Consider the following 55,978-nt stretch of genomic DNA (forward strand, 5'->3'; position numbering starts at 1 on the left):
CGTGGTCGCCTCCGAGGTCAAGGCGCTGGCCAACCAGACTGCCAAGGCCACTGAGGAAATCTCCGCGCAGGTCGCGGCGATGCAGACCTCGACCAGCGACGCGGTCACCGCCATCTCCGGCATCACCCAGACGATCGCCGAGATGAGCGAGATCACCGCGGGCATTTCCGCATCGATCGAGCAGCAGGGTGAGGCGACCCGCGAGATCGCCCGCAACATTCAGTCGGTCGCGGCAGGCTCGAACGAGATCAACGCCAATATCGGCAGCGTCACCTCCGCCGCGGAAGCGACCGGCAGCGCCGCCACCGACGTGCTCACCAATGCCCGCGAGCTGGACAGCCAGTCCGGCGCGCTGCGCAGCGCCGTCGATGGCTTCCTCGCCAAGGTGCGTGCGGCGTAATTTCTTGCGCTGAATTTGGGCGCTGAATTCCTGGCTCCGAACTCGTAGGGTGGGCAAAGGCGCGAAGCGTCGTGCCCACCTTTTCTTTTGTATTCGCGATGACCGATGGTGGGCACGCATCGCTTTGCCCACCCTACGAGACCTGTGCCCCGGACGCAGGCTTCACTGCTTCTCGATCTTCGCGTTGGTGATCAGCTTCTCCCACAGCACCAACTGTTCGTTGACGAACGTGCCGAGCTGCTCCGGCGTGCCGGAAAACGCGTCCATGCCGAGGGTGGCGAGCTTGGCCTTGATCTCGGGCTTCTCGACGATCTTTCGGATCTCGGCGTTGAGCCGCGTCACGATCTCCCTGGGCAGGCCAGCCGGGCCGAAATAGCCCTGCCACGACGAGATGTCGAAATCAGGCACGCCGGCCTCCTGCATCGAGGGCAGATGCGGCACCAGCGGCGAGCGCTCCTTGGTGGTGACGGCGAGCGCGCGCAGCGCGTTGCCGTTGACGTGCGGAAGCCCGGTAAGGATGTCGACGAACATCATCGAGACGCGGCCGCCCATGACGTCGTTGAGCGCCGGAGGCGAGCTCTTGTAGGGCACGTGCAGCAGGTCGAGCCCGGCATTGTGCGCAAAGGTCGCACCCGACACGATCGCGGAGGACGATCCCGAGGCGTAGCTCAGCTTGCCGGGATTGGCCTTGCCATAGGCGACCAGCTCTCCGACGGTCTTGGCCGGCACTTCCGGATTGACCACCAGCATGAAGGGCAAATCGCCCGTGCGCGCGATCGGGGTGAAGTCCTTGACCGGATCGTAAGTGAGGCTCTTGAGCAGATAGGGATTGGCCGAATGCGTGGTGTTGGTGGTCACCAGCAGCGTGTAGCCGTCGGGCGCGGCCTTCGCGACATAGGTTGCGGCCAGCATGCCGTTGGCACCCGCCTTGTTCTCGATCACGATGCCGACGCCGAGCGCCTGCGACAAATGCTGCGAGATCAGCCGTGTCGTGGTGTCGGTGCCGCTGCCGGCTGCGAACGGCAGGACCAGCGTGATGTTGCGGCTCGGATAATTGTCGGCCTGGGCAGTGGATACGGTGGCAAGACACAGTGTGGCCGTGCCGATGGCACGGAGGTTTCGAATCAGCCCTGAAATCATTTTTGGACGTTCCCTCTTTTTGGTTGGCGGGGAACCTAGCGCCTCTGCCTTGAAATCGGAAGATGGGAGTTTGTCTCGTGCCCCGGGCGCAGTACAGCGCGCCGCCCTTCGCGGCGTGATGCGCTGCTGAATCGGGGCGCATGCTGCGGCGGTCTGGGTCCCGGGTCTGCGCTTCGCTTGCTCGGGACACGAGAGGGCACGTCCGCCCCGCGGAATTACTTCACGCCGAACCCTGGCGCGAGGCGATCACGACGCCGGCGAGCACCAGCGCGTAGCCGATCAGGTGGAATGGCTGCAGCATTTCGCCGAGCAGCAGGATCGCCATCGCCGAGCCGAACACCGGCACCAGATGAAAGAACGGCGCGGCCCGGTTCGGCCCGATCAGCGCCACGCCGCGGTTGAAGAACAAATAGGCCAGCGTCGAGGGGAAGATCAGGATATAGCCCATCGTCGTCAGCGTGATCCCGTCGAAATGCAGCACGCGGCCGCTTGCCATCTCCCAGACCGCGGTCGGCAGCAGCATCGTTGCCCCGCAGCAAGTGGTGAAGGACAGGAAGGAGAGCTGGTGGATCTTCGGCCGGCGCGGGATGAACGCCGAGTAGAGCCCGAACGCCACCAGCGAGGAGGCGAACATGAGGTCGCCCCTGTTGAAGCTGATGCTCGCAAGCGCGGCGAGATCGCCGCGCAGGATGATGATCAGCACGCCGAGCAGCGAGATCGCGATACCGGCGAATTGCGCACCGGTCAGCCGCACGCCGAACAGCACCAGCGACCACAGCGCCACGAACAGGGGGCCTGCCGACTGGATCAGAAGCGCGTTCAGCGCTTCCGTATACTGCATCGCCCAGTACGAGATCGCGTTGTTGAAGGCAAAACCCACCAGCGACAGGAACAGCATCAAGGGCAGGCTCTCGCGCAAGGCCGGCCAGTCGCGCTTCAGATGCGGCCAAGCGAACGGCAACAGGATCAGGAACACGCCGAACCAGCGGATCGTGGTCACCGTCAGCGGCGGCACATGCGCACCGACATGGCGCGCGAGCACGATGTTGCCGGCCCAGAACAGCGAGCTCAGGCTGAGCAGCAGATAAGGCTGGTTGTTGAGCCAACTGGCCGGATTGGAGGCCTTTGGCGCGGGCGAAGCGATCGTCATTGGTGTTATGGGAGCTTGCGCCGGGTCGGCGTCGTGGCACAAGTCACAGCGCCGCAATGCTACAATGCAGGCAAGCCCCGAGGAGGTGCCTTTGGCGGTTAATATGTTGAACATCGAGGGGCTGGAGCAGCTCGATCCACAGGCGCCTGTGGTGATGCTGAACCTGATGCGTTTCCACGTGCGCTCGCGTGACGGCGACGGATCCGGCTGGGACGCATATTTGCGCTACAGCGCCATCACGGTGCCGATGATCAAGGCGCGCGGCGGCACCTTGCTCTGGACCGGCGAGGCCAAGGCCATCGCGCTCGGTCCCCACGCAGGCAACGAATGGGATTTCGTCGCACTGGTCTCTTATCCGACTGTCGCCGCCTTCCTCGACATGATGACGTCGGAAGCCTACGAGACAGAGGCCGACCCGCAACGCCTCAACGCCTGCGCCGAGCACGTCATCATCGCAACGAGCGAAGCGTACAGCAAATTCAAGACGAAGTAGCCCCCATACGCCGCCGACCTACTTCAACCCGTCCACGACGGCGTGACACGCCGTCTGCAACAGCCAGCAGACCTCCTCGGTCGACCGCCGCGGGCTCAACGCTGCAAAGGTCGGATAGCTCGTCAGCACGAAGATCAGGTCGACCGCATCCTGCATGGCGCGCTTGCCTGCGTGCTTGCTAACGATACGCGACAGCAGCGCGGTCAGCAGTTCCCGCCGGCGTTCGTTGCGTTCAAACAGCGAGTCGCCGAATTCAGGATCAGTCGCGATCGCCTGGTTGAGGCCGCCGATGGCGGGATCGTGCGACCAGAAAGTACAGAAGATCGCGACGACGCGGTCGAGCGCGGCGCGCGGGTCGGGCATGGCCAGCGCTTCGGCCAGGTCGAACAATCCGCCTTCGCGAGCGATTTCGTCGAACACAGCCTCCAGCAATCCGCGCCGGGATCCGAACTGGTTGTAGACGGTGAGCCGGGTGACGCCTGCTGCCTTCGCGACAACGTCGAGTGAGAAGTTAACGATGCTGGCGTCCTTGCGCAGCAATCTGGCCCCGGCTGCAATGATGCGTTCGCGCGTCTCTGCTGCCGCGAGGGCTCGCACCGGGCTGTTGTAGTTGCGCTTCGTCATGGCCTTGCCATTCCGTCATTTTGACTATACAGTATGTATATCAAATTTGGAAAGTCGGAGCTTGCCATGCAGACCGCCCTTGTGATCGCTCTGTCGCTTCATGTGTTGTCGTCCGTGTTCTGGGCCGGATCAAGCTTTACGCTGGCGCGCACCGGCGGCGCGGGTGGAGAGCACCTCGTATTTCCACAACTCGGTGCGGCGACGATCGCCATCCTGACGGGCGGCTATCTCGGGCATCTCGTTCATTCCGGCAGTTTCGGCATCACCGAACAGGTGCTTGCGGCGGGCGCCGTCTGCGCACTGATCGCGGCCGGAGTTCAGGCGGCAATCGGTCCCCGTGCGCTCGCTGCCTTGCGTCGCGGCGCCGGCAACGCGGCGGATCTACATTCGCGGATCGCCGCCGGTCAACGCACGGCGGCCGGTCTGCTAGCCATCGCAGCGCTCTGCATGGGCGCTGCGCGCTACATTTAAACGCGGTTCAGGATCGTCACAAAGGCCCGATGAGTGGCGTCTTATGAAGGTTGAGAGTTGTCAAACGACAGCGCGGCTTAGAGCCGTCATGAAAGGAAAGCGATGCCCAAGATGATTCTGGTGAACCTGCCCGTGCGTGACCTCGCTGTATCGACGGCGTTCTACGTGGCGCTGGGTGGCGCGGTGAATCCCCAATTCTCCGGCGCAAATTCCACCTCGCTCATGTTCACGGAGGCGATTGGCGTGATGCTGTTGACCCACGACCACTATCGCGAATTCACCCAACGCGAGATCGGCGACGCGCGGCGCGACAGCCAGGCCATGTTCGCTCTTACGGTCGAGGACCGCGATGCCGTCGATGCAACGCTGGTTCGCGCGGTGGCTGCGGGCGGTCGGGCCGATCCCAACCCGGCACAGGATCTCGGCTTCATGTATAACAGACACGTTGAAGATCCCGATGGCTATGTTTGGGAGATGGTATGGATGAACCCATCGGCGAGCGCCTGATCGCAGATGATTGAACAATGGGCCAAAGCTAGGGCCCATCCCGACACGGGCAACTTGATGGGCCTGAGCTTAACTCGCCTGCTTCCTCGACGCCACGAACACGCCCGACAGCACCAACGCAAAACCGATGAAGTGGAACGCCTGCGGGTGCTCGCCCAGGAAGACCATCGCCATGATTGAGCCGAACACCGGCACGACGTGGAAAAACGGCGCGGCGCGGTTGGCGCCGATCAGGCGGACGCCGCGATTGAAGCAGAGATAGGCGAGCGTCGAGGGAAACACCGCGACGTAGAACAGCGTCAAGAGGTTCGGCCCGTCGAGCTTCATGACCGGGCGGGCGGACAATTCCCAGATTTCCAGCGGAATGAGGCAGGCGGCACCGGCCCCGAAAGTGAAGGCGAGGAACGACAGGCCGTGCATCGGCGGACGCTTCAAGGTCAGCACCGAATACAGCCCGAAGATCACGAGCGCGACGATGAAGATGAGATCGCCCTTGTTGAACTCGATGTTCGACAGCGTGGTGAAGTCGCCGTGCAGCAGGATGGTCAGCACGCCGCACATCGACAGCAGCACGCCGAACGCCTGCGCCGCGGTGAGCCTGACGCCGAGAATGGCCAGCGACCACAGCGCCACGATCAGCGGCGCGGATGACTGCAGCAGCAGCGTGTTGAGTGCCTGGGTATGTTCCAGCGCCCAATATTGCAGGGTGTTGAAGGCGCCGATGCCGGTGACCGAGAGTGTGACCATCAGGCCGAGCTTGGCGCGGATCGCGGGCCAGTCCTGGGCAAGATGCTTCCAGGCGAACGGCAGCACCAGCAGGAAGGCGAAGAACCAGCGCAGGAAGGAGAGGGTGACCGGCGGGATGTGGCCGGCGGCGAGCCGTCCGACGATGGCGTTGCCGGCCCAGCACAGCGCGGTGATGCTGAGCAGCAGATAAGGCTGGTTGGCGATCCAGCTGTGACCGGACGTTTCCGCGCTCGTGGTCTGACCGGTGGCGGACATTGTGATTGGCGTGGCCCCGCATACGCCGAGGCTTCCGGCCCGGCGGCATCCGGGCCGGCTGATCGCCCGGCACTGTCCAAAGACACGGAAATCGAGGTTGCATCAACGGGGGGCGGACGCATCGCGACCATGCAGCGGCGGACAGGGCCTCTCACGCTTTGGTCGAAGTGAGCGCGCCGGCCGCGAAGGTTTCTGGATTTTCCGGGGATATCAAAGGCTTGGAGCGGCCTCGATGCCCTGAAAAAGTCCCGTTCTTGCTTGCCTAGAGAGGCTGCTTCCTTTATCCGGTTGGGCTGCCTCGCGTGCGAACGGCCTTGGGCCGGGAATTGGGCTGGGCGCAGGCATGATCCCGGAAAAGTGGGTCCCGGTTTTCTGTTCGGATCATGCCCTTACAGAGAAATCTTCGAAGGATTACCCGCGAATGGCCAATGTTGTCGTCGTCGGCGCCCAGTGGGGCGACGAAGGGAAGGGCAAGATCGTCGACTGGTTGTCGGAGCAGGCGGACATCGTCGTCCGCTTCCAGGGCGGCCATAACGCCGGCCACACGCTGGTGATCAACGGCAAGACCTACAAGCTGGCGCTCTTGCCCTCCGGCGTGCTGCGCGAGGGCAAGCTGTCGGTGATCGGCAATGGCGTGGTGTTCGACCCCGCCGCCTTCCTCGACGAGGTCAGCAAGCTCAGGGCCCTGGGCGTCGCAATCTCTCCGGAGAACCTGCGGATCGCCGAGAACGTCACGCTGATCCTGCCGCTGCACCGCGAGCTCGATGCGCACCGCGAATCCGCCAGCGCGGCGACCGCGATCGGCACCACCCGCCGCGGCATCGGCCCGGCCTATGAGGACAAGGTCGGCCGCCGCGCCATCCGCCTGATGGACCTCGCCGACCTCGACACGCTGCCGCACAAGATCGACCGGCTGTTGGCGCACCACAATGCGCTGCGCCGTGGCCTCAATCTGCCGGAGTTCGACGGCAAGGTGATCGTGAAGGAATTGAGCGCGCTGGCACCTGAGCTTTTGCCCTACGCCGAGACGGTGTGGCGACTGCTCGACATCAAGCGGCGCGAAGGCAAGCGCATGCTGTTCGAGGGCGCGCAAGGCGCGCTGCTCGACGTCGACCACGGCACCTATCCTTACGTCACCTCGTCCAATACGGTGGCGGCGCAGGCCGCGACCGGGGCCGGCCTCGGGCCGGCTGCGGTCGGCTACGTGCTCGGCCTGTGCAAGGCCTATACGACCCGCGTCGGCCAGGGCCCGTTCCCGACCGAGCAGGACAACGAGACCGGGCGCAGGATCGGCGAGCGTGGCCGCGAGTTCGGCACCAATACCGGCCGTCCGCGCCGCTGCGGCTGGTTCGACGCCGTGCTGGTCCGCCAGGCGGTCCGGACCTGCGGCATCAACGGTCTGGCGCTGACCAAGCTCGACATCCTCGACGGCTTCGACACGATCGAGGTCTGCACCGGCTACATGCTCGACGGCAAGGAGATCGACCATTTCCCGGCCGGCGAGGGCGCGCAGGCCCGGGTCGAGCCGATCTACGAGACCATCGAGGGCTGGAAGGAGCCGACCGCGAGTGCGCGGTCCTGGGCCGACCTGCCGGCCCAGGCCATCAAATATGTCCGGCGGATCGAGGAATTGGTGGGGTGCCCGGTCGCACTGCTTTCCACCAGCCCCGAACGCGAGGATACTATCCTGGTGCAAAACCCGTTTGAGGCTTAACGATATCTTACCGGGACGCGCGTATAGTTGAGTTGAAATGGCTGATTACTATCCGCTGATCGCCCGCGCTATTGCCGCCCTGGATCCCAACGCTCCCGGCGAAAGCCGTCGCGCGCTCTATGAGCGGGCGCGCACGGCCCTGATCGCGCAGCTGCGCAGCGTGCAGCCACCGCTCTCCGAATCCGAGATCACCCGCGAAAGGTTGTCGCTGGAGGAGGCCGTCCGCAAGGTCGAATCGGAGGCCGCCCAGCGTGCCCGTGAGGCCTCGCGCCCCGGTGGCGGCGGGCGCAGCGGCGGCAGCGGCGATGCCTTTCGCCGCGCCAGCACAAGAGCCACCGAAGGCAACGCGGCTGCGGCCCCGCCGCGGACGCGTCCGGCTCCGCCCCCGCCGCGGGCCGACCGTCCGTCCTTCAACGTCGATGACCCCGGCGATGCGCCGCGTCCGCCGCGCGCGCCCCGTTTCGACGCCCCCCGCCAACCGGGGCCGTCTGCCCCGCCACCGATGCCGGAGCCGCCGCCGGCCGGACGCGATCGCGCCGGTGCACGCCGTCCGCCTGATGTCGGACCGCCGCCGCCATTGCCGCCGGCACCGGGCGTGCGCGGCTTCCGCGACATCACGGCCGATGCCAATGATCTCGGCGGCGCGGCCGCGCAGGCCAGCCGCGCCGCGCGCCGCACCTATGCCAACGTGCCGTCGCCCACGCCGGAATTCGACCGGCTCGAGCCGAGCCTGGAAAACCGCGCCGGCGAGTCCGAGGCGCCCTATTCCTACGACGAGTCGATCGAGGAGGCGGAGCGCTACGCGCCGCAGCCGCCTTCGCAGCGTCCGCGCATCGCGGCCGAGCGCGGGGCCAAGAAGCGCGTCCGCACCGGCTCCGCCTTTCCGTTCAAGAGCGCGATCGCCGTCGGCATCGTGCTCATCCTGGTCGGCGCCGGCATCCTCTGGGGCAAGCCCCTGGTTCAGATCGTCAACGGCTTTCTCAAGCCGTCCGCGACGCAAGTGGCGGACACGCCGACCCCGGCGCAGCCGCAGAGCAAGCCGAAGATCCCCGATCGCGTCGGGCAGCCTTCGGCCAGCGACCAGCCGGTCGCGCCGGTGGCGCAGAAGGTCGTGCTCTATGACGAGGATCCGTCCGATCCGAAGGGCAAGCAATTTGTCGGCTCGGTGGTATGGCGGTTGGAGCCGATCAAGGCGTCGGGCAACCAGAAGGCCGACGTCGCCGTGCGCGCCGACATCGAGATCCCTGACCGCAAGTTCAAGATGACGATGTCGTTCCGCCGCAACACCGATTCCTCGCTGCCGGCGAGCCACACGGCGGAGCTGACCTTCATCCTGCCGCCGGATTTCCCGGGCGGCAGCGTCTCCAACGTCCCGGGCATCCTGATGAAGTCGAACGAGCAGGCGCGCGGCACGCCGCTCGCGGGCCTCGCGGTCAAGGTCACCGACGGCTTCTTCCTGGTCGGCCTGTCCAATGTCGACGCCGACCGCTCGCGCAACGTCCAGCTCTTGAAGGAGCGCTCGTGGTTCGACGTGCCGCTGGTCTATGCCAACCAGCGCCGCGCCATCATCGCCATCGAGAAGGGCGCCCCCGGCGAGCGCGCCTTCAACGACGCCTTCGCGCAGTGGGGCGATTGAATTCACTTCTGTCATTCCGGTTCGACGCTACGCGTCGCCCCGGAATGACAATTGGATGGCGACTTTACTGCGCCGCCGCTTCCCGCTTGCGCGATGCAGTTGCGGCACCGGCCTCGCGGTCCATCACGGCGCGGCAGCCGGGGCTGACTTGTGCCTTGTTCCGCACCATGCAGGCCCTGACCCGCGGGATGTCGGGAATCTCACTTGAGCACAGTCGCATCGCATCGCCCGTGCACATCTGCTGCGCTTCGGACGAGAAGGCGAGGCCGGGTGAGGTCTGGAGTGCGATGGCGGTGGTTGCGATGGCCAACAGCGAAGCGATTGTCTGAATGCGTATCATGCAGATGGGTCCCCGATTTCCCTGGGCTTGAGCCACTTGGTTTCTTGGGGCGCCGCACGCGACTTGATCTGCCGCATGTCACAGCCTTCACGTCGGGAACCTTGTCCCGCATGTGGTCGCTCGATTTCTTGATGTTCGAATCGAAAAGTGCTGCGCCGCCCACGCGAAGTATGCGCCATTGACGAGCGGCTGCAATGGTCAGCGCAAATGAATTCGCAATTGTTGCACGCGAGTCACGTCGCGTGGCTCACATCAGCCGATCCGAGGATGCGCTCGCTTGTTCCGCATCGCTCGTGCCGAGCGCGGCGGCGTGTTCCTCGACGGCGGTGACACCCTTGGCGGTGAGCTCGAACAGGTCGCCGTCCTTCATCACGTAACCGTCCGCGATCAGTTGCCCCATCTGGCCTTGCCGGTCGTCGGCGAAGGCAACGGATTGACTGATGTCCCGCAGGATCGAGAGCTGTTCGTCGCGCAACATGGCTTCACTCTCCGTTCGCTGGGGATGGTCGTGGCCCTCACATGCCGTGGCTCTGAAAGACCTTGCTGCACGACTTCGACAGCTTGGACCGGTTGGCTTGCAGGCAGCTCTGCACTGCGCCGTCATTGCCGAGATCCTTGCGACAGAGGCGCGATGCGTCCCGCGAGCAGGCCTGCTGTTCCTGCGGCGTGCCCATATGGCCCTGCGCCAGAGCGGGCGCGTTCGACAGGCCGGTCAGGGCCGCCAGTGTGATTGTCGCCAGAAGAAATTTGCGGGCCATCGGCGGCTCCAATGTGCAGGGACCATTTCAGGTCCTGTCTGAACTCGTCGCCCTGTCACTTGTTCCCCCAAAGGCAGCGCCGCCCCGCTATTCAAGGTTCCCGCGGCGCTGCTATAACACTGGAGAAGAGTGAGGGTGTTTGATGAAACGCTATCTGGTGTTTGCGCTGATTGGCCCGTTCCTCGGCGGGTTCCTGCTGCTGCTGACGACGACCTATCAGTCCGGCTATTGGGCCCAGACCAGTCTCGGCGAGGTCGGCAAGCTGTTCGCCGTGTTCTTCAAGACCCTGCAATACAGCTACCTGTTCGGATTCCTGCCCGCGCTGATGATCGGCGCGGTCGACGACATCCTGGTCCATATCAAGCGGGTCGGCCCGGGCTTGCGGATGCTGTTGGTCGGCCTGTTCGCCTTCGTGCTGGCCTCATTCACCTACAGCTCGCGCGGGCCGGATTCGGGCGCGGTGCAGTTCATCCTGTACGGCCTCGTCGGGTTCGTGCCGGCGGTGATTTCGTCCTGGCTCGTGCAGAGATATGTCAAGGAGCCGCAGGCGGCGACGGCACCGACCTGAGCGCGCGACTTTAGAGCGCGGCGCAGCAACCTTTCGCCGCGGCGGCGCGTTCTTGAAGGCCATGTCCATGTCCGACGATGATATCGTTGCTCCGCGCCGATCCCGTTCGGGCAGCGGCTCGCATGCGACCTCAGGCAAGGCGGCGCGCGGGCCGATCATCGACCAGGAGGGCCATGAGATCCGTCCCGAAACGCTGGAGCAGGGATTTCGCGAGTTTCGCTTCGATTTCGGGCAAGGCAATCCGTTCGGCAATCTGACGCGCGAGCAGCGGATCGCGCGGCTCGGGGCGATCGCAAAGCTGCTCGACGTCGCCTTCGTCCTGCCCGGCACCAACATCCGCTACGGCATCGACGGGCTGATCGGCCTGATCCCCGTCGTCGGCGACATCATCACGACGGCGATCTCGCTGTGGCTGGTGCGCGAGGCCCGCGCCCTGGGTGCGCCCTGGTACATTACCGCGCGCATGCTGGGCAATGTCGCGCTCGACGGCGTGGTCGGCATCGTCCCCTTCGCGGGCGACGCTTTCGACGTCATGTTCCGCGCCAACATGCGCAACGTGCGGCTACTGCAGCGCTGGCTGGAGAAGCAGCCGCGGATGTAAGGCGAGCTTTTCCTTCGCGTCTCCCTGCAAGCGGGGCGAGGGAGAAGGCAGAGCCCCCAAACGCAAAAAGCGCGCCGACCTTTCGGCCGTCGCGCTCTCTGCGCACATCGTAAGGCTCAGCGAAAACTTACGCCGCGTCGGCGTCGGTCTCGGCCGTCTGCGCCGGCTTCGGGCGACGGGGCAGCGGGAAGGCTTCGCTCTCATAGAGCGAGCGGATGCCGTTCTGATCGAAGCGCGCTTCCTCGACCTGGAGATAGGCGCCGTTCAGCGAATCCGTCGGCAACTGCTCCATCGCGAACTGCACGGCCTCGGCCGCAGTCCCGAACCGGCGATAGGTGAAGCCCGCACGCTTCTTCTTGCGGATCGCGGCGGGGAAGAGTTCGGCGGAGGTGTTGAAGTTGAACGGACGCAGTGGACGCATGGTCAAAGACCTCGTGATCTTCTCTGGGGCTTTAAGCGCGTGGGGTTTGGGAGGGCAGGGGCCGCAATCGAGCGGGCCCGCCGCACATGTCATTTTCGTCCACTAATATAGGCCGTTTTGACAAAAATGCGACCCCTGCGATGGGAGATGATGAATCCGTGCATGGCAGCCCCGCAGCGGCGATAAACCTAGCAATTTCAATTAATTAGCTGGTTTGCAGTTTGCCAAGGAGCAGCAGGACGACCAGCACCACGAGCACGACGCCGCCGATCCCAATGCCGGAATGGCCGAGACCATAGCCATAACCGCCCAAGCGGCCGGACAGGCCGCCGAGCAGGTAAACGATCACCAGGATGATCAGGATGGTCCCGAGTGACATGGCTTCCTCCCTGGCGGCAGCCCAAATGCGATGATCGGCCGCACCGCCAGGGAAGAAAAGCACATCCCGCGCCCGGGTTCCATGAGGGAACCCGAGCGCGGGCGGCGATTATTTCGGCTCGAGCTTCAGCGCCGCCGAGTTGATGCAGTAGCGCAGGCCGGTCGGCCCGGGGCCGTCGGGGAAGACGTGGCCGAGATGACCACTGCATTTGGAGCAGAGCACCTCGGTGCGGATCATGCCGTGGCTGACGTCCCGCTCCTCGTCGATATGGCTCTCGACGGCGGGCGCGGTGAAGCTTGGCCAGCCGCAGCCGGAATCGAACTTGGCATCAGACTCAAACAGCACGTTGCCGCAGCCGGCGCAGACATAGGTGCCGGCGCGCTCGTCGTGCTCATATTCGCCCGAGAAGGGACGCTCGGTCGCCTTCTCGCGCAGCACCGCGTACTGCATCGGCGACAATTCGCGCCGCCACTGCTCTTCGCTCTTGATGACCTTGTCGTCCGTGGTTTTCGTTTTGGTGTCGGGCATGGGTCTCCCGTTCTGAAGATGATCTCGCGATCAGTTGGTGGCCTTGCTGGCACTGACCAGCGTCGGCTTTTCAATGTAGTTATCCGCGAACAGCTTTTTCAGGTTCTCGACCTTCGGCAGGTCGTTATAGGCGATGTAAGGCTGGTTCGGGTGCAGCGTCAGATAGTCCTGGTGGTAGGCCTCCGCCGGGTAGAACGCCTCCAGCGCGCCGACCTTGGTCACGATCGGCTTGTTGAAGACTTTCGCGCCGTTGAGCTGGGCGATGTAGGCCTCCGCCACCTTCTTCTGCTCGTCGGAGCTGGTGAAGATCGCGGAGCGGTATTGCGGGCCGACGTCAGGGCCCTGGCGGTTGAGCTGGGTCGGGTCGTGCACCACCGAGAAGTAGATCTGGAGGATCTTGCCGTAGGAGATCTTCTTCGGGTCGTACTTGATCTCGACGACCTCGGCGTGGCCGGTCCGGCCGCTCGAGACCGTCTGGTAGTCGGCGGTCGCCTTGGTGCCGCCGGCATAGCCGGAGACCGCGTTGACGACGCCTGCGGTGTGCTGGAAGACGCCTTGCACGCCCCAGAAGCAGCCGCCGGCGACCACGGCGGTCTGGATCCCGCTCGCCGGTGCCGCATCCATGGCGGGGGCGGGGATCACGACCGCATCCTCCGCAGCGCGGGACGGCGCGGCAAAGGCCAGTGCAAAGGTGAGCGAGAGGGCGGTGGTTGCGGCCAGCAGGGAGGCGAGGGCAGGTCGGCGCATGGCGGATCCTCTTTCGGAAGGTCTGACAGTCTAGGGCGATCGCGGCCGGACGAACAGTTATCCGGCCGCCTTTTCGCATCAACCGAGGTACGGGCGCGGCCGCCGATTGTTACGGCGGGATGGACACGAGTCTGTGAAATGAGCCGCGCGTGAGAGTCCGGCGGCAGCCGCTTGGCGAGACCGGGAACTACGCGCTAGATGAACCGGTGCGATCGATGATCGACTCAAGAAGAATTTGGTGGCTCGAGCAGGCCTGACAACATGCTGCGCGCGGTTTCACTGATCCTCATCCTCCTGGCCGCCGGCGTGTCGAGCGCCGCGGCCGACCCGCAGGCCGACGACCTCACCATCTGCCGCGACCGCCAGGGGGAGATCCAGGCCCGCGCGAGCGCCTGTGAAAATCTGCTGAAGGCCGACAAGGTCAGTGGCAAGGACAAGGCGATCGCGCTCTCCGTGCGCGGCACGACGCTGCTCAACAAGCGCGACTACGACCATGCGATCGAAACCCTGTCCATCGCGCTCGACCTCGATCCGGACTACGTCATCGCCCTCAACCTGCGCGGTCTCGCCTATGAGCGCAAGGGCCAGGACGACCTCGCCATGGCGGACTACAATCTCGCCCTGCAGAAGCGCCCCGCCTATGGTGTCCCCTACAACAACCGGGGTGTCATTCACGCGCGCCGCGGCGCGCTGCAAAGCGCCATCGGCGATTTCAGCCTGTCGATCAAATTCACGCCGAAATTCCTGCTCGCCTGGACCAATCGTGCCCGCGCGCGCACGCTGATGAAGGATTTCGACGGTGCGATCGCCGATTTCGCGGAGGCTGAGAAGATCGACCCGGCCGCGCCGCAGATCGCCGGCAACCGCTGTGTCACTTACGGCATGATGGGTAGGTTCGATCTGGCCTTTGCCGACTGCAACCGCCTGATCGAGAAACAGCCGAAGAACGTGTTCGCGATCAACAATCGCGCAGATGTCAGCATGATGAAGGGCGACCTCGACGCTGCCCTGAAGGACTACAACACGGCCATCCAGATCAATCCGAACAATGTTCGCGCCCATTCCGGCCGCGGCCAGATCTATGAGATGAGACGCGATCTCGCCCAGGCGCGCGCCGACTATCGTGCGGCGGCCTATTCGCTGACGAAGTTCGACGAGCCTGACGTCGCGCGCGCCCGTGCCACGGCACAGCAGCGGCTCGCCGCGCTGATGCCGCAGACGCCGGGGAGCGCCGGCCGCCGCGTCGCGCTGGTGATTGGCAACGGCGCCTACAAGAACGCCCATGCGCTGCCGAATCCGCCGCGCGATTCGAAGCTGATCGCAGGCGTGCTGCGCGATCTCGGCTTCCAGAGCGTGATGGAGACGAAAGACCTCACCCGCGACACGTTCTTCCAGACGCTGAAAGCCTTCGCCGAGGAAGCGGAAAAGGCCGATTGGGCGGTGGTCTATTATGCCGGCCACGGGTTCGAGATCGGCGGGGTGAACTATCTCGTTCCTGTCGACGCCAGGCTCACCGCCGACAAGGACGCCGAGACCGAGGCCGTCGCGCTGGAGCAGGTGATCGCCGCCGTCGGGGCTGCGCGAAAGGTGCGTCTCGTGGTGCTGGATGCCTGCCGCGACAATCCGTTCGCGCCGGCGATGCAACGCACGCTGTCGCTGAAGCTGGTCGACAAGGGCTTTTCCAACATCGAGCCGGGCGCCGGCTTCATGGTGGTCTACGCCGCCAAGCATGGCGAGACCGCGATGGACGGCGACGGCAGCGCCAACAGCCCGTTCGCCACCGCGCTCGCCCGCGAGATCAAGCAGCCGCGCATCGAGATCAGGAAACTGTTCGACATCATCCGCGACGACGTCTGGGCCGCGACCAGGCACGGGCAGCAGCCGTTCACCTACGGCTCGCCGCCAGGACGTGAGGATTTTTACTTTGTCGCGGGCAAGTAACTGGACGCGAACACCGCGCCTCAATCGCGGTGCCGTAGGGTGGGCAAAGCGAAGCGTGCCCACGATCTTTTGCTTGTGGAGAGTGCCGTAGGGTGGGCAAAGGCGCAACGCGCCGTGCCCACGATCTCTCTCTATAAGCATAGAGCGCGTGGGCACGCTTCGCTTTGCCCACCCTACGGCAGCGTAGCTCTAAACGACGATGCTCAACCTTTTCGCCGCCCGCGTAATCCCCGTGTACAGCCACCGTGCCCGGCTGTCCTGAAACGCAAAGCTCTCGTCGAACAGCACGACGTCGTCCCATTGCGAGCCCTGCGACTTGTGCACGGTGAGCACGTAGCCGTAGTCGAACTCGTCATAGGGCTTGCGCTGCTCCCAGGCGATCTGCTCGACGCCGCCTTCGAAGCAATCGGCGCGCACCGAGACCTTGGTCACCTTGTGGCCAAAATCCTCGTCCGGCGACAGCCGCATGCTGAGAATGCGTGACTTCGAGCGCGACGTGTTGCGCGACTTCACCCGCCACAGGCCGCCGTTGAACAAGCCTTTCTTGCGGTTGTTGCGCAGGCAGACCAGCTTGTCGCCGGCGACCGGAAAGACGTCCTCGATATTCTGGCGCTGGCGCACGCGCATGTTGTAGGCGCGCCTTGTGTTGTTGCGGCCGACCAGCACCTGGTCGGCGCCCATGACACGGTCAGGGTCGAGCTCCTTGCGCGAGACCACCTCGCTCTCGCCATAGCGGCCGATGTCGAGCTCGCGTCCCTCGCGGACGTCCATCGACATCCGCACGATCGGATCGTCCTGGGCCTGGCGATGCACCTCGGTCAGCATGGCGTCGGGCTCGACGTTGGTGAAGAAGCCGCCACCCTGGATCGGCGGCAGCTGCGCGGGATCGCCCAGCACCAGCAGCGGGCAGTTGAACGACATCAGGTCGCGCCCCAGTTCGGCGTCGACCATCGAGCATTCGTCGATCACGATCAGCTTTGCCTTCGAGGCCGGCGCGTCGTCCCACAATTCGAAGCTCGGCTGCTCCTCGCCGGATTCGCGGGCGCGGTAGATCAGCGAGTGGATGGTGGAGGCCTCGTCGCAACCCTTGTTGCGCATGACCAGGGCCGCCTTGCCGGTGAAGGCGGCGAACTTCACCTCGCCGTCGACGCCCTCGGCGATGTGCCGCGCCAGCGTCGTCTTGCCGGTGCCGGCAAAGCCGAACAGGCGGAACACCGGCGGCGTGCCGTTGCGGCCGGGTTTTGCTTTCAGCCAGTCGCCGACGGCCTTGAGGGCGGCATCCTGATGCGGGGTGAAGGTGGCCATGTCTGTCTTGAGAGGTGCGAAACGAGGCGATTCGCTACCTGCCAAAACTAACCATTCGCCCCGCCGGTTCAAGCGGGGTGAATTCCATTGCTTCCGGTCCTACTGCCAGCCCGGAACGCCGCGCATGTCGGGCAGCTGGTGGGCGATGCCCTTGTGGCAGTCGATACAGGTCTTTTCCTTGGTGAACAGGAAGCGCTGATGCGCGACCGAGGCCCGCGGCGACTGCTTGGTGATGTCCATGGAATCGGCGCTGTGGCAGTTGCGGCATTCCAGGGAATCGTTGGACTTGAAGCGCGCCCATTCGTGGACGGCGAGCTCGAGCCGGTGGTCCCTAAATTTCTCGCGCGTGTCGATCGTGCCGAAGATCTTGCCCCAGACTTCCTTGGAGGCCTGCATCTTGCGCGCGATCTTGTCGGTCCAGTTGTGCGGTACGTGGCAGTCGGGGCAGGTCGCTCGCACGCCGGAGCGGTTGCTGAAGTGGATGGTCGACTTCAGCTCGGCGTAGACGTTGTCCTTCATCTCGTGGCAGCCGGTGCAGAACTTCTCGGTGTTGGTGATTTCCAGCGCCGTGTTGAAGCCGCCCCAGAAGATCACGCCGGCAACGAATCCGGCCAGCACCAATGTGCCGAGGGCGAACACCGAACTCGGCCGGGTCAGCACCCGCCAGAGCTCCAGCACAAAATCCCAGCTTCGCGCGATGACGCCGCGCCTGGTCTTCAGCTCGGCATTGGGCTCCTCAGCGGTCGTCGTCATCGGCGGCCACCGGGGCTTGAGCGTGACAGCAGTGTGTCGATGTCGGTGAAATCGTTGCTGACGGGCGGATTGGCGGTGTTCTGCGGCACGTGGCATTCCGTGCAGAAGAAGCGCCGCGGTGAGACCGAGCCCAGAAACTGACCGTCACGGTCCATGAAATGCGTAACTGAAACCATCGGCGCCTGCGATTCCGCGGTGCGCGCCCGCGCATGGCAGGACAGGCACTTGTTGCCGTTGAGATCGATCTGATAGCCGTCGATCGTGTGCGGGATCACCGGCGGCTGCTCCGGATAGTTGCGCACCTCCTTTTCGGAAGTGTTGCGGTTCGGCAGCATCGGCGGCGCCGGGCCCTCATCGTCGAGCGGGGCAGGGCCGCGCAGGCCCGACGTCACCGTCTGCGCAGTCAGTGAACTCGCGCCCGCTGCGATCGCGAAGGCGAGCAGAATGGTTGCGGATCGTATCATCATGACAGGTTCACCCGCTCGATGCGCACGGCGCATTTCTTGAAGTCGGTCTGCAGCGAGATCGGATCGGTGGCGTCCAGCGTCACCTTGTTGATCAGCTTGGATTCGTCGAACCACGGCACGAAGACGAGGCCACGCAGCGGCCGGTCGCGGCCGCGCGTCTCGACGCGCGCACGGACGAAGCCGCGGCGGGAGACCACCTTCACCTCGTCGCCCCGGCGGAGGTTGGCCTCCTGCGCATCGTCCGGATGCATGAAGCAGACGGCTTCGGGGAAGGCCTTGTAGAGCTCGGGCACGCGGCGCGTCATGGTGCCGGAGTGCCAGTGCTCCAGCACGCGGCCGGTCGAGAGCCAGAACGGATAATCCTTGTCGGGTGATTCCGCCGGCGGCTCATAGGGCAGCGCGAAGATGCGGGCCTTGCCGTCCGGATGGCCGTAGAACTGCACGTCGGTGCCCTGCTTGACGTAGGGGTCGCTGCCTTCGCGAAAACGCCACTTCGTCTCCCGGCCGTTGACCACCGGCCAGCGCAGGCCGCGCTCGCGGGGATAAGTGTCGAACGGTGCGAGGTCGTGGCCATGGCCGCGCCCGAACTGGGCATATTCCTCGAACAGGCCCTTGTGGACGTAGAAGCCGAACGCCTTGGACTCGTCGTTGGCATAGCCCGGCTCGATATCGGAGACCGGAAACTTGTCGACCTGGCCGTTCCTGTAGAGCACGTCGAACAGCGTCTTGCCGCGAACGTCCGGCTTCTTGGCGATCAGCTCCTCGGGCCAGACCTCCTCGATCTTGAAGCGTTTGGAGAACTCCATGAGTTGCCAGAGATCGGATTTCGATTCGCCGGGCGCAGAGACGAGCTGGTGCCAGAACTGGGTGCGGCGCTCGGCGTTGCCGTAGGCGCCTTCCTTTTCCACCCACATCGCGGTCGGCAGGATCAGGTCGGAGGCAAGCGCGGTGACCGACGGATAGGCATCGGAGACCACGATGAAATTGTCGTGGTTGCGGAAGCCGGGATAGGTCTCTTCGTTGATGTTGGGACCGGCCTGGAGGTTGTTGTTGACCTGCACCCAGTAGGCGTTGATCAGGCCGTCCTTCAGCATCCGGCTTTGCAGCACGGCGTGTGCGCCGTTCTTATCGGGAATGGTGCCTTCGGGAAGCTGCCAGATGTGCTCGGCATGGTCGCGATGCGCCTTGTTGGTCACGACCATGTCTGCGGGCAGGCGGTGCGAGAAAGTGCCGACCTCGCGCGCGGTGCCGCAGGCCGAGGGCTGGCCGGTCAGCGAGAACGGGCTGTTGCCGGGCGAGGAGATCTTCCCGGTCAGAAGATGGATGTTGTAGACGAGGTTGTTGCACCAGACGCCGCGGGTGTGCTGGTTGAAACCCATGGTCCAGAACGAAACCACCTTGGTTTTTGGATCGGCATAGAGCTCGGCCAGCGCCTCCAGCCGGTTGAGCGGCACGCCCGACATTTCGGCGGCCTTCTCCAGCGTGTATTCCGAGACGAACTTGGCGAACTCGTCATAGCTCATGTCCGTGGCGTCGTTGGGCTTCGCCGCGCCCGTCGCCTTCTTCTGCAGCGGATGCTCGGGCCGCAGGCCATAACCGATGTCGGTCTGGCCGCGTTTGAACACGGTATGCTTGGCGACGAAGTCCTTGTTGACCCGGCCGGTCCTGATGATGTGGTTGGCGATGGCGTTGAGGATGTAGAGGTCGGTCTGCGGCTTGAACACCATGCCGATGTCGGCGAGGTCGAACGAGCGGTGCTCGAAGGTCGAGAGCACGGCGACCCGGACATGCGGCGCAGACAGACGGCGGTCGGCCAGGCGCGTCCATAGGATCGGATGCATCTCAGCCATGTTGGAGCCCCACAGCACGAACGCGTCGGTGGCCTCGATGTCGTCATAGCAGCCGGGCGGCTCGTCGATCCCGAAGGTCCGCATCATGCCGGCCACGGCCGAGGCCATGCAGTGCCGTGCATTGGGGTCGATGTTGTTGGTGCGGAAGCCGGCCTTGAACAGCTTCGAGGCGGCATAGCCTTCCCAGATCGTCCACTGGCCGGAGCCGAACATGGCGACGCCGTTGGGCCCACGCTTCTTGATCGCCTCCTTCCACTTCAGCTCCATGATGTCGAAGGCTTCGGTCCAGGATACAGGCGTGAACTCGCCGTTCTTGTCGTATTTGCCGTTCGCCTTGCGTAGCATCGGCTGGGTCAGGCGGGCGTGGCCGTACATGATCTTCGAGAGGAAGTAGCCCTTGACGCAGTTGAGGCCGCGATTGACCTCGGCCTTGATGTCGCCGTGGGTGGCGACGACGCGATTGTCCTTGGTCGCGACCATCACCGAGCAGCCGGTGCCGCAGAAGCGGCAGGCGGCCTTGGCCCACTTCATTTCGCTGTTGTTGCGCTCGGTGACGAGATTGGCGGCGAGCGCCGGAGCCGGCATGCCAGCGGCGGCGGCCGCGATTGCGGCGGCCTCGAGCTTGAGCATCTGGCGGCGGTCGAGCTTGGGCGATGTCATGATGGCTCTTCCTGACTCAGGCGGTTTCGATGGCGTGGAAGACCAGTGCTGCGGAATAGACGTGTTGCAGCGACTGGATGGTGTTGAGCAGGGTGCCGAGGCTGCCGGCATCGGGCGCTTCGGTCACCACGACGAGCTTGCCGCGCGGATCGCAGCCGTGAATCTCGCAGCCGGGCAGCGCGGTGATCTCGGCTTCGAGCTCGGCGAGACGCTCGGGACGCGCCTGCACGATGATGCTGGCGATCTCGGCGCCGGGCGGCGCGATGATGCGATCGGCGCTGAGCACCCGGCCGGTAATCAAGGCGCGGCGATTGAGTGTGGCGTGAGCCATGATGCCTGTCTTTCGCTGGTAAGGAATCAATGCGGAGAGGGCGGCGGGCCGGGAGGACCGGCGAACATCTGGTAGATCCAGACCCCGAGCCCGTAGGTGCCGACTGTTCCGACCGCGAGGACGGGCATCACGACCGCGGTCAGGAATAGGAAGGCGAAAATCTCCATGCGCTTACGGCGCACGCGGGAAGGCGTGTCGTCAGGGGCCGACATATCGGTCTCTCTGATAATGGTGCGGGGAATCGAGACGGCATCCGGGCCGTTGCCTTGCGTTACTTTAGATCTGTTCGAGCCGCTAACGCGTTGATCTGAATCAACCAGCCGGGTTTGCAGGAGCCCGTAGTGGGTGCCGGATTCCCGCTTTCATTGCCACGCACGGTCGAGGGAGCGATCTGCCGCGCGGCGGAATTGCGATTCCGTGGACAGCGCCGCTTCACGCATTAAGATGTTGCTAACAACACTAAGCGGGAGAGCGGCGCCATGAAGTTCGGCATCTTCTACGAGCTGCAATTGCCGCGGCCCTGGTTGGCCGGCGACGAGCTCGCCCTCTACCAGAACGCGCTCTCGCAGTTGGAGCTCGCCGACAAGCTCGGCTACAACCATGCCTGGGTGGTCGAGCATCATTTCCTCGAGGAATATTCGCACTCGCCCTCGCCGGAATCGTTCCTCGCCGCCGCGAGCCAGCGCACCAAAAACATCCGGCTCGGCCACGGCATCCTCCAGCTCACCACCAACCATCCGGCGCGCGTCGCCGAGCGTGTCGCGGTGCTGGATCTGCTCAGCAACGGCCGCTGCGAATTCGGCATGGGCGAGAGTGCGTCGATCACCGAACTCACCCCGTTCGGCCGCGACATGGAGACCAAGAAGGAGGTGTTCGAGGAGGCCGTGGCCGCGATCTTCCCGATGTTCAAGGACGCAGGCTCCGAGCATCACGGCAAATATTTCGACATCCCGTTGCGCAACGTGGTGCCCAAGCCCGTGCAGAAGCCGCATCCGCCGCTGTGGATGGCCTGCTCGCAGTTGCCGACCATCGAGCGCGCCGGCCGCCACGGTTTTGGCGCGCTCGGCTTCCAGTTCGTCAGCGCCGACGCCGCCCATGCCTGGGTGCACGCCTATTACAACGCGATGACCAAACGGCTCTCCAAGCTGGCCGATTACGAGATCAACCCCAACATGGCGCTGGTCTCGTTCTTCATGTGCGCCAAGACCGACGAGGAGGCGCGTGCGCGCGCCGACGGCGCCACCTTCTTCCAGTTCGCGCTCCGCTTCTACGGCGCCTCGCAGAACCGCCAGCGTCCCGCGCCCTACACCGTCAACATGTGGGACGAGTACAACAAGTGGAAGCGCGATAACCCCGAGGCGCAGGAGGCCGCACTGCGCGGCGGCCTGATCGGCTCGCCCGAGACGATCCGCCGGAAGCTGAAGCGCTTCCAGTCCTCGCATATCGACCAGGTCATCCTGCTCAACCAGGCCGGCAAGAACAGCCACGAGCACATCTGCGAATCGCTCGAGCTGTTCGGCCGCGAGGTGATGCCGGAATTCCAGAACGATCCGGCGCAAGCCGAATGGAAGCAGGGCGTCATGAGCGGTGAGATCCAGCTTGAGGAGATCGACACCGAGGCTTTTACGGACCGCTACGGCAAGCTGGCGATCAACGTGGCGCCGGCGAAGGCGGCGGGGTAGGGCTATTTAGTCCCAGTAGGGAATGGCCGGACGCGAGATCATCAGCCAGAAGATCATCAGCACGGCCGCGAACGCCGGAAAGCCGAAGGCGAACCACCATCGGAAGAGACGGTGATAGCGGGCAGGCAGCTTGGTGTTGGTCGCAACCGCTGCGACGGCGAGATCGCGCATCTGCATCTGCATCCACACCACCGGCAGCCAAAAGGCACCGGTCGCCAGATAGAGTGCGATGGAGGCCGCAATCCAGCCGTCGCCGAGGGAATACCCGCTCGACCAGGCGAGCCATGTGCCGGTGATCGGCTGCAGGATCACGGCGCTCGCCGTGAACAGGAAGTCGGCCAGCACCACGGTCCGCGCAACGCCCGCGATCTCGCGCGGGTCGCCGCGCAGATGCGCCATCAGCATGAAGAAGGCGATGCCGGCACCGGTGCCGAGCAGGACCGCCGCACCGATGATGTGCGCCATCTTCACCAGGAAGTAGAGCATCAGCGATCCTCCCGGATCGCCATGGCGACCAGGTTGAGCATGATCACCGGCCAGATCTTCAGCATCGGCCCAAGCGGATCGGCCCACAGCCGCGGCACCAGCACCGTGCCGATCAAGGCATAGGTGAGCGAGATGATCAGTGCTGCCCAGAGCCCGTAGCGGCTCAGAGGGCGCCAGAGGATGGAAAGGCCGATGACGAGGTCGGCGAGGGCGCCAGCGGTCACGGTGACCGCCGCGAATCTCTCCTGCAGCCCGCCCTCCCGCAGCAACGACATGCCGATATCCCAGCCCGGACCGAGCGAGATGATGCCTGTGCTGATCCAGAACAGGCCGAAGACGCCGAAGATCAGCGGCTTGAGTGCATACAGCCGTGCAAACCAGCGTTCCTGCACTGAGGCGGGCTCGCGCGCGAGCGCGACTGCAAGCTCACGGGGGCGCATGCCAGTCATCTGGCGCCATGGCTCGGGATCTCCAGTCGCGCCGCGCCGCATTTCCGCCTGTGCTGTCGTATTCACGGGTGTTCGCCACCCCAGCATCTGCGCAACGTCGCCGGCGCGGTAAGCGGCCGAAGCCGCCCAGGCTGGCAGGTTCAGGCGGTGGGCGGGCCGCCAGCGCAGCCAGGCGCGAAGGAGCGCAACCGCGTCGCTGAAGGCAATTCGCTCTGGACCGGCGAGATCAAGCGCGACGCGGGAGGGAGCGCCCGGTTGCAGGAAGAACACCACGGTCTCGACCACGTCGTCGAGATGCACCGGTTGAATCGCCGCCGTATCGGGCATAACGGGTAGAATCGGCAGTGCGGCCAGCCCGCGCAAGAGCGCGCTGCCGCCATAGGCGGGCCGGCCAACGACGACCGAAGGCCGCAATACGATCCAATCGAGATCTCGTGCCATCAAGGCGGCTTCGCCTTCCCGCTTGCTGCGCGAGAAATCGGAGCGGGCGTCGCGATCGACGCCGATCGCCGAGAACAGGATGACACGGCGGACGCCCATGCTTTCACAGGCGGCATAGAGCGCCCCGCTGCCGGCGACATGGACGCCTTGCATGTCCTGTCCCTGTAGGGCACCCGCCGCATTGATGACGGCATCGACGCCTGCAAGAACGCCCTTCCATTCCGAAGAGTCCGTGGTGCGCGCGAGATCGAGCGTGATGTGGTGCCTGCCGGGTATCGTCACGGCATGTCGGGACACCAATATGCATTCATGTCCGTCGGCGGACAGCCTGGCGTAGATTGCCGACCCAACAAGTCCTGTGCCCCCGACGAGAAGGACGCGCATTCACTGATCCTTCGATAGGCGGTCCGGGCGTTGTAACCGCTGATCAAACCTGGAAGATCCGGAGCGATAAAGCGGGGCTGATGCGATCGTTCCTCGCGGCGGAACCGGGGTGTTCGCTGCCGGCAACTTCGTTCGTCTGGAGAGCATCTCACCTCTTGAGGCGACGACGCTTGCCATGGATTTGCAGTGCCATCGATATGGGCCGTTACGACTTGCGCTCGTGAGCTCAAGCGGCTCGGATTGGGGCGGAAGGCCTGAATTCGCAGGTCGCTCCGGCTTCCGGCAAAATGCCGTTGCTGTTATCCTCTCGCAAAAGAACCTCTTGCGGAGGAAACGATGCGGCCTCAGGTGATGCCTGCAAGTCCAGCCCCTGGTGATGTCGCGCCGGCGGTGCTCGCCATCGGCCGACCTGACTTCCCGAACGTCCTCATCGACACGCTGCGCCGCCAGGCCGCTGTCGGCCATTGCATGGTGTTCGCGTTGAACCGTGCCGGTGCCGCGACCTGCCTGCTCGATGCCGGCAACATCCCGATCGGCGGCGATCTCGGCGCGGTCTATGCCAGCCAATTCCACGAATCCGATCCCAACCGCGATGCACTGTTCGAAGCCGAGGGCGGCGCCCCGATCATGCTGCCGTCCTTCGCGCCGCGCATGTACGGCGCGCGCTACCGGAAGATCTTCTTCCACGATTCCGGCATCGTCGATAAATGCGCGACCGCGATCTGGACTGGCGATACCTGCTTCTACGTCAACTTCTATCGCATCGCGGCCCAGGGCCGCTTCACCGCCGCGCAGCGCGAACGGCTTCAGGCGATCGCGCCTGCGATCGGCGCGAGCGTGGCGCGCCATTTTCAGGAGAAGGCGGCGCCCGAACAATCTCTCGCCGCCTTGTTCGCGACGCGCGCGCCGCTCGCCGGTCTCACGCCGCGTGAGCAGGAGGTCTGCCGCCGCATCCTCACAGGCTTCAGCTCCGAGGCGATCTCGCAAGAACTCGGCATCAGCCTGCATTCGACCCTGACCTACCGCAAGCGCGCCTATGAACGGCTCGGCATCTCCTCGCAGAGCGAGCTGTTTGCGATCGTGCTGGGCCTGCTCGCCGGGCCGCGCAGCCTGAACTAGGTCGGGAGGACTCCAGGTCCGAGATCTCCGTGTTTCTTGCGTCCCGAGATCACCTCGTCTTCGCGGAAGTTGCGTGGGTATCATGGGGCAGGATTGATCCCACGTCGCGCAACATCGTTCCTACGAACTGCGAAGCTTCCGATGCGATGTCATCAGGAACGTTCGCGCGCGGGTTTGATTGGCATGTCATCGTCAATCGGAGTTGAAACAATGCGAAAGACAATTTTTTCAGTGGCAATGTGTGCATTGCTTGCCGGCGCGTCGGTCGGTTTCGCCCACGCGCAGGCAGGAGGTGCAGGTGGAACGGGCGGCGCGGGTGGAAGCGCTGGTGGAACCGGCGCTAGCTCTGGTAGCGGAACGGGCGATGCAGCGGGTGCAGCAGCAACGGGCGGTGCTGGTGCCGCGGGTGGAACCACTGGCTCCAACGCGGGTGCCAGCGGGAGCGGCGCGAATAGCAGCGGCCAAGGCGGCCCCCAGACTCCGCGACCTGGCGGGAGCAACGATCCAACCCGACGGTAACGACATTCTCGTTCGATGATCGGGTAGGAGAGAGGGAAAGCCGCTGAATCAGCTCAGCAGCTTCCCCTCCGCGTTGCTGGCCAGGTGCGGGGAGTCGGCCAGCGCCCAAGCGGTACGGCCTCTATGGGCTGAACAAACTGTGGAGAAAACGATCCTTTTCGCCAGGCGCGTAACCCTGAGACGCGCCAAAATACGGCTCACTGGAGCCAGGGTAGGGCGCGGCCCCATACTGTGCCGGCGGTGGCACATAGGCAAAACTCGAAGCGGGACCTGATGCGGACATGCCCGGATTCGAATGAACAATGGCGTGCCGCCGGTGTGGGTGATGCACCTGTGCCGCGTTCGCAACGCCGCCGAAGGTGATCAGAAGGCCCAAGGCCAGAATGAAGCGCATCGGTTTTTTCTCCAAATGCCCCGCCTGCATAGTTAGCGCTCGGCCGCAGCGCCCCAACACATGGCGGCCTCACGATTCCTCACATCCCCGGCATCGGAGGGCATCTCCTTCCGAGGCGATCTCGAAAGGACTCGGCGTCAGCCTGCATTTGACCCTGATCTACCGCAAGCGTGCCTATGGGCGGCTCGGCTTTTCCTCACAGAGTGAGCTGCTAGCGATCGCTCGGGGCCTCACGGCCTGAACTGAGGGCAATGTCACGCAGTACTTCCAATTCTTATGTTGCCGAACAAGAGTTCGGCGTTAACCATCACCGACGGTTCCAGTCCGAGCGACATCGCTTCGAAGTTTCTTAAATTTTGCTGGGTACCTCTCTTGGGCATGGTGACCTGGAGAAGGGTATGAGCAAGCGGCCCAAACGCGGCAAGAAGGCGGAGACGCTCGCGCTGCCGATGGCCGCGCGCGTTGCAATTGGCGTCGTGGCCGTCGCCGCATTGGGCTACGGTTTGCTGTCTCGCCCGGCGAGCGTGCAGCCGGCACGGAAGCCGTCCGCACCCCAAGCTCAGGCATCGTCGACGCCGGTTTACGTGGCACCTCCGGTTCATGCATCAGCGCCTGCTCCGGCTCCGATTCCAGCCCCGGCACCTCTGGTCGAGCCGCCAAAAGCCGACGCCGACATTCCCGGCGCATTGGTTCGGCAGGTGGTTGACTACGCCAGCCACCAGACGCCGGGCACCGTGATCATCGATACCAAGAACACGTTCCTCTATTTCGTCCTGAACGACGCGCAGGCGCTGCGCTACGGCATCGGTGTCGGCCGCGAAGGTTTCACATGGTCCGGTGAGCAGACTGTGGCTCGCAAGGCAGAATGGCCGGATTGGCATCCGCCTGCGGAGATGGTCACGCGTCAGCCTTATCTGCCGCGGTTCATGGCAGGTGGCCCCGGCAATCCGCTCGGCGCCCGGGCGATGTATCTGGGCGAGACCGAATATCGAATTCACGGCACCAACAAGCCCGATACGATCGGCAAGCGTGTCTCGTCCGGCTGTATCCGGCTGACCAATGAGGACGTCGTGGACCTCTATGAGCGGGTGAAGGTCGGCGCGAAAGTGATCGTGCTTCCGACAATTGGTGCCCGTCGACCATCCCAGGGCGCGCCACAGGACGCTGCTTTCCGATTCCCGGACCCGGCATCGCCATCGAAGCGGCCCTTGGCGGCCAACGCACAGATGCTGTCACCTGGAGCGAAGATCGCCGAGGCGCGGTAACTCGGTCGGTCCCTATCGCTAGGGACAGACGCCGGCAACGGAGTTCGCTAGTCTGCCCTGAAGCACACGAGGATCCAGGGAGACCGCCTTGAGCACCGCGCCGCGCATCGACATCGACCCGGCCGCGTTCTGGGCCGATCCCTATCCGATGCTCGCGAAAATGCGGAAAGACGCGCCGATCGCCTTCGTGCCGCAGCTCGGCTCGACGCTGCTGACCAGCCGCGACGACATCTCGATCTCCGAGAAGCAGATCGACGTGTTCTCCTCGCACCAGCCGGCGGGCCTGATGAACCGGCTGATGGGGCACAACATGATGCGCAAGGACGGCGAGGCGCATCAGGTCGAGCGCCGCGCGATGTTCCCGACGGTGTCGCCGAGGACGGTGAAGGCGCACTGGACCGCGCTGTTTCAAGCCCATGCCGACCGCATTCTCGATGCGATCGAGCCGGGGCGGATCGATTTCATGCGCGACTTCGCGCTGCCGTTCTCCGGCGAATGCCTGAAGTCGATCACCGGCCTCACCAATATCGGCTTTGAGGACATGGATGCGTGGTCGCAGGGCATGATCGAGGGCATCGCCAATTATGCCGGCGATCCCGCGGTCGAGGCGCGCTGCCATGCCGCGACCTCAGGCATCGATGCTGCGATCGACGATATCCTGCCGGTGATGCGTGAGAAACCCGACCAGAGCATCCTCGGCGTGCTTCTTGCGTCCGGCATGCCGATGGAGAGCGTGCACGCAAATGTCAAACTCGCGATCTCAGGCGGGCAGAACGAGCCGCGCAAGGCGATCGCCGGCACGGTCTGGGCGCTGCTGACCCACCCCGAGCAGCTCGATCTCGTGCGCAAGGATGAGGTGACCTGGTTGCAGGCGTTCGAGGAATACGCCCGCTGGATCTCGCCGATCGGCATGTCGCCGCGGCGGATCGCAAAGCCCTGGAGCATCCGCGACGTGTCGTTCGAGCTCGATGAGCGCGTGTTCCTGATGTTCGGCTCCGCCAATCGCGACGAGAAGCATTTTGACCGCGCCGATCAGTTCGATGTGCGGCGCGATACGACCAAGAGCGTCGCGTTCGGCGCCGGCCCGCATTTCTGCGCCGGCGCCTTCGCCTCGCGCGCCATGATCGCCGATGTCGCGCTGCCGACATTGTTCGCGCGCGCTAAGACGCTGGAGATCGCCGACGACGAGGAGGTGCGGATCGGCGGTTGGGCGTTCCGGGGCCTGCAGAACTTGCCGGTTATCTGGGCGCATTAGACCCGCGGACGTGCGCGCACCATGCCGATCATTTCATCATGCGCCTGTTTTGCCCGACGGCGCAAAGGCTTGCCTGACCAAATCGCAGGAAGCGTAAGTCATTGATCTCGTTGCCGCCGGCTACTGTGCATGGGGTTGTTTTCGACATTTTGAGTTCGGTGCTTCGCGATCACGAACGGGAACAGTGTATCGCTCACATTCCCGTGCGAAAATAATCGCTCTGCATCGTCGTCGCCGCTTGAAAGAATAATCATGCGCACGACCGCTCGCGCAGTGCTCGCATCGCTATTTTCCTCGACGTCTCGACACCTCAGATAACCCGCACCATCATTCTTCACACGGGAACGAGCAACGGCCGCACGTGGCCGGGAGTGTGGAATGCAGCGTCGCGACTTTCTCAAACTATCGATCGGAACTGCGGCCGCTGCAGCGATTGCCTCGCCTGCACTAGCGCAAGGCACGGTGAAGGACATCCGTATCGGCTACCAGAAGACCGGCGTGCTGGTGATCGCGCGTCAGCAGGCGAGTTTGGAAAAACATTTCACGCCGCAAGGCATCGACGTGAAATGGATCGAGTTTTCCTCCGGGCCGCCGATGATGGAAGCCATGAATGTCGGCAGCGTCGATTTCGGCTCGGTCGGTGATTCCCCGCCGGTGTTCGCGCAGGCCGCGGGAGCTGCGATCGTCTATGCCGCCGGCCAGCCCATCACCAACGGGCAGGGCATTCTGGTGCCGAAGGATTCCCCGATCCGCAGCATCGCCGATTTGAAGGGCAAGCGCATCGGCTTCACCAAGGGCTCCAGCGCCCACAACATCGTGGTGCAGACGCTGGAGAAGGCCGGTCTCACCTATGCCGACATCACGCCGGTCTATCTGACGCCGCCGGATGCCGGTCCCGCCTTCGCCAATGGCAGCATCGAGGCTTGGGCGATCTGGGATCCGTATTTCGCGATCGGCGAGACCAAGCAGGGCGGTCGCATCCTGATCAATTCGCGCGAGGTCACCAAGACCAATTCCTTCTACATCGCCAATCGCGAGTTCGCGAGGAATCACGGCGCGATCCTGCAGCAGATCGTCGACGTGACGACCGCGGCGGGCAGATGGGCCGAACGGCATCGCGACGAGGTCGCCAAATCGCTCGCCGCGATCACCGGCGTCCCGCTGGACATCCAGACCGTCGCCGCCAAACGCGCGAACTTCGTGGTCGGTCCGGTCACCGACGACATCGTAGCAACCCAGCAGGGCGTCGCCGACCGCTTCTACAAGCTCGGCCTGATCCCGAAGCCGATTCAGATCCGCGACATCGTCTGGCGCAATCCGGCAGCCTGACCGTGCCGACCACTCTTCCCATCCACAAGGGTTTGAACATGAGGCGTATCATTCAGCGTCTGATCGCAGCCATCGTGCTGTCGATCGGCATTGTTGCCGCCGCAGTCGGCACCTCCTACGGGCAGGACAAGGTGGTCCGCATCGGCTACCAGAAATACGGCAAGCTGGTGCTGCTTAGGAGCAAGGGCACGCTGGAGCCGAAGTTAGCTGCCGACGGCTATAAGGTGGTGTGGACCGAATTCCCCTCCGGACCGCCGCTGCTCGAGGCGCTCAATGTCGGCGCGATCGATTTCGGCAACACCGGCGAAGCCCCGCCGATCTTCGCGCAGGCCGCCGGCGCGCCGATCCAGTATGTCGCCTATGAACCACCGGCGCCGAAGGGCGAGGCGATCCTGGTGCCGAAGGACAGTCCGCTGAAATCGGTCGCGGACCTCAAGGGCAAGAAGATCGCGCTCAACAAGGGCTCCAACGTCCACTACCTCCTGGTCAAGGCGCTGGAGAAAGCCGGCGTGAAATATTCGGACATCGAACCGGTGTTCCTCGCGCCGGCCGACGCGCGCGCCGCCTTCGAGCGCGGCGCGGTCGATGCCTGGGTGATCTGGGATCCGTTCCAGGCCGCGGCGGAAGCCGCCACCGGCGCCCGCACGCTCGCTGACGGCACCGGCATCGTCGCCAACTACCAGTTCTACTTCTCCTCCAGGAAATTCCTCGACGCCAATCCGAAGATTGTCGACGCCGTGCTCACCGAGCTGAGCGCGGTCGATGACTGGGCCAAGGGCGACATCCACGCGGTGGCCGAGCAACTGGCGCCATCGATCGGATTGCCGGTGCCGGTGGTCGAGGTGGCGTTGAAGCGGCAGTCTTACGGCATCAAGCCGATCACCGATGCCGTCATCGCCGATCAGCAGCAGGTTGCCGACGCGTTCTTCGCGCTGGGCCTCATCCCCAAATCCATCAAGATCTCCGACGTCGCGCGGAAGTCAGGATCGTGAGCAAAGTCATGACCAAGCAAAGCAACCCCAACATCCTCTGGTTCCTGCCGACCCACGGTGACGGGCGCTATCTCGGCACCGGCATCGGCGGCCGCGAGGTCAATTTCAACTATCTGCGGCAGATCGCGCAGGCTGCCGACCAGCTCGGCTATTTCGGCGTGCTGCTGCCGACCGGACGCTCCTGCGAAGATTCCTGGATCGTTGCCTCTTCAGTGGCGCCGTTCACCGAGCGGCTGCGCTATCTCGTGGCTGTCCGCCCCGGCCTGCAATCGCCGAGCGCTGCGGCGCGCATGACAGCGACGCTCGACCGCGTCACCAACGGCCGGCTGCTGGTCAATGTCGTCACCGGCGGCGATCCCGTCGAGAACAAGGGCGACGGCATCTTCCTTGGCCATGACGAACGCTACGAGGTCACTCGCGAGTTCCTGGGCGTCTATAGCGACCTGCTCGCCGGCAAGACGGTGAACGTCGAGGGCAAGCACATCCATGTCGAGGGCGGCAAGCTCTTGTTTCCGCCGGTGCAGGCGCCGCGGCCGCCGCTGTATTTCGGCGGCTCGTCCGATGCTGGCATCGACGTCGCGGTCGACACCGTCGACAAATATCTCACCTGGGGCGAGCCGCCGGCGCTGGTGGCCGAGAAGATCGCGAAGGTGAGGGAGGTCGCCGCTGCGCGCGGTAGAAAACTCTCCTTCGGCATTCGTCTTCACGTCATCGTTCGCGAGACCAATGAAGCGGCCTGGCGCGCCGCGAACGAACTGATCAAGCATGTCAGCGACGACACCATTGCGCTAGCGCAGAAGAACTTTGCCCGCATGGACTCGGTCGGCCAGCAACGCATGGCGCAGCTGCATGGCGGCAAGCGCGACAAGCTCGAGATCGCGCCGAACCTCTGGGCCGGCGTCGGCCTGGTGCGCGGCGGTGCCGGCACCGCGCTGGTCGGCGATGCCGAGACCGTCGCGACCCGCATCAGGGAGTATCAGGATCTCGGCGTCGATACCTTCATCATGTCGGGCTATCCGCATCTGGAGGAGGCCTATCGCTTCGCCGAGCTGGTTTTCCCGTTGCTCGCGCTGGAGCAGCCGAGCAACGTTACCAAGCTGCACTTCAACGGCGGTCCGTTCGGCGAGACGGTCGGCAGCGACTTCCGTCCGCAGCATCGGGTGTCGCAGTCATGAGCCTGATCGATAGCATCCCGCTTCCGCGCAGCGTCCGCCTGCCGCGGGTGGACGGCCTGATCCAGTGGATCGTGCCGCTGGCCATCATCGCGATCTGGCAGGTTGCGAGCGTCACGGGATTCGTGCCGACCCGCGTGCTGCCCGCGCCGAGCGACGTCGTGCTCGCCGGCTGGAAGCTGCTGCTCTCCGGCGAGCTCGTCCGCAACATCTGGGTGTCGTTCTGGCGCGCCTCGATCGGCTTTCTGATCGGCGGCAGCATCGGCTTCGCCTTCGGCCTCGCCAACGGCCTGTCGCAGCTGTCGGCAAAGCTCACCGACACCACGCTGCAGATGGTGCGCAACGTGCCGCATCTGGCGCTGATCCCGCTGGTCATCCTCTGGTTCGGCATCGACGAGAGCGCAAAGCTGTTCCTGGTGGCGCTCGGGGTGTTTTTTCCGATCTACCTCAACACGCTGCACGGCATCCGCACCGTCGATCCGCAGCTGATCGAGATGGGCCGCATCTACGGCATGACGGACGGCGAACTGTTCCGCCGCGTGATCTTCCCGGGCGCGCTGCCCTCGATCTTCGTCGGCATCCGCTTCGCGCTCGGCATCATGTGGCTGACCCTGATCGTCGCCGAGACCATCGCGGCCTCCTCGGGCCTCGGCTACATGGCGATGCAGGCGCGCGAGTTCATGCTGATCGACGTCGTCGTGCTCTCGATCCTGATCTACGCTTTGCTCGGCAAGCTCGCCGACAGCGCCTCCCGCGTGCTGGAGCGTCTCACGCTCTCCTGGCACCCCGCCTTCCAGAAACGTTGATCAGAAATACTGGGACTCACATGCAGACAGCCGTTCGTAGCTCCCTTCCGGAAACCGAGCTCGCCAGCCGCGCCAATTTCACACCTCACGCTCGTGTGGTGCGCGAAGAGCGCTCGGCGTCTGCCGTCGGACTGCCGCTCAGCATCCGCGGCCTGCGCAAATCGTTCGGCGACAACGAGGTGCTGCGCGGCATCGACCTGCACATTCCCGCTGGTCAGTTCGTCGCCATCGTGGGCAAAAGCGGCTGCGGCAAGAGCACGCTGCTGCGCCTCATCGCCGGCCTGGACAAGATCGATGCCGGCAGCATCAGCTTCGGTCAGGAGATCCAGCCCGAGGACATCCGCGTCATGTTCCAGGAGCCGCGGCTGCTGCCCTGGGCACGCGTGCTCGCCAATGTCGAAGTCGGCCTCGGCCGCGATCGCGCCTCCGGCGATGCGCATGCGCGCGCGGAGAAGGCGCTGATCGAGGTCGGGCTCGCCGACAAGCGCGACCAATGGCCCTCGGTGTTGTCGGGCGGCCAGAAGCAGCGCGTCGCGCTCGGCCGTGCGCTGGTCTCGCGCCCACGCGTGCTCGCCTTCGACGAGCCGCTCGGCGCGCTGGATGCGCTGACCCGGATCTCGATGCAGCGCCTTCTGGAGCGCGTTTGGCGCGACCAGGGCTTTACCGCCATCCTCGTCACCCACGATGTCTCCGAAGCGGTTGCGTTGGCTGATCGCGTGCTCGTGATCGAGGAGGGCCGCATCGCCCACGACGTCTCGGTTAACGCAGGCAGGCCGCGTCAGCGCGGCTCGGTCGAGCTTGCCGGCCTCGAAGGCTCGATCCTGAGCCACCTGTTGTCGGCGGACGATCGTACCTAGATACAGGGAACCCCGTTCTGGGGAGCAATGCCATGAATGTAGTGCCCCGCGATCTCATGACTGAAATCCCCGTCTCGTCCGCCGATTTCCGCGGCGCCATGCGCCATCTCACCGGCGGCGTCAGTGTCATCACTGCCGGGCGGGGCAAGGACATCACCGGCATGACGGTCACCTCGGTGACCTCACTGTCGGTCGAGCCGCCGACGCTGCTGGTCAGCATCAACCGCGATGCCTCGTCCTTTCCGCTGATCCGGCGCCACGGTGCTTTCGGCGTCAACATCCTCAATGCCGACCAGCTCGATGTCGCCGAGCGTTTTGCCGGCAAGGGCGGGCTGAAGGGCGCCGATCGTTTCGCGGGGGCCAGATGGGTGACGGCGGTGTCGGGCGTTCCGCTCCTGGCCGGCGCGCTGTCGGCCTTCGATTGCGAGGTCGAGGAGATCGTCGAACGCCACTCGCACGGCATCGTCATCGGCCGTGTCAGGGACATCAAGAGTTCCACCCGCACCGCTGCGCTGGCCTATTGGCACGGCCAGTATGTGGCGGTCGACCAGGACGAGGATGCGGCGAGGCTCGCCGATGTCAGCCTCCCCGCGCGCGGCCGGCGCGGCGTTTGATCGCCGTCCGAAGCGGGCATACAGACTGGCCTTTTCCGCCTCATCGTTCTAGAAGCGCCCAGAGCCTCCCTGTTCGGGACGGCCATGGAGCGGATCGATGAAGCGCATCGCGACCTTCGCCTTCTACGCCGTTGGCGCGCTCGCGATCGCCTATCTCGCGCTCTATGCCTACGCGATGTTCTCAGGCCAGCCCGTGATCATCCCCGGCGATCCCATCCACATCTTCCGCAAGCCTGACGCGCCGAGCTATTCGTGAACTCGGGAGGTCTCGTAGGGTGGGCAAAGCGAAGCGTGCCCAAGCACCTTTAGCCGATAGAAACAGATGGTGGGCACGGCGCAAAGAGCGCCTTTGCCCACCCTACGGCACCTGGATTTCACCCCCTCAAGATCGCCAGCGCCAGCGCCTGCGCGCGCGGCACGATGCTGTCGAGCTCGAGATATTCCTCCGGCGTGTGCGCGAGGCCGCCGACCGGGCCGAGGCCGCAGATGGTCGGCGTGCCAACGGCGGCGGTGAAGCCGGAATCGGCGCAGCCGGCGGAGAATTCGCCCTGCAGCGTGGTGAGGCCGGCCTGCCGTGCGGCGGCCTGGTAGTTCTCGAACAGCGCTTTTGATTCTGCACTCTGCACCACCGGCACGAACTCGCCCTTGATCGCCAGCGTTGCGCTCGTGCCCGGCACGTAGGACGTCGCGACGATCGTCTCGATCGCTTCCATCACCCGCGCGCGATCGGCCGGATCGACATAACGCAGGTCGATCTGGCCCTCGGCGGAGGGCGCCGTGGTGTTGACGGACTGCCCGCCCGAGACCAGGCCGACATTCAGCGTGATGCCCTTGTCGAGATCGGTGAGCGCGTGGATCTTGACGATCTTGTGCGCGAGCTCGCCGATCGCGCTGACGCCGGCGGCGAAATTGGCGCCGGAATGCGCGGCTTTGCCGGTGATGGCCAGATGCATGAAGATGCCGCCCTTGCGCCCCGTCACGACGTTGCCGGTGGGGCGGCCCGGCTCGGAATTGAACACGGCGCGGGCGGCGCGGCCTTCGCGCTCGATCACGGGCCGGGAGGAGGGCGAGCCGATCTCCTCGTCCGAGGTGATCAGCAGCTTGATCGGATGCGGGTTGCCGCCAAACTTGTGGAAGGCAGTTGCGACGAACACGTTCATGACGAGACCGGACTTCATGTCGGCGACGCCAGGACCATAGGCGCGGCCGTCGCGGATGGTGAAGGGACGGCGCCCGGCCTCGCCCTTGCCGAACACGGTGTCGCGATGCCCCATCAACAGTACCGGCTTCTCATTGCTGCCGGGCTTTGCCACCTCGGCATGGATCGCATCGCCGAAGGCGTCGTGGCCCTCGCGCCGGCACGGAATGCCGTGCTCGGCAAAATGCCGCTCGAACCGCGCCCCGACCGCATCGACGCCTTCCTTGTCATAGGAGCCGGAATCGATGTTCACGACATCGCGGAGCAGATCGATCATCGCCTGCCGCTGTGCCGCCAGCCAGTCCGTGATTTGAGCTTCAGACATGTGGTTCCTCGCGTGGTTGTCGGGCGAGGTTATAGGGCCTTGCGCTGACGCGACCTAGTCGCCGGATGCGATGCCGTCATGCGGGGGCCGCTCTAAACGCCGTTATTGCGAGCGTAGCGAAGCAATCCAGAGCGTTTCCTCGGAGGGATTCTGGATTGCTTCGCTGCGCTCGCAATGACGAGGTTGGCAGCCTGCACTCAGACAGAAATGCCCGGGACCAGCCCGGGCATTCGCATTCTCGATATTCGCTGGCACCGCCTACGCCCCCATCATCGGCATCCGCGAATATTCGCCGGGCGTGCCCGCGGGCGGGATCGGGATGCCGCCGTCGGAATATTCGTTGAGCTTGTTGCGCAGCGTGCGGATCGAGATGCCCAGGATATTGGCGGCATGGGTGCGGTTGCCGAGGCAGTGCTTCAGCGTCTCCAGGATCAGGTCGCGCTCGACATCGGCCACGGTGCGTCCCACCAATGCGCGCGTGACCTGCTCGGCGGCCATGGTGGCATGCGCCACCGCCGGCGGCGTCTTGGCGAGGTCGAGGCGGTCGCCGTCGGGGGTGATGATCGCGTCGGCGCCGATCTCGTCGCCCTGCGCCATCAGCACCGCGCGGTGCATGGTGTTTTCGAGCTCGCGAACGTTGCCCTGCCAGCGGTTGGCCGAGAGCACGCGGCGCGCTTCCGCCGAAACCGGGCGCATCGGCACGCCGTTGGCCTCGGCATATTTCTTCACGAAATGCTGAGCGAGCTCCAGAATGTCGGCGGGGCGCTCGCGCAGCGGCGGGATCTTCAGGTTCACGACGTTGAGGCGGAACAGCAGGTCCTCGCGGAACGTGCCTTCGCGCACGGCCTCGGCGAGGTTGCGGTTCGAGGTCGCGATGATGCGGATGTCGACGGGGACAGGCTTGGTGCCGCCGACGCGGTCGATGACGCGCTCCTGGATCGCACGTAGTAATTTCGATTGCAGGCGGACGTCCATCTCCGAGATTTCGTCGAGCAGCAGCGTGCCGCCGGTGGCTTCTTCGAACTTGCCGATGCGGCGCGCAATCGCGCCGGTGAAGGCGCCCTTCTCGTGGCCGAACAGCTCGGACTCCAGGAGATGCTCGGGGATCGCGGCGCAGTTGATCGAGATGAAGGGACGCTTGGCGCGCGCCGAGCGGGTGTGGACGTAGCGGGCCAGTACTTCCTTGCCGGTGCCGGATTCGCCGGTGATCATCACCGAGGCGTCGGAGCCAGCGATCTGCTGCGCCAGCTTGATCACCTTCGCCATGGCTTCGTCGCGATAGACCAGCTCGCGGGAATCGTTGGCGACGGCGGCCAGCACCGCGGCGATCAGCTCGGGATCGGGCGGCAGCGGGATGTATTCCTTGGCCCCGGCGTGGATCGCGGCGACCGCGGCGCGGGCGTCGTTGGTGATGCCGCAGGCGACGATCGGGGCATGGATGTGCTCGGCTTCGAGCCGCATGACGAGGTCGCGGATGTCGAGGGCGACGTCGACCAGCAGGAGGTCGGCCCCCTTGCCGCCGCGCAGCACGCGCATCGCCTGCTCGTGATCCTCGGCGTGGGTCACGGTAGCCCCGTTGTCCATCGCGATCTTGGTGGCGGTGGTGAGCTGGCCCTTCAATGTGCCAACGATGAGAAGCCGCATGTCAGTCTCCTGTCCGTCTGGTCGCGCTGCCGCGCGTCATTCCCTGTTCGCGTAATGATTACGTGCGTTCGGTCTTGATGATTTCGGTCATGGTCACGCCGAGCTTGTCCTCGACCAGGACGACTTCGCCGCGGGCGACCAGCTTGTTGTTGACGTAGATGTCGATGGCTTCGCCGACGCGGCGATCGAGCTCGAGCACGGTGCCGGGTCCAAGCTTCAGGAGCTCGCTGACGTCCATCTTGGAGCGGCCGAGCACCGCCGAGACCTGGACGGGAACGTCGAACACGGCCTCGAGGTCGGCGGCGGCGCGCGCCGCATATTCGTCCTCAGTGTAGCCGACGTCCGTGCCGGCAGGCGGCATCGGGCCGTTGAGATCGGGCAGCGGGACCTGTCCGTCGGTGTCGCTCATGGGTTAACTCCCCCTGCGGGACGCGACATAGCGTCCGACCATTTCGTCGATCTTGGCCGCGATGGCGCCGCGCTCCAGCACGACGCCGCCATCGGCCCATTCGATCCGGCAGTCGCCGGTGGCAATCTCCGGTTCGGCCAGGATCACCAGCCGGCCCTCGAAGCCGCTCTGCTTGGCGAGCCGCTCGATCTTGTCGCGGGCGGCGTCGTAGAGCGCATCGTTGATGCGGACGACGAGATGCGGCGTCGCGACCAGATGCGAGAAGCAGTCCTTGACCAGCGCGACGATCTCGCCGAGCGGCTCCGCGGCGACGAGGTCGGCGCACAGCTTGCGCGCGACCGCCAACGCGACGTCGACCGCCTCGGTTTCCATCTTGGATTCGATGCCGCCGATACCGGACGCGATGCCGCGGATGCCGATGTTGATCTCTTCCATGGCGAGCGCGACGCGGCGGTCGCTCTCGGCCTTGGCTTCGCGCTGGCCGGCGGCAAAGCCGTCCTGATAGGCGCGCGCTTCGGCTTCCGCGACCTTCTGCGCGATCTCGGCGGCGGTCGCGGCCTTCTCGCGCGTCGCCCGCTCGGGTGCCGCGAAGTCGGTATCGAACAGGAATTTCGCCGGAGCGGCCATCAGTACACCAGTTCGTCGTCGGCGCGGTTCTTGGTCAGCATGATCTCGCCCTTGGCGGCGAGGTCCTTGGCGAGGTTGACCAACAGCGCCTGGGCCTCGTCGACGTCGCGCAGGCGCACAGGGCCCATCGCCGCCATGTCGTCCTGGAGCATCTTGGCCGCGCGTGAGGACATGTTGCCGAAGAAGAAGTTGCGAACGTCCTCGTTGGCGCTCTTGAGCGCGACGCCGAGCTTGTCCTTGTCGACGTTGCGCATGAGAGTCTGGGCCGATCCGGAATCGAGCTTCACGAGGTCGTCGAAGGTGAACATCAGCGCCTTGATGCGCTCGGCCGATTCGCGGTTGTCCTCCTCCAGCGAGGTGATGAAGCGGGTTTCGGTCTGGCGGTCGAAATTGTTGAAGATTTCCGCCATCACCTCGTGGGCGTCGCGGCGGCGGGTCTGGGACAGATTGGACATGAATTCGGTGCGCAGCGTTTTCTCCACGCTCTCGATCACCTCCTTCTGCACCGCCTCCATCTTCAGCATGCGGTTGACGACGTCGAGCGCGAGCTCCTCGGGGAAGATGCCGAGCACGCGCGCGGCGTGCTCCGGCTTCAGCTTCGACAGCACCACCGCGATGGTTTGCGGATATTCGTTCTTGAGGTAGTTGGCGAGGACCTCTTCCTGCACGTTGGAGAGCTTCTCCCACATGTTGCGTCCGGCAGGGCCGCGGATCTCGTCCATGATGCCGTTGACGCGCTCCGGCGGCAGATATTGCTGCAACAGGCGCTCGGTGGCGTCGAAATTGCCCATCAGCGCGCCGGAGGCCGACATGCGCGAGACGAATTCGAGCAGCATGTCTTCCACGGTGTCGACCTCGACGGTGCCGAGCGTCGACATTTCCAGCGAGAGCTGGCGCACCTCGTCGTCGTCGAGCAGGCTCCAGATCTTGCCGCCATATTGCTCGCCGAGCGCGAGCATCAGGATCGCGGCGCGCTTCGGTCCGGACAATTGTTCGGCCGGCTTGCCGTCCTTTGACCTTGTGTTGGCACGCTGACCGAGCGTGGAGATCACGCTGGTGATGTCGTTGCTGTTGGCGTTTTGCAATGCGGCGGCCATGTCAGATCACTTCTCGTATTACTTTGCGGATTCGCTCAGCCATTGGCGGACGATGGCGACGGTTTCGTTGGGATTACGCTCGGCGAGCTCGCCGACGCGGTGAACGGATTGGGCATGGACCTGGCCCTGGATGGTGGCGACGTCGATCGCGCTGGCGGCGCCGCTCGGCAGGAGCGGCTGGGCGGCCGGCACGGCCTCTTCGGAAGCCGCCGGGCCGATGAGCACGCCGGAGATGGCGGCGGCGACCTCGTCGGACGCGAGGATGCGCTTGACCAGCGGGCGGATCACCAGGAACAGCACGATCAGGCCGAGCAGCATCATCACGCCGAGCTCGACGAAGTACATGACGTCGTCCTTGGTGAACTGCAGCATGGCGAGGAAGCCTGAGGGTTCACCGATCGGGGCGGTGGAGGGCGCATCGGCGAAGCGCAGATTGACGACCTCGACCTGGTCGCCGCGCTTCTGGTCGAAGCCGATCGCCGAGCGCACCAGCGCGGCGATGCGATCGAGCTGCTCCTTGGTGCGGTCCTGATAGGCCAGCTCGCCCTTGTCGTTCTTGGAATAGATGCCGTCGACCAGCACCGCGACCGAGATGCGGTTGACCCGGCCGGCCTCGGTCACCTCGGTCTTGGTGGTGCGGGAGATCTCGTAATTGTTGGTCTCTTCGGTCTTCTTGCTCTGATCCTTGGCCGCGACGCCGTTGTTCTGCTGGTTGCCGGGCAGCTCGTTGTTGACGGTGACCTGGCCGTTGTTGTCGGCGGTCATGCTCTGCTCTTCGCGGGTCTGGCTCGAGCGCAGCACCCGGCCTTCGGGATCGTACTTGTCCGAGGTCTGGGTCACCTTGTTGAAGTCGAAATCGGCGGAGAGCTGCACGCGGGCGCGGCCCGATCCGACCACGGAGGAGACGATGTCCTCGACCTGCTTGCGCATCCGCTTCTCGAAGGAGATGCGGCGCTCGTCGCCGACCGCCTGCTCCGGATCGGCCGCCGCGCCGTCGGCGAGCAGCTGGCCGGCCTCGTCGACGATCGAGACCCGCTGCGGCTTCAGGCCGTTGACGGCGGAGGCGACAAGATGGCGGATGGCGCGGATCTGCTGGGCTTCCAGCGCGCCGCGGACACGGACCACGATCGAGGCCGACGGCTCCGGCGCCTCGCGCGCAAACAGCGGGCGCTCGGGCAGCACCAGATGGACGCGGGCGGCCTGGATGCGGTCGATGGCGCGGATGGTGCGGGCGAGCTCGCCTTCCAGCGCGCGGAGGTGATTGATGTTCTGGACGAAAGAGGTGGTGCCGAGGGCGTCCGACTTGTCGAACACCTCGTAGCCGACGCCGCCGCCCTTGGGCAGGCCGCCCTCGGCGAGCTTCATCCGCAGCCGCGTGACCTTGTCCTTGGGCACCATGATGATGGCGCCCTCATTGCGGATCTCGAACTGGATGCCCTGGCGTTCCAGGTCCTTGATGATGCCGGAGGAGTCCTCGACGCTGAGGTCGGTGAACAGCGTCGTCATCTGCGGCGTGGTGACGCGCATGATGACGAACGCGAAGAAGCCGATGAGCGCGGCGGTGACCGCGATCATCGCCCCGAACCGGGCGGCGCCGATACTCTTCAAAAAGTCCGCAAGACCTTGCAAGCAACCGCCCCAACAGATTCGGCCGCTTTCACCGGAAAGGCCGACTGGGCAATTATTGCCTAGGGGATGGTTTCGATATGGTTAACGAAGGTTAAGAGGTCGGACAAAAGTAGCGCCAAAGAGCGATATGAAAAAAATCGGCCTCGCAGGGCGAGGCCGATTTTCGTCAAAAGCCGCAGTTTTCCGGATCGCCTTACTGGCGATATTGCTGGATACGGGTGGTGCGAAGGCCCGCCAGACCATGCTGGTCGATGGAAAACTGCCAGGAGAGGAATTCGTCGACCGTCAGGGTATAACGGCTGCAGGCCTCCTCGAGCGAAAGAAGTCCACCACGGACAGCGGCGACGACTTCGGCCTTGCGGCGGATGACCCAGCGTTTGGTGCCGGGTGCAGGCAGATCCGCGATCGTCAACGGACTACCGTCCGGCCCGATGACGTATTTTACCCTCGGGCGATGGGGTTCTGTCATGGCGTACTCACAAACTCTCAACCACTGAACTCACGCCGTAACCCTACGCCCGGCGGCTTAAAAATCCGCTAAGCCTAAGGCTTCAATACAATTCTCGTTGAAAATGGCTGGAACGCACTCGTCCTCGGCCGGCGTCAGGGCCAGTCGAGGGGGATTTCGTAAATACTTTAATAACGAATGGGGCCCGTAAGGGGCTCTCTCAGCGTCGTCCCGGCCTAGTGCGCAATGGCGCTCGGGGCGCCGGGACCCAATTACGCACTAGGGCGGGGATGACACCGAATATGTGGCTCGTGCCCCCGCCTCAATTGCTGCTCGTCGCGATGATGCTCTTCACCTGGCTCAGGGTGTAGCTGGCGCCGTCGATGGTGAGCAGCGGCGGCGACTGGGTCAGGTCGACCGACGACACCACGCCCTGCACCTGGGCGGCGATGCCGACATTGTTGTTCGCCACGTCCTTGCCCGTCGCCGAGATCGTGTACTTGCCGTCGGGCCATTGCGTGCCGTCATTGCCCATTCCATTCCAGGTGAAGGGAATGTCGGTGCCGGCGGCGGCGGTGTATTTGCCGGTGAACACGGTCTGGCCACTGGCATTGGCGACGGTGATGTCGACGGTCGAGTCGGTCGGCACGTTGAGATGCCAGGTCGCCGACGACTTCGTCATGGTCGCGGTCGAGCCGTCGACCAGGGCGGTCTTGCCGACGAAGCCCAGCGCCTGGGTTGCCTGCGTGGTCTGCTGCAGGGTGACGAGCTGGGACAGCGCATCGTTGGTCTTGAGCTGCTGCTCGACGCCGGCGAACTGTACCAGTTGCTGGGTGAACTGGTTGGTGTCGAGCGGATCCAGCGGGTTCTGGTTCTGCAACTGCGTGGTCAGCAGCGTCAGGAAGGTCTGGAAGTTGCCGGCGAGCGTCGATCCCGTGGTCGAGCTCAGCGAGTTCGACGAGGAGGATTTCGGCAGGTCGGTCGTCCCGGAGACGACGGAAGGGGCGGTGGCGCCAGTCGTGGTCATGTCCAATACTCCCTACACTCTGATGTCGACGCCGCTGCTCGGCCCGTACATGCGGCCATAGCCGCGCCCGACGGGTGCGGCAGCAACGGTCTCGTCCTCGCTGATGATCAGCCGGCGGGCATTGCCGCCATTGTCGTTGTTCTGGCCGGAGTTCTGGCCCGATGAATTCTGGTCGCGCAGGCTGAAGGACAGCCCGTTGCTGCCGGTCTTGAGGCCGGCATCGTCGAGCGCGCGCTGCAATTGCGGCGCGTCCTGGCGCAGCATCTGCAACGTCTCCGGCTTTTCCACCGTGAGATGCGAGGTGACGTTGCCGGCGCGGTCGACATTGATGCGGACGTCGATGCGGCCGAGCTCGGCCGGATCGAGGCTGATGTCGAAGCGGGATTTGCCGGAGCGGATGGCGGCCGCGATCTCGACCGGAATGCCGTTGATCGGCACCGCCGTCGCGGTGGCCGCGGTCGCGGTCAGCGTCGCGGTCGATGCGGACGCCGTCGAGGTCGTGTTGGTCAGCGGCGCCTGCACGGCGGAGGCCGCCTGCGCGCTGGCGTCGGTGGTGTTGAAAGCGGCCTGCGCATTGGCATGGGCCTGGGCGGCCGGTGCGGCCGGGATCGTGTCGGGGTTGCGGTCCGCGGCGCCGGGCTTGGCGTCGGTCGCACTGTCATCTGCCTGCAGCTTTGCGCTTTGCGCATGCGCGGCGGCGTTGGCGGTCGCAGCGCCGGGCGCCGGTACCGTGGCAGCGTTCGCCTTGCCGGTGTCCTGGCCGATATTGGAGACGTCGGACTGTCCCTGCGCCGTGGCGACAGCCTGGAACGAGGTCTTCGGCGTGCCGGGATTGGCGGGGATCAGTCCGCCGGTCGGCTTGGCGTCGGTCGCGGCCGCGTCGGTCGCTCCAGTCGCGGCATCGGCCAGCGTCGCCGAGGTATCGGCATCGACTTTGGCGCCGGCGGTCTTGGCGCTCTTGTCGGCCGGCGTGGCGGTGTCGGTCTTGGGGCCGGCGATCTGCGCCGCGGTCGAGGCGCTGGCGGCGAGGCCGGCGGCGGCGATCGTCAGCGGCGAGGCGGTGGCGGCCTGGTTCGCCGTTGCGTTCGGATCGACCGGGACGACCGGTGCTGCCACCACGATCGCGTTGGGATCGGGCAAGGCGGCCTGCGCCGCGTCGGTCGGCGCGATCGCCGCGGCATCGGCGGCGGCGGTGAGCCCATCGCTGGCTTCGGTCTCATCGCCCTTGGCTTCTTCGGACGTATCAGCCGATTTGGCGTCGGATGTCTCGGACGTGTCCTTGACCTTGCCGGCGTCCTTGGCCGGATCGGCGGCCGTACCGCTCGCCTCGTCGTTCCCCGCGGGCGCGGACGTATCGGTATCGTCGCTCGCCTTGCTCTGCGGGGGCGGCTCGGTGGATGAAGTGTCGCGCGGGCCCTTGTCCAACGAGGACGAATCGCTCCGCCGCGGCGCGTTATCCTGGGCCTGCGCGGCGGCATTGGTGCTGATCGCCTGGGTGTTGCTGTCGACCAGCGACCCGAAGCTATCGTTCGCGGACGGCTCTTTGGCACTCTGCGACCGGGTAGGCTTTTGCTGCGCGCTCGAAACCTGCACGCTTGCCACGACATCTGACGTACGACCGACCACAGGCGACCCCTCGGAAACAACTTCGGCATCAGGGGAGCAAGGAGCGGGCCAGCGTCTTGCTGTGTATATTTAAATAACAAAATCAATAGCTTGACGATTTGGAGCCGCCGCCGCTAGGCCGGCCGCGACCCCGCCATTTCTGCCCCCCGGCAAGAATTGCCCTAAGCTGGCCGCCCCTGTGATTGCTTCACCGGAATGCCGCCTATATTAAAGAGGTTACTCTCAGCCGCTTTCGACCGGGCAGTCGTACCATTCGGGAACCAGGGTTCCCGGGGATCGCCGATGTCCCGCGAGAAGCATGACATCGCGGATCGCCGCACGCCGCCGCCACAAACCTTAAGGCCCATGCGCAACAGTCTGGATCTCGAAGGCCGTCCTGAGGACACCAGGGTCGTTGTCGCCATGTCGGGCGGCGTCGACTCCTCGACGACGGCTGCGCTTCTGAAGGCGGAAGGCTACGACGTCGTCGGCATCACGCTGCAGCTCTACGACCATGGCGCGGCGACCCATCGCAAGGGCGCCTGCTGCGCCGGCCAGGACATCCACGACGCGCGCGACGTCGCGGCCAAGCTCGGCATTCCCCATTACGTGCTCGACTACGAGGATCGCTTTCGCGAATCCGTCATCGACAATTTCGCCGACTCTTATGCTCTTGGCGAAACGCCGGTGCCCTGCATCGAGTGCAACCGCAGCGTCAAATTCCGCGACCTCCTGAAGACCGCGCGCGAGCTCGGGGCCCAGGCGCTCGCCACCGGCCATTACGTCGCCTCGCGCCGTCTCAACAACGGCTCGCGTGCGCTGGTCTGCGCGGCCGACGCCGACCGCGACCAGAGCTATTTCCTGTTCGCGACCACGCGCGAGCAGCTCGACTTCCTGCGCTTCCCGCTCGGCGACATGACCAAGCCGGAGACGCGCGAGCTCGCGCGGCGCTATGGCCTGTCCGTCGCCGACAAGCACGACAGCCAGGACATCTGCTTCGTGCCGACGGGCCGCTACACCGACATCATCACGCGCCTGCGCCCGAACGCGATGGACCCCGGCGACATCGTCGATCTCGACGGGCGGGTGCTCGGCCGGCACAACGGCATCGCCAATTTCACCGTCGGCCAGCGCCGCGGCCTCGGCATCGCAGCTCACGCGCCGCTGTTCGTGGTGCGGCTGGAGGCGGCCACCCGCCGCGTCGTCGTCGGCCCGCGCGATGCCCTGAAGATGCACCGCATCGCACTTCGCGACGTCAACTGGATCGGCGACGGCGATATCGACCGCGCCATCGGCGGCGGCCTCGAGCTGTTCGTGCGCGTGCGCTCGACCCGCTCGCCGCAGCCCGCCTGGCTGCGCGGCGGAGACGGTCATTACGAGGTCGAGCTCGTCGCCGGCGAGGAGGGCGTCTCACCCGGCCAAGCCTGCGTGTTCTACGACGCAGCCAGCGGGCAGGCACGCGTGCTCGGCGGCGGCTTCATTCAAAGCGCCGCGGCAAAGCTCGCCAGCGACACGGCAAGGCCGCTCGCGGAAGCCGTGCGCGGCTGAGAAATGACGAGATTTGGCCCGACTGTCGCCGCTACGTCGGTGCGCCCCCTCTCCCGCTTGCGGGAGGGGGGTGGGGCGAGGGCTTTCTCCGCCAGCGATATATCGCGAGAGGAAAGAACCCTCACCCGCCACGCTCTTGCGAGCGTGTCCACCTTTCCCGCAAGCGGGAGAGGCGCTAGACCGCGCGCCGGGATGGATTTGATCTCACCAATGGTTATTCCTTTCGAAGGTTTTTGTTAGGGCAGGGGGCATGGCAGCAGACATCTCGCGGGCCGGGGTCGAGAAGGCCTATGGCCGCTGGGCGCCGGTGTATGATCTCGTGTTCGGCAAGGTGTTCGACGCCGGCCGGCAGTCGACCATCGCCGAGGCCGACCGCATCGGCGGCCGCATCCTCGACGTCGGCGTCGGCACCGGACTCTCGCTGTCCGATTATTCACGCACTACGAGAATCTGCGGCGTCGACATTTCCGAGCCGATGCTGCGCAAGGCGCAGGCGCGGGTGCGTGCGCTTCGGCTGTCCAATGTCGAGGTGCTCTCGGTGATGGACGCGAAAAACCTCGCCTTCCCCGACAACGCCTTCGACGCGGTGGTCGCGCAATATGTCATCACCGCCGTGCCCGATCCCGAGGGCACGCTCGACGAGTTCGTGCGCGTGCTCAAGCACGGCGGCGAGCTGATCCTCGTCAACCACATCGGCGCGGAGACCGGCCCGCGAAAACTGTTCGAGCTGGCCTTCGCGCCCGTCGCCCGCCGCCTCGGCTGGCGCCCGGAATTCCCGTGGGCCCGTCTCGAGGGCTGGGCCGCCAGGCACGGCGGCGTCACGCTGGCCGAGCGCCGTCCGATGCCGCCGATGGGGCACTTCTCGCTGATCCGCTACCGCAAATCGTGATCATGCGGGCAGGGAACGGGGCGCGCGAGCTGCGCGTTTCTCTCCCATGCGCACGACATCAAACATCATCCTGGTTGGCCTCCTGATCGCCGCTTCAGGCAGCGCGATCGCGCAGGCCCCGCCCGCCCCGGCGACGCCGCCGCAACAGACCGCGCCGCCATCCCCGCAACATGCCGCGAACTGCACGCCGCAGGACCGGCCGAACCGTCAGGCCGACGGCACCACCACCGGCCAGTCCCGGGAACCGCTCGGCGACAAGCTGGCAAAGTCCGACGGCGTGCTCTGCCCGCCCGCCGGCGTCGATCCCGAGATGCACGCCCCCGCCCCCGACAGCGGCGGCAACACCCCGGTGATCCCGCCCCCGGGCAGCCCCGGCGGCGACCCGAATATAAGGCCGAAATAGCTAGCTCGTCCTTCGCCTCTCCCCATCGGGGAGAGGCCGGATCCGCGCAAAGCGCGGATTCCGGGTGAGGGGGCTTCTCCGCGAATCCGGTGCCCGAAATAGGCGAATCCCGCGCCGAAACCGCCCGCTTTTCCACCCAAATTGGACTTGTCGCGCCGAAGCGTAGCGAAGGCGGATTGACTTCCCGCCGCCCCCTTCCTTATATGCCGCGCGTTCGCGAGATCGGCCGTTTCAGGCGGTTCGTGGGCCCTGTGGCGGGGTAGCTCAGCTGGTTAGAGCACGGGAATCATAATCCTGGGGTCGGGGGTTCGAGTCCCTCCCCCGCTACCAACAATCGCCGTTGATATTATTGCGGGATTTGTCGTTCGTTCGCCGCTTGGTGACGGGTCGCTCTATTGTCGTCGCGATCATCTGGTGTCGGTTGCCTTCCGGCCGCTTACACGGCCTGACACCCGACTAGGCGCAGAGCCTTGGGGCAGAGCCTTGGGAATGCCCTATCAGCTTAAACTCGCGGTGCTCCATCGGAGCGGTTGCTCCAGTCCCATGAAGACGGAGAGATACACCTTCGACTTTGTCGTCAATGGGCGCTCTCTCTTCGGTGCGACCGATGCCTCCAGCTTGGATTTGTGCGGTTGTCTTTCGGACCCTCAACGCGAGCCAGAGTTTGCCCTTCGTTTGAATGGCACGGTCGCGCGGCTACTGACGTCGGACATTCCTAACGGCGGCAGCAAGCGTGTGGCCTTGTTTGTCTGTCCGGAATGTGGGGACGTTGCGTGCGGAGCTATCACCGCGCGCGTCTCGCGGAATGATGACATCGTGCAATGGTCTGGCTTCGCATATGAGAACGGATATGAAAGCGAAGCCGCGCTGTCCGATGTGGGACCCTACGCGTTCAACTGGGCGGCCTACCTGAATGAAATCGAACAGGCTTGTGCCCGCTGACAATGGTTAGCGCGTGAGACAGATTGAGCGCTCGCGATCGTTCCCCACAATTGCTGCAGCGACGTCGAGGCCAGCTACTTTCGGCCGTGGTGGAATGATGCAAACAAATCCAGTGGCGTTGTCGGCTTTCCACGCTGCGCCGCTGTGATTTGTGCCAAACGCGTGACGAACGCATGCGTGCAGCCAAATCATAAAATCATCGCTGTCATAAGTCTTTGCAGGACGGGACAAGGTTCAACGGATTCCTGTCCGGCTCTGCCAAATTTTTGGGCGCCCGCACAACCAGCGCGCGAACTGCCTCACCCTCGTTGCGGGCCGGTTCCAATTTCGTGTGTCTGGAAGTTCCAGATTGTTGCCATTCGTTTCTTAGATTAATCTTTCGTTAACTTGCACTCGCGTGGTGTGGGCAAGGGGAGGATATCGGCTCGATACTGGCCGATATCCGAGGTTGAGATTTCTTGATCAAGTGGGCCTCGATTTTCTTCGCCCGCGGAGCGGCTTTTTTACTTTCCGAACGCTCCCTCAACAGCTCTCCCGACCGACGGCCACGCGCCATTTGATTGGGCTCTCGGCTGGGCAACATGTTTTTTGAACAGCGTGGTCGTTCGAAATTTACACCCGGCGCGCCGCGCACCGGTTTGATGTCCCGGGTCCGTTGCGTGCTCGCGGGAGCACCGCCCGCGGAGAAAGCCAACGCACATCGCAAGAACGAATTGCTGACGAGCGTTTCGCGCCGCTTTCTGTTCGAAACGATCGAACCGCGGGTGTTGCTGTCTGCCGACCTCGCGCCGACCGCGACGGTGCACACACCCGAGGATCCCAATACAAACATCGTCTCGCTGCCGCCGGTTGCGCCTTTATATGCCGCTGCAAGCGAGGTGCGGGTGTTGTCGGATGTGCCTGCCGCGCAGGTCACCAATCCCCAGGCTACTCCATTGAGGGAGGACGCCGACGTCGTCGCCGCAAGCTTCACCTTGCATGTCGAGGGTGCGGGCGATGCGGTGGGCAGCTATCAATTCCAGCTTCCCGAGCCCGTCGATGCGCCCTCTGCCGGCCCGATCAGCAATTCCGGCCAGGTCCTGCCGGAGACGACGCGCGCTGCAGAGGGGCCGGGTTTCGCTCCTGCCAGCTCGAAACCGATCGTCTTCGTCGATTCGGCGCTGCCCGACTATCAAGGCATCGTCGGGGCCATTTCGAGCGATCCGGCTGCAAGCGACACCGAAATCGTCGTGCTCGACTCCACCAAGAGCGAGATCGCGCAGATCACCGACGTGCTGGCCGATCGCACCGGCGTCACGTCGGTTCACATCTTCTCGCACGGCTTCGAGGCCAGTCTCGGTCTAGGTGCGACGCAGCTCGATCTCGCCGGACTGAATGAGCATGCAAACGAGCTTTCGAGCTGGCGCTCGGCGTTGCAGCCGGGAGCGGACATCCTGCTCTACGGATGCGATGTCGCCGCAGGCGACGACGGCACGGCCTTCATCAACCGCTTCTCCGAACTCACCGGTGCCAACGTCGCCGCGTCGACCGATGACACGGGCAGCTTGCAACAGGGCGGCAACTGGACCCTTGAAAAGAGCACGGGGTCGATCGAGGCGGTGCTGCCGGCGGCGGAGACTTCGCTGGCGTCCTACGATCATCTGCTTGCGGCGGTGCAATGGACAGGCGGTGGCGACGGCACCTCATGGAGCGACGCACGGAACTGGAGCGGCGGCGTCGTCCCGGTCGCCGGCGATTCCGTCACCATCGCCGCGGCGGCCGGTGATCCCGCGATCACGATCAGTTCGGCCGCAGGCGTGGTCAAGATCCAGAGCCTCAATTCGGCCCGCCCGATCACCATCGCGAGCGGCGCGACGTTGCAGGCCGCCACGGTCGACGTGTCGCGCAACATTACGCTTGCCGGCGGCACCATCCAGGGCGGCGTCGTCACGGCAAGCAACGGCGCAGCGATCGCCGTCAGCGCCGACAACACCGCGGGCAATCTCGTCGGCGTGACGCTGAACGGCGACGTCCAGATCACAGGCGCGAATTCGGTCCTGCGCGTCAGCAGCGGGCTGACCCTCAACGGCACGATCCACGTCGCGGGCGCGAGCACGCAGGTGCGATCGTTCGGCGACCAGACCTTCGCGGGCAATGGCACGATCTCGTTCGAGGGGACGAACGGCTCGATTCGTCGCCTCACCATCGAAGGAACGTCGACGCTGACGCTGGCCAGCACGTTCAAGGTCGTGGGCGGCTACAGCTCGATCGGCGATTATTGGGAAAGCGGCGGCACCAAGAATCTGGTCAATAACGGCCTGATCTCGTCGTCCACCGTGGCGCAGACGCTGACGCTGCTGCCGATCAACAGCTTCACCAACGCAGGCACGATCGAGGCCGTCGCCGGCGGCATCCTGACGGTGAATGCCGCCTCATGGACCAATACCGGTACCGTCCATCTCGACGCCAATACGATCAGCACCGTCAACCTCGGCGGCACATTCAACGACACCGGCGGAATCGGTACGTTCGATCGCGCCGGCGGCGTCGTGAACCTGGTCGGGACGTTGAACAATACCGGCGCGACGCTGGCGCTCAATGCGGCGACGGGATCGTGGAATTTCCTGGGCACGATCAGCGGCGGTACGGTCAGCTTCGCCAATGGCGCGGCGTTGCTGCTCGCCGGGGACAGTTGGGCAGGCACTTTCACCGGCGGCGTGACGCTCAATGGTGACATGACGGTCTCGGGCAACACCGCGCGGCTGCGCGTCAGCGGCGGCCTCACTCTGAACGCCACGATCCACCTGGTCGGCTCCAATGCACAGGTGCGCTCGCTCGGCACGCAGACGTTTGGCGGCAACGGCACGATCTCGTTTGAAGGGACGTCCGGCTCGGCCCGCCGCTTGACGATCGAAGGCGCATCGACGCTGACACTCGCCAGCACCTTCAAGGTGGTTGGCGGCTACGGCACGATTGGCGAGCAGTGGGAAAACGGCGGTACCAATCATCTCGTCAATGACGGCCTCATCTCGGCAAATGTCGCTGGTCAGACGCTGACCACAGCCTGGAGTGCCACTTTCGCCAATGCCGGCACGATGGAGGCGGTCGGAGGCGGCGTTCTTTCGCTCGTGAACAGCTGGACCAATACCGGCACCTTGCATCTGGATGCCAACGCGGCCAGCACCGTCAATCTGGGCGGCAATTTCACGACCGCAGGCCTCGGCACGATCAGCCGCGCCGGCGGCGTGGTCAATCTGACCGGCACACTGAACAACACCGGCGCGACTTTGGCGCTGAACACGGTGACGGGATCCTGGAATTTTCTCGGTACGATCAACGGCGGCACAGTGGCTTTCGCTGACGGCGCCACGTTGCTGCTCACCGGTGACAGTTGGGCGGGCACCTTCATCGGTGGTGTGACGCTCAACGGCGATCTGACAGTCTCGGGCAACACTGCGCGGCTTCGTGTCGCCGGAGGCTTGACGCTGAACGGCACGGTCCACCTGACCGGCTCGAACGCCCAGATGCGCTCGCTCGACAATCAGACGTTCGGCGGCAACGGCACGATCTCGTTCGAAGGGACGTCCGGCTCGACCCGCCGCTTGACGATCGAAGGCGCCTCGACGCTGACACTCGCCAGCACCTTCAAGGTGATTGGCGGCTACGGCACGATTGGCGAGCAGTGGGAAAACGGCGGCACCAATCATCTCGTCAACAACGGTCTCATCTCGGCGAATGTCGCCGGTCAGACGCTGACGGCATCCTGGAGCGCCACCTTCACCAATGCCGGCACGATGGAGGCCGTCGGAGGCGGCGTTCTGTCGCTCGTGAACAGCTGGACCAACACCGGCACGCTGCATCTGGATGCCAACACGGCAAGCACGGTCAATCTGAGCGGCAATTTCACGACCGCAGGCCTTGGCACGATCAGCCGCGCCGGCGGTGTGATCAACCTGACCGGCACGCTGAACAATACCGGCGCGACTTTGACGCTGAACGCGGTGACGGGATCCTGGAATTTCCTCGGTACGATCAACGGCGGCACCGTGGCTTTCGCCGACGGCGCCACATTGCTGCTCACCGGTGACAGTTGGGCGGGCACCTTCACCGGCGGCGTGACGCTCAACGGCGATCTGACCGTCTCGGGCAATACCGCGCGGCTTCGCGTCGCCGGAGGCATGACGCTGAACGGCACGGTCCACCTGACCGGCTCCAGCGCCCAGGTGCGTTCCTTCGGCAATCAAACTTTCGACGGCAACGGCACGATCTCGTTTGAAGGCACCACCGGGTCGGCCCGCCGGCTGACGATCGAAGGCGCCTCGACGCTGACGCTCGCCAGCACCTTCAAGATCGTCGGCGGATATGCGTCGGTTGGCGAGCAATGGGAAAACGGCGGTACCAATCATCTCGTCAATAACGGTTCGATCAATTCCAACGTCTCGGCTCAAACGTTGACGGTCGGCGTCGTCGGCGTCTTTACCAATTCTGGTCTGTTCCAGGCGACGAACGGCGGCACCGCCGTCGGCAACAACATCGCCATCGCGGGCGGCGGTATCGCATCGGCGACCGATTCCGCGCTGACGCTCGGCGGCAACTGGAGCAACAGTGGCGCGATCAATGTTGCCAATTCGACGCTGAACCTCGGCGGTACCTTTACCACCGCAGCCATCGGCACGATCAACCGCACCGGCGGCACGGTCAATCTCACCGGCACGCTGAACAATGCCGGTGCGACGCTGACGCTGAACGCGGTGACGGGATCCTGGAATTTCCTCGGTACGATCAATGGCGGCACGGTGGCTTTCGCCGACGGCGCCACATTGCTGCTCACCGGTGACAGTTGGGCGGGCACCTTCACCGGCGGCGTGACGCTCAACGGCGATCTGATCGTCTCAGGCAACACTGCGAGGCTTCGCGTCGCCGGAGGCATGACGCTGAACGGCACGGTCCACCTGACCGGCTCCAGCGCCCAGGTGCGTTCCTTCGGCAATCAAACTTTCGACGGCAACGGTACGATCTCGTTTGAAGGCACGGCTGGGTCGATCCGCCGGCTGACGATCGAAGGCGCCTCGACGCTGACGCTCGCCAGCACGTTCAAGATCGTCGGCGGCTATGCGTCGGTTGGCGAGCAATGGGAAAACGGCGGCACCAATCATCTCGTCAACAACGGTTCGATCAATTCCAACGTCTCGGCCCAGACGTTGACGGTCGGTGTCGGCGGCATTTTTACCAATTCTGGTCTGTTTCAGGCGACAAACGGCGGCACCGCCGTCGGCAATAACATCGCCATTGCGGGCGGGGGTATCGCATCGGCGACCGATTCCACGCTGACGCTCGGCGGCAATTGGAGCAACAGTGGCGCGATCAATGTTGCCAATTCGACGCTGAACCTCGGCGGTACCTTTGCCACGGCAGCCGTCGGTACGGTCAACCGCACCGGAGGCACGGTCAATCTCACCGGCACGTTGAACAATACCGGTGCCACGCTGACGCTGAACGCGACGACCGGCTCCTGGAACTTCCTCGGTACGATCAATGGCGGCACGGTGGCTTTCGTCGACGGCGCGACTTTGGCGCTTTCCGGTGACAGTTGGGCCGGCACCTTCACCGGCGGCGTGACGCTCAACGGCGATCTGACCGTCTCGGGCAATACCGCGCGGCTTCGCGTCGCCGGAGGCATGATGCTGAACGGCACGGTCCACCTGACCGGCTCCAGCGCCCAGGTGCGTTCCTTCGGCAATCAAACTTTCGACGGCAACGGCACGATCTCGTTTGAAGGCACCACCGGGTCGGCCCGCCGGCTGACGATCGAAGGTGCCTCGACGCTGACGCTCGCCAGTACCTTCAAGGTGGTTGGCGGCTATGGCACGATCGGCGAGCAATGGGAAAACGGGGGCGCCAACAAGCTCACCAACAACGGAACGATCACGTCGAACCTCGCGGGGCAGGCGATCAGCATCGTCACGGGCGCGATCACCAATTTCGCGAACGCCACGCTGACCGGCGGCACGTGGCAGGCCCTGAATGGCGCGACCCTGCGCATGCTGCTGCCGCAGGCCATCGCGACCAACGCCGCCACGATCGTCGTGGACGGCGGCAATTCGAATCTCTACCGCGATTCCGGCTCGAGCAACGCGCTGTCCGGCCTGATCGCCAACGCGGCCGGCGGCAGCCTGACGATCACGAACGGCTACGATCTCACCACGGCCGGTGATTTCGTCAATGCGGGGTCGATCACCGTCGGCACCGGCAGCGTCTTCGGCTTGAGCGGCCAATTCACCCAGACCGGCGGCAGCGTCGACTTGCAGGGTGGTACGCTCGGGGACACGCGCCCACCGACGGGCAGCGCCCTGCATTTCGACGGAAACGACTTCGTCGAAATGGCCGACAGCGCGGCGCTCCATTCATCCAGCGATCTCACCGTCAGCGGCTGGTTCAAGGCGGACGGCTTTCCGCGGACGTGGCAGAACATCGTCTTCAAGGGCGATGGCCCCGATACGGTCAGCGGCAATTCCAATCGCGAGTTCGCGCTCTGGCTCAACTCTTCGGGCTATCTCTATCTCAGCTCGACGCCGCAAAGCCGCGTCAGCGTCGGACAGCTCGACCTTGCCACCGCAGCCGGTCTCATCAAGGCTGGCCAATGGTATCATTTCGACGCCGTCATCAGCACGTCGGGCAACTTCATGCGGCTCTACGTCAATGGCGATCTCGCAGCCGAGCGGACCTACGATCCGAGCGGCATCCGCGATACCACCGGGCCTTTCCGGATCGGGCAGGCGCCGGGATGGGACAATTCCTTCCAGGGCAGCATCGACGAAGTGAGCGTCTGGAACGTCGCGCGCAGCGCCGAGGCGCTCCGCACCGACATGTACCGGCGCCTCACCGGCGATGAGACAGGTCTCGCCGCGCTTTGGAATTTCGAAACCGTCGGTGCGACCGTCAGCGACGTCACCGGTCATGGCAATACCGGCTATCTTGGTAGCGTCCTCACGAGCCAGCCCGCCTGGACGTCGGACTCCGCCCTGTCATTCGACGGTGTCGGCGACAATGTCCAGATTGTCGATGCGGCCGCACTTCGCCCGACCAACGCCTTGACGATGGAGGTCTGGGCGACGCTGGGACCCAACTTCGACTCGGGCTCCCGTTCCATCATGGCCAAGGCGGTTGGTTCGGGAGTCAATGATTCCTATGCCATCTGGTATTCAGGCGGCCAGCTTCACGCCGGGCTTGGCAACGCCTCCAGCGGTGCACAGGTCAACTATACTTGGAGCCCGGCACAGGACAGCTGGCACCACATCGCGTTCAGCTATGACGCAACCGGCTTGAGGCTCTATGTCGATGGCGCGCTGGTCGCGTCCAGCGCGTCGACCGCGACGCTCGACTATGACAGCCATCCGCTGGTCATCGGAGGCGACTACGACTTCAATCAGCTGGCCGGGTTTTGGGCGGGAAAGATCCGCGATGCGAGGCTCTGGAACGTTGCGCGGAGCGTCGCCGAAATCCAAGCCGATATGAACAGCACCCTGGCCGGCAACGAGACCGGCCTGGTGGGCAATTGGCGGCTGGACGATGGCGTGGGCATTGTGGCGCGCGATGCGACGTCCAACCACAACGACGCGCTGCTGGGCGGTTCGTCGGGCTTCCAGCCGACTCAGGTT

General features: G+C 64.7%; 54 protein-coding genes, 1 tRNA gene and 1 pseudogene (2 of these 56 cut by a window edge). 27 read left to right on the top strand and 29 right to left on the bottom strand.

The window, feature by feature from the left end; genetic code table 11:
* Positions 1-400: the end of a methyl-accepting chemotaxis protein gene (locus tag IVA79_RS11340; protein WP_247552870.1), read on the top strand. The gene continues 1,286 nt to the left of window position 1, outside the view; 400 of the gene's 1,686 nt are visible here — the last part of the coding sequence; its start codon lies beyond the left edge, outside the window; the stop codon is at positions 398-400.
* Positions 401-562: 162 nt separating this feature from the next.
* Here the strand turns inward: IVA79_RS11340 and IVA79_RS11345 are convergent, their stop codons facing one another.
* Positions 563-1,540: a tripartite tricarboxylate transporter substrate binding protein gene (locus IVA79_RS11345; RefSeq protein ID WP_247552872.1), complete on the bottom strand. Its 978-nt coding sequence runs from the start codon at positions 1,538-1,540 to the stop codon at positions 563-565.
* 220 nt (positions 1,541-1,760) lie between these two features.
* Positions 1,761-2,690, bottom strand: coding sequence for a DMT family transporter (locus tag IVA79_RS11350; RefSeq protein WP_247552874.1), 930 nt, complete (start codon positions 2,688-2,690; stop codon positions 1,761-1,763).
* Positions 2,691-2,793: 103 nt separating this feature from the next.
* On the opposite strand from IVA79_RS11350, the gene IVA79_RS11355 reads away from it, so the two are divergent.
* Complete coding sequence (locus IVA79_RS11355; RefSeq protein WP_247552876.1) at positions 2,794-3,183, top strand: DUF1330 domain-containing protein; 390 nt, start codon at positions 2,794-2,796, stop codon at positions 3,181-3,183.
* Between the two features lie 18 nt (positions 3,184-3,201).
* On the opposite strand, the gene IVA79_RS11360 is transcribed toward IVA79_RS11355, so the two are convergent.
* Positions 3,202-3,807, bottom strand: a complete 606-nt coding sequence (locus tag IVA79_RS11360) for a TetR/AcrR family transcriptional regulator (RefSeq protein WP_247552879.1) — start codon at positions 3,805-3,807, stop codon at positions 3,202-3,204.
* 66 nt (positions 3,808-3,873) lie between these two features.
* Between IVA79_RS11360 and IVA79_RS11365 the strand changes: the two genes are divergently transcribed.
* Both IVA79_RS11365 and IVA79_RS11370 read left to right on the top strand, forming a co-directional pair.
* On the top strand, positions 3,874-4,278 hold the full coding sequence (locus IVA79_RS11365) for a hypothetical protein (protein WP_247552881.1): 405 nt from the start codon (positions 3,874-3,876) through the stop codon (positions 4,276-4,278).
* Between the two features lie 102 nt (positions 4,279-4,380).
* Complete coding sequence (locus IVA79_RS11370) at positions 4,381-4,785, top strand: VOC family protein (protein WP_247552883.1); 405 nt, start codon at positions 4,381-4,383, stop codon at positions 4,783-4,785.
* A gap of 69 nt (positions 4,786-4,854) precedes the next feature.
* On the opposite strand, the gene IVA79_RS11375 is transcribed toward IVA79_RS11370, so the two are convergent.
* Positions 4,855-5,787, bottom strand: a complete 933-nt coding sequence (locus IVA79_RS11375; protein ID WP_247552885.1) for a DMT family transporter — start codon at positions 5,785-5,787, stop codon at positions 4,855-4,857.
* Positions 5,788-6,208: 421 nt separating this feature from the next.
* Between IVA79_RS11375 and IVA79_RS11380 the strand changes: the two genes are divergently transcribed.
* Positions 6,209-7,501 carry an adenylosuccinate synthase gene (locus tag IVA79_RS11380; RefSeq protein WP_247552887.1) on the top strand — a complete coding sequence of 431 codons (1,293 nt, stop codon included), beginning with the start codon at positions 6,209-6,211 and terminating at the stop codon, positions 7,499-7,501.
* Between the two features lie 37 nt (positions 7,502-7,538).
* Positions 7,539-9,137 carry a hypothetical protein gene (locus IVA79_RS11385; protein ID WP_247552889.1) on the top strand — a complete coding sequence of 533 codons (1,599 nt, stop codon included), beginning with the start codon at positions 7,539-7,541 and terminating at the stop codon, positions 9,135-9,137.
* 64 nt (positions 9,138-9,201) lie between these two features.
* Here the strand turns inward: IVA79_RS11385 and IVA79_RS11390 are convergent, their stop codons facing one another.
* The 3 genes from IVA79_RS11390 to IVA79_RS11400 all read right to left on the bottom strand — a co-directional run bounded on the left by IVA79_RS11390 (position 9,202) and on the right by IVA79_RS11400 (position 10,235).
* Entirely contained in the window at positions 9,202-9,477 is a 276-nt protein-coding gene (locus IVA79_RS11390) for a hypothetical protein (RefSeq protein ID WP_247552891.1), read from the bottom strand.
* A 247-nt stretch (positions 9,478-9,724) separates the two neighbouring features.
* Positions 9,725-9,955: a hypothetical protein gene (locus IVA79_RS11395; protein WP_247552893.1), complete on the bottom strand. Its 231-nt coding sequence runs from the start codon at positions 9,953-9,955 to the stop codon at positions 9,725-9,727.
* A gap of 37 nt (positions 9,956-9,992) precedes the next feature.
* On the bottom strand, positions 9,993-10,235 hold the full coding sequence (locus IVA79_RS11400; protein ID WP_247552895.1) for a hypothetical protein: 243 nt from the start codon (positions 10,233-10,235) through the stop codon (positions 9,993-9,995).
* Positions 10,236-10,377: 142 nt separating this feature from the next.
* Here IVA79_RS11400 and IVA79_RS11405 point away from each other — a divergent pair, with 142 nt between their 5' ends.
* Entirely contained in the window at positions 10,378-10,803 is a 426-nt protein-coding gene (locus IVA79_RS11405; RefSeq protein WP_247552897.1) for a DUF5413 family protein, read from the top strand.
* A gap of 61 nt (positions 10,804-10,864) precedes the next feature.
* Positions 10,865-11,404: a DUF4112 domain-containing protein gene (locus IVA79_RS11410; protein WP_247552899.1), complete on the top strand. Its 540-nt coding sequence runs from the start codon at positions 10,865-10,867 to the stop codon at positions 11,402-11,404.
* 127 nt (positions 11,405-11,531) lie between these two features.
* On the opposite strand, the gene IVA79_RS11415 is transcribed toward IVA79_RS11410, so the two are convergent.
* From IVA79_RS11415 to msrA, 4 genes are all read right to left on the bottom strand, one after another.
* Complete coding sequence (locus IVA79_RS11415; RefSeq protein ID WP_194404257.1) at positions 11,532-11,825, bottom strand: hypothetical protein; 294 nt, start codon at positions 11,823-11,825, stop codon at positions 11,532-11,534.
* A gap of 205 nt (positions 11,826-12,030) precedes the next feature.
* Positions 12,031-12,204: a DUF3309 family protein gene (locus IVA79_RS11420; protein ID WP_247552901.1), complete on the bottom strand. Its 174-nt coding sequence runs from the start codon at positions 12,202-12,204 to the stop codon at positions 12,031-12,033.
* A 108-nt stretch (positions 12,205-12,312) separates the two neighbouring features.
* Positions 12,313-12,732, bottom strand: a complete 420-nt coding sequence (gene msrB, locus IVA79_RS11425; RefSeq protein WP_247552904.1) for a peptide-methionine (R)-S-oxide reductase MsrB — start codon at positions 12,730-12,732, stop codon at positions 12,313-12,315.
* 30 nt (positions 12,733-12,762) lie between these two features.
* Positions 12,763-13,479, bottom strand: a complete 717-nt coding sequence (gene msrA, locus IVA79_RS11430; protein ID WP_247552906.1) for a peptide-methionine (S)-S-oxide reductase MsrA — start codon at positions 13,477-13,479, stop codon at positions 12,763-12,765.
* 261 nt (positions 13,480-13,740) lie between these two features.
* Here msrA and IVA79_RS11435 point away from each other — a divergent pair, with 261 nt between their 5' ends.
* Complete coding sequence (locus IVA79_RS11435) at positions 13,741-15,420, top strand: tetratricopeptide repeat protein (protein ID WP_247552908.1); 1,680 nt, start codon at positions 13,741-13,743, stop codon at positions 15,418-15,420.
* Positions 15,421-15,609: 189 nt separating this feature from the next.
* Here the strand turns inward: IVA79_RS11435 and IVA79_RS11440 are convergent, their stop codons facing one another.
* From IVA79_RS11440 to napE, 6 genes are all read right to left on the bottom strand, one after another.
* Positions 15,610-16,725 (bottom strand): ATP-dependent RecD-like DNA helicase, encoded by a 1,116-nt coding sequence (locus IVA79_RS11440; RefSeq protein ID WP_247552910.1) that lies wholly within the window; start codon positions 16,723-16,725, stop codon positions 15,610-15,612.
* Positions 16,726-16,824: 99 nt separating this feature from the next.
* Entirely contained in the window at positions 16,825-17,478 is a 654-nt protein-coding gene (locus tag IVA79_RS11445; RefSeq protein ID WP_247552912.1) for a NapC/NirT family cytochrome c, read from the bottom strand.
* Positions 17,475-17,978 (bottom strand): nitrate reductase cytochrome c-type subunit, encoded by a 504-nt coding sequence (locus tag IVA79_RS11450; protein WP_247552915.1) that lies wholly within the window; start codon positions 17,976-17,978, stop codon positions 17,475-17,477. The genes IVA79_RS11445 and IVA79_RS11450 overlap by 4 nt, the downstream gene beginning before the upstream one ends.
* The gene (napA, locus tag IVA79_RS11455) at positions 17,942-20,455 is read right to left on the bottom strand and encodes a nitrate reductase catalytic subunit NapA (protein ID WP_247552917.1); all 2,514 of its coding nucleotides are present in this window, start codon (positions 20,453-20,455) and stop codon (positions 17,942-17,944) included. Before napA ends, IVA79_RS11450 begins: the two co-directional genes overlap by 37 nt.
* Before the next feature lie 16 nt (positions 20,456-20,471).
* Positions 20,472-20,786, bottom strand: coding sequence for a chaperone NapD (locus IVA79_RS11460; RefSeq protein WP_247552919.1), 315 nt, complete (start codon positions 20,784-20,786; stop codon positions 20,472-20,474).
* A gap of 26 nt (positions 20,787-20,812) precedes the next feature.
* Complete coding sequence (napE, locus tag IVA79_RS11465) at positions 20,813-20,998, bottom strand: periplasmic nitrate reductase, NapE protein (protein WP_247552921.1); 186 nt, start codon at positions 20,996-20,998, stop codon at positions 20,813-20,815.
* 267 nt (positions 20,999-21,265) lie between these two features.
* On the opposite strand from napE, the gene IVA79_RS11470 reads away from it, so the two are divergent.
* Positions 21,266-22,468, top strand: a complete 1,203-nt coding sequence (locus IVA79_RS11470) for an LLM class flavin-dependent oxidoreductase (protein ID WP_247552923.1) — start codon at positions 21,266-21,268, stop codon at positions 22,466-22,468.
* A gap of 6 nt (positions 22,469-22,474) precedes the next feature.
* Here IVA79_RS11470 and IVA79_RS11475 read toward each other — a convergent pair whose 3' ends face one another.
* Both IVA79_RS11475 and IVA79_RS11480 read right to left on the bottom strand, forming a co-directional pair.
* A complete protein-coding gene (locus IVA79_RS11475; protein WP_247552925.1) occupies positions 22,475-22,954 on the bottom strand; it encodes a DUF2269 domain-containing protein in 480 nt (159 codons plus the stop codon).
* Positions 22,954-24,228 carry an SDR family oxidoreductase gene (locus IVA79_RS11480; protein WP_247552927.1) on the bottom strand — a complete coding sequence of 425 codons (1,275 nt, stop codon included), beginning with the start codon at positions 24,226-24,228 and terminating at the stop codon, positions 22,954-22,956. The genes IVA79_RS11475 and IVA79_RS11480 overlap by 1 nt, the downstream gene beginning before the upstream one ends.
* Before the next feature lie 336 nt (positions 24,229-24,564).
* Between IVA79_RS11480 and IVA79_RS11485 the strand changes: the two genes are divergently transcribed.
* Positions 24,565-25,347 carry a LuxR C-terminal-related transcriptional regulator gene (locus tag IVA79_RS11485; protein ID WP_247552930.1) on the top strand — a complete coding sequence of 261 codons (783 nt, stop codon included), beginning with the start codon at positions 24,565-24,567 and terminating at the stop codon, positions 25,345-25,347.
* A 640-nt stretch (positions 25,348-25,987) separates the two neighbouring features.
* On the opposite strand, the gene IVA79_RS11490 is transcribed toward IVA79_RS11485, so the two are convergent.
* On the bottom strand, positions 25,988-26,260 hold the full coding sequence (locus IVA79_RS11490) for a hypothetical protein (protein ID WP_247552932.1): 273 nt from the start codon (positions 26,258-26,260) through the stop codon (positions 25,988-25,990).
* Positions 26,261-26,369: 109 nt separating this feature from the next.
* Here IVA79_RS11490 and IVA79_RS11495 point away from each other — a divergent pair.
* The 10 genes and pseudogenes from IVA79_RS11495 to IVA79_RS11540 all read left to right on the top strand — a co-directional run.
* A pseudogene (locus IVA79_RS11495) lies at positions 26,370-26,501 on the top strand (LuxR family transcriptional regulator); the annotation flags it as partial.
* A gap of 157 nt (positions 26,502-26,658) precedes the next feature.
* Positions 26,659-27,525 (top strand): L,D-transpeptidase, encoded by an 867-nt coding sequence (locus IVA79_RS11500; protein ID WP_247552934.1) that lies wholly within the window; start codon positions 26,659-26,661, stop codon positions 27,523-27,525.
* Positions 27,526-27,613: 88 nt separating this feature from the next.
* Positions 27,614-28,780 carry a cytochrome P450 gene (locus tag IVA79_RS11505; protein ID WP_247552936.1) on the top strand — a complete coding sequence of 389 codons (1,167 nt, stop codon included), beginning with the start codon at positions 27,614-27,616 and terminating at the stop codon, positions 28,778-28,780.
* Positions 28,781-29,158: 378 nt separating this feature from the next.
* Positions 29,159-30,109 (top strand): sulfonate ABC transporter substrate-binding protein, encoded by a 951-nt coding sequence (locus IVA79_RS11510; RefSeq protein ID WP_247552938.1) that lies wholly within the window; start codon positions 29,159-29,161, stop codon positions 30,107-30,109.
* 38 nt (positions 30,110-30,147) lie between these two features.
* Positions 30,148-31,101 carry a sulfonate ABC transporter substrate-binding protein gene (locus IVA79_RS11515; protein WP_247552941.1) on the top strand — a complete coding sequence of 318 codons (954 nt, stop codon included), beginning with the start codon at positions 30,148-30,150 and terminating at the stop codon, positions 31,099-31,101.
* Between the two features lie 8 nt (positions 31,102-31,109).
* On the top strand, positions 31,110-32,276 hold the full coding sequence (gene ssuD, locus IVA79_RS11520) for an FMNH2-dependent alkanesulfonate monooxygenase (protein ID WP_247552943.1): 1,167 nt from the start codon (positions 31,110-31,112) through the stop codon (positions 32,274-32,276).
* Positions 32,273-33,079, top strand: coding sequence for an aliphatic sulfonate ABC transporter permease SsuC (gene ssuC, locus IVA79_RS11525; RefSeq protein WP_247552945.1), 807 nt, complete (start codon positions 32,273-32,275; stop codon positions 33,077-33,079). The genes ssuD and ssuC overlap by 4 nt, the downstream gene beginning before the upstream one ends.
* A 20-nt stretch (positions 33,080-33,099) precedes the next feature.
* Entirely contained in the window at positions 33,100-33,936 is an 837-nt protein-coding gene (locus tag IVA79_RS11530) for an ATP-binding cassette domain-containing protein (protein WP_247552947.1), read from the top strand.
* 32 nt (positions 33,937-33,968) lie between these two features.
* Positions 33,969-34,550, top strand: coding sequence for a flavin reductase family protein (locus IVA79_RS11535; protein WP_247552949.1), 582 nt, complete (start codon positions 33,969-33,971; stop codon positions 34,548-34,550).
* 97 nt (positions 34,551-34,647) lie between these two features.
* Positions 34,648-34,806: a hypothetical protein gene (locus IVA79_RS11540; RefSeq protein WP_164718287.1), complete on the top strand. Its 159-nt coding sequence runs from the start codon at positions 34,648-34,650 to the stop codon at positions 34,804-34,806.
* A 118-nt stretch (positions 34,807-34,924) separates the two neighbouring features.
* Here IVA79_RS11540 and IVA79_RS11545 read toward each other — a convergent pair whose 3' ends face one another.
* From IVA79_RS11545 to IVA79_RS11585, 9 genes are all read right to left on the bottom strand, one after another.
* Positions 34,925-36,073: a M20 family metallopeptidase gene (locus IVA79_RS11545; RefSeq protein ID WP_247552951.1), complete on the bottom strand. Its 1,149-nt coding sequence runs from the start codon at positions 36,071-36,073 to the stop codon at positions 34,925-34,927.
* Positions 36,074-36,331: 258 nt separating this feature from the next.
* The gene (locus tag IVA79_RS11550; RefSeq protein ID WP_247552953.1) at positions 36,332-37,717 is read right to left on the bottom strand and encodes a sigma-54 dependent transcriptional regulator; all 1,386 of its coding nucleotides are present in this window, start codon (positions 37,715-37,717) and stop codon (positions 36,332-36,334) included.
* Positions 37,718-37,775: 58 nt separating this feature from the next.
* Positions 37,776-38,126, bottom strand: a complete 351-nt coding sequence (gene fliN / locus IVA79_RS11555) for a flagellar motor switch protein FliN (RefSeq protein WP_247552955.1) — start codon at positions 38,124-38,126, stop codon at positions 37,776-37,778.
* 3 nt (positions 38,127-38,129) lie between these two features.
* Positions 38,130-38,753: a FliH/SctL family protein gene (locus IVA79_RS11560; protein ID WP_247552957.1), complete on the bottom strand. Its 624-nt coding sequence runs from the start codon at positions 38,751-38,753 to the stop codon at positions 38,130-38,132.
* Positions 38,753-39,850: a flagellar motor switch protein FliG gene (gene fliG, locus IVA79_RS11565; RefSeq protein ID WP_247552959.1), complete on the bottom strand. Its 1,098-nt coding sequence runs from the start codon at positions 39,848-39,850 to the stop codon at positions 38,753-38,755. The genes IVA79_RS11560 and fliG overlap by 1 nt, the downstream gene beginning before the upstream one ends.
* Before the next feature lie 18 nt (positions 39,851-39,868).
* On the bottom strand, positions 39,869-41,479 hold the full coding sequence (gene fliF / locus IVA79_RS11570) for a flagellar basal-body MS-ring/collar protein FliF (protein WP_247552961.1): 1,611 nt from the start codon (positions 41,477-41,479) through the stop codon (positions 39,869-39,871).
* A 193-nt stretch (positions 41,480-41,672) separates the two neighbouring features.
* Positions 41,673-41,948 (bottom strand): DUF1153 domain-containing protein, encoded by a 276-nt coding sequence (locus IVA79_RS11575; protein ID WP_002714638.1) that lies wholly within the window; start codon positions 41,946-41,948, stop codon positions 41,673-41,675.
* 301 nt (positions 41,949-42,249) lie between these two features.
* Positions 42,250-42,954: a flagellar hook capping FlgD N-terminal domain-containing protein gene (locus IVA79_RS11580; protein WP_247552964.1), complete on the bottom strand. Its 705-nt coding sequence runs from the start codon at positions 42,952-42,954 to the stop codon at positions 42,250-42,252.
* A 12-nt stretch (positions 42,955-42,966) separates the two neighbouring features.
* Positions 42,967-44,580 (bottom strand): flagellar hook-length control protein FliK, encoded by a 1,614-nt coding sequence (locus tag IVA79_RS11585; protein ID WP_247552966.1) that lies wholly within the window; start codon positions 44,578-44,580, stop codon positions 42,967-42,969.
* A 345-nt stretch (positions 44,581-44,925) separates the two neighbouring features.
* On the opposite strand from IVA79_RS11585, the gene mnmA reads away from it, so the two are divergent.
* The 6 genes from mnmA to IVA79_RS11615 form a co-directional block, all read left to right on the top strand.
* Positions 44,926-46,107, top strand: a complete 1,182-nt coding sequence (gene mnmA, locus IVA79_RS11590) for a tRNA 2-thiouridine(34) synthase MnmA (protein ID WP_247552968.1) — start codon at positions 44,926-44,928, stop codon at positions 46,105-46,107.
* A 250-nt stretch (positions 46,108-46,357) separates the two neighbouring features.
* Positions 46,358-46,996 carry a class I SAM-dependent methyltransferase gene (locus IVA79_RS11595; protein ID WP_247552971.1) on the top strand — a complete coding sequence of 213 codons (639 nt, stop codon included), beginning with the start codon at positions 46,358-46,360 and terminating at the stop codon, positions 46,994-46,996.
* 46 nt (positions 46,997-47,042) lie between these two features.
* Entirely contained in the window at positions 47,043-47,399 is a 357-nt protein-coding gene (locus IVA79_RS11600; RefSeq protein ID WP_247552973.1) for a hypothetical protein, read from the top strand.
* Positions 47,400-47,652: 253 nt separating this feature from the next.
* Positions 47,653-47,729, top strand: a tRNA-Met gene (locus IVA79_RS11605).
* A gap of 159 nt (positions 47,730-47,888) precedes the next feature.
* Positions 47,889-48,341: a hypothetical protein gene (locus tag IVA79_RS11610; RefSeq protein ID WP_247552974.1), complete on the top strand. Its 453-nt coding sequence runs from the start codon at positions 47,889-47,891 to the stop codon at positions 48,339-48,341.
* Between the two features lie 641 nt (positions 48,342-48,982).
* Positions 48,983-55,978, top strand: partial view of a tandem-95 repeat protein gene (locus tag IVA79_RS11615; protein ID WP_247552976.1) — the 5' portion only. Its footprint extends 33,402 nt past the window's final position; the window shows 6,996 of its 40,398 coding nt (coding positions 1-6,996); its start codon is at positions 48,983-48,985; its stop codon lies off the right edge, out of view.

Origin of the sequence: Bradyrhizobium sp. 138 (genome assembly GCF_023074075.1) — a bacterium.
Taxonomy (GTDB): Bacteria; Pseudomonadota; Alphaproteobacteria; order Rhizobiales; family Xanthobacteraceae; genus Bradyrhizobium.

Excerpts from the sequence above, each read along its gene's own strand:
- IVA79_RS11380 (WP_247552887.1), top strand. The coding sequence starts at position 6,209 with ATGGCCAATGTTGTCGTCGTCGGCGCCCAGTGGGGCGACGAAGGGAAG.
- IVA79_RS11450 (WP_247552915.1), bottom strand. The coding sequence starts at position 17,978 with ATGCGCCGTGCGCATCGAGCGGGTGAACCTGTCATGATGATACGATCC.
- ssuC (WP_247552945.1), top strand. The coding sequence starts at position 32,273 with ATGAGCCTGATCGATAGCATCCCGCTTCCGCGCAGCGTCCGCCTGCCG.
- IVA79_RS11545 (WP_247552951.1), bottom strand. The coding sequence starts at position 36,073 with ATGTCTGAAGCTCAAATCACGGACTGGCTGGCGGCACAGCGGCAGGCG.
- IVA79_RS11385 (WP_247552889.1), top strand. The coding sequence starts at position 7,539 with ATGGCTGATTACTATCCGCTGATCGCCCGCGCTATTGCCGCCCTGGAT.
- IVA79_RS11360 (WP_247552879.1), bottom strand. The coding sequence starts at position 3,807 with ATGACGAAGCGCAACTACAACAGCCCGGTGCGAGCCCTCGCGGCAGCA.
- IVA79_RS11550 (WP_247552953.1), bottom strand. The coding sequence starts at position 37,717 with ATGCGGCTTCTCATCGTTGGCACATTGAAGGGCCAGCTCACCACCGCC.
- napE (WP_247552921.1), bottom strand. The coding sequence starts at position 20,998 with ATGTCGGCCCCTGACGACACGCCTTCCCGCGTGCGCCGTAAGCGCATG.
- msrB (WP_247552904.1), bottom strand. The coding sequence starts at position 12,732 with ATGCCCGACACCAAAACGAAAACCACGGACGACAAGGTCATCAAGAGC.
- IVA79_RS11470 (WP_247552923.1), top strand. The coding sequence starts at position 21,266 with ATGAAGTTCGGCATCTTCTACGAGCTGCAATTGCCGCGGCCCTGGTTG.
- fliN (WP_247552955.1), bottom strand. The coding sequence starts at position 38,126 with ATGAGCGACACCGACGGACAGGTCCCGCTGCCCGATCTCAACGGCCCG.
- IVA79_RS11600 (WP_247552973.1), top strand. The coding sequence starts at position 47,043 with ATGCGCACGACATCAAACATCATCCTGGTTGGCCTCCTGATCGCCGCT.
- IVA79_RS11375 (WP_247552885.1), bottom strand. The coding sequence starts at position 5,787 with ATGTCCGCCACCGGTCAGACCACGAGCGCGGAAACGTCCGGTCACAGC.
- IVA79_RS11475 (WP_247552925.1), bottom strand. The coding sequence starts at position 22,954 with ATGCTCTACTTCCTGGTGAAGATGGCGCACATCATCGGTGCGGCGGTC.
- IVA79_RS11490 (WP_247552932.1), bottom strand. The coding sequence starts at position 26,260 with ATGCGCTTCATTCTGGCCTTGGGCCTTCTGATCACCTTCGGCGGCGTT.
- IVA79_RS11440 (WP_247552910.1), bottom strand. The coding sequence starts at position 16,725 with ATGGCCACCTTCACCCCGCATCAGGATGCCGCCCTCAAGGCCGTCGGC.
- ssuD (WP_247552943.1), top strand. The coding sequence starts at position 31,110 with ATGACCAAGCAAAGCAACCCCAACATCCTCTGGTTCCTGCCGACCCAC.
- IVA79_RS11595 (WP_247552971.1), top strand. The coding sequence starts at position 46,358 with ATGGCAGCAGACATCTCGCGGGCCGGGGTCGAGAAGGCCTATGGCCGC.
- IVA79_RS11395 (WP_247552893.1), bottom strand. The coding sequence starts at position 9,955 with ATGTTGCGCGACGAACAGCTCTCGATCCTGCGGGACATCAGTCAATCC.
- IVA79_RS11485 (WP_247552930.1), top strand. The coding sequence starts at position 24,565 with ATGCGGCCTCAGGTGATGCCTGCAAGTCCAGCCCCTGGTGATGTCGCG.
- IVA79_RS11575 (WP_002714638.1), bottom strand. The coding sequence starts at position 41,948 with ATGACAGAACCCCATCGCCCGAGGGTAAAATACGTCATCGGGCCGGAC.
- IVA79_RS11560 (WP_247552957.1), bottom strand. The coding sequence starts at position 38,753 with ATGGCCGCTCCGGCGAAATTCCTGTTCGATACCGACTTCGCGGCACCC.
- napA (WP_247552917.1), bottom strand. The coding sequence starts at position 20,455 with ATGACATCGCCCAAGCTCGACCGCCGCCAGATGCTCAAGCTCGAGGCC.
- IVA79_RS11445 (WP_247552912.1), bottom strand. The coding sequence starts at position 17,478 with ATGACGACGACCGCTGAGGAGCCCAATGCCGAGCTGAAGACCAGGCGC.
- IVA79_RS11435 (WP_247552908.1), top strand. The coding sequence starts at position 13,741 with ATGCTGCGCGCGGTTTCACTGATCCTCATCCTCCTGGCCGCCGGCGTG.
- IVA79_RS11410 (WP_247552899.1), top strand. The coding sequence starts at position 10,865 with ATGTCCATGTCCGACGATGATATCGTTGCTCCGCGCCGATCCCGTTCG.
- fliG (WP_247552959.1), bottom strand. The coding sequence starts at position 39,850 with ATGGCCGCCGCATTGCAAAACGCCAACAGCAACGACATCACCAGCGTG.
- IVA79_RS11345 (WP_247552872.1), bottom strand. The coding sequence starts at position 1,540 with ATGATTTCAGGGCTGATTCGAAACCTCCGTGCCATCGGCACGGCCACA.
- IVA79_RS11365 (WP_247552881.1), top strand. The coding sequence starts at position 3,874 with ATGCAGACCGCCCTTGTGATCGCTCTGTCGCTTCATGTGTTGTCGTCC.
- IVA79_RS11500 (WP_247552934.1), top strand. The coding sequence starts at position 26,659 with ATGAGCAAGCGGCCCAAACGCGGCAAGAAGGCGGAGACGCTCGCGCTG.
- IVA79_RS11390 (WP_247552891.1), bottom strand. The coding sequence starts at position 9,477 with ATGATACGCATTCAGACAATCGCTTCGCTGTTGGCCATCGCAACCACC.
- IVA79_RS11400 (WP_247552895.1), bottom strand. The coding sequence starts at position 10,235 with ATGGCCCGCAAATTTCTTCTGGCGACAATCACACTGGCGGCCCTGACC.
- IVA79_RS11355 (WP_247552876.1), top strand. The coding sequence starts at position 2,794 with ATGTTGAACATCGAGGGGCTGGAGCAGCTCGATCCACAGGCGCCTGTG.
- IVA79_RS11460 (WP_247552919.1), bottom strand. The coding sequence starts at position 20,786 with ATGGCTCACGCCACACTCAATCGCCGCGCCTTGATTACCGGCCGGGTG.
- IVA79_RS11580 (WP_247552964.1), bottom strand. The coding sequence starts at position 42,954 with ATGACCACGACTGGCGCCACCGCCCCTTCCGTCGTCTCCGGGACGACC.
- IVA79_RS11530 (WP_247552947.1), top strand. The coding sequence starts at position 33,100 with ATGCAGACAGCCGTTCGTAGCTCCCTTCCGGAAACCGAGCTCGCCAGC.
- mnmA (WP_247552968.1), top strand. The coding sequence starts at position 44,926 with ATGCGCAACAGTCTGGATCTCGAAGGCCGTCCTGAGGACACCAGGGTC.
- IVA79_RS11370 (WP_247552883.1), top strand. The coding sequence starts at position 4,381 with ATGCCCAAGATGATTCTGGTGAACCTGCCCGTGCGTGACCTCGCTGTA.
- IVA79_RS11405 (WP_247552897.1), top strand. The coding sequence starts at position 10,378 with ATGAAACGCTATCTGGTGTTTGCGCTGATTGGCCCGTTCCTCGGCGGG.
- msrA (WP_247552906.1), bottom strand. The coding sequence starts at position 13,479 with ATGCGCCGACCTGCCCTCGCCTCCCTGCTGGCCGCAACCACCGCCCTC.
- IVA79_RS11510 (WP_247552938.1), top strand. The coding sequence starts at position 29,159 with ATGCAGCGTCGCGACTTTCTCAAACTATCGATCGGAACTGCGGCCGCT.
- IVA79_RS11515 (WP_247552941.1), top strand. The coding sequence starts at position 30,148 with ATGAGGCGTATCATTCAGCGTCTGATCGCAGCCATCGTGCTGTCGATC.
- IVA79_RS11540 (WP_164718287.1), top strand. The coding sequence starts at position 34,648 with ATGAAGCGCATCGCGACCTTCGCCTTCTACGCCGTTGGCGCGCTCGCG.
- IVA79_RS11415 (WP_194404257.1), bottom strand. The coding sequence starts at position 11,825 with ATGCGTCCACTGCGTCCGTTCAACTTCAACACCTCCGCCGAACTCTTC.
- IVA79_RS11535 (WP_247552949.1), top strand. The coding sequence starts at position 33,969 with ATGAATGTAGTGCCCCGCGATCTCATGACTGAAATCCCCGTCTCGTCC.
- IVA79_RS11350 (WP_247552874.1), bottom strand. The coding sequence starts at position 2,690 with ATGACGATCGCTTCGCCCGCGCCAAAGGCCTCCAATCCGGCCAGTTGG.
- IVA79_RS11610 (WP_247552974.1), top strand. The coding sequence starts at position 47,889 with ATGCCCTATCAGCTTAAACTCGCGGTGCTCCATCGGAGCGGTTGCTCC.
- IVA79_RS11420 (WP_247552901.1), bottom strand. The coding sequence starts at position 12,204 with ATGTCACTCGGGACCATCCTGATCATCCTGGTGATCGTTTACCTGCTC.
- IVA79_RS11480 (WP_247552927.1), bottom strand. The coding sequence starts at position 24,228 with ATGCGCGTCCTTCTCGTCGGGGGCACAGGACTTGTTGGGTCGGCAATC.